The sequence below is a fragment of the Aminobacter sp. NyZ550 genome, assembly GCF_025628925.2.
Taxonomy (GTDB): Bacteria; Pseudomonadota; Alphaproteobacteria; order Rhizobiales; family Rhizobiaceae; genus Aminobacter; species Aminobacter ciceronei.
Map to the genome: position 1 here is coordinate 387,996 of NZ_CP114190.1, position 57,671 is coordinate 445,666.

Here is a 57,671-nt window from a genome sequence, read left to right on the forward strand (position 1 = left end):
ATGCCCATGCCGGTGATCTCCTCGGCATGCACGATGGTCATGCCGGACTCGTAGGAGAACTCCCACAGATATTCGGCCGAGCCGCGGATGCCGATCTGGATGACACGGCTCGGATCAAGCACGCCATCGAGCACGGCGTTGCGGAACGGGCCGCCATGGTGGAACTTGGTCAGGTCATAGGCGCCGCCGGTGTCGCAATGGGCGTCGATGTGGATCATGCCGACCGGGCGCTTCTTGCCGACGGCCTTGAGGATAGGATGGGTGATCGAGTGGTCGCCGCCGACCGACAGCGGCACCACGCCGGCGTCGACGATCTGGCCGATGCGGCGCTCGATGTCCTCATGGCTGAGCTCGAGCCGGTAGCGGCTGCGGAACGGCACGTCGCCAATGTCGGCCACGCGCAGTTCCTGCACCGGGGCGCAGTCGAGCACGTGGTTATAGGGGCCGATGCGCTCGATGGTACGCAGAGCGCGCGGGCCGAAGCGCGAACCCGGGCGATTGGTCACGCCGAGATCCATCGGCACGCCGACCATCGCCACCTGCAGGTCGCCGAAATCAGGGTTGTCGTTGTCGACCTGGAGATAGGGCGCGGTCAGGAAGGTCGGCACGCCCGAATAGGGCGCAAGCCGGGTGCCTGCCTTGTTGAAAATCTTGTCGGCGACGCGGCGGAACTTCGGGTCGAACAGATCGCCGCCATGGCCTTGGCCATATTTCTTGCGCAGCTCGTCGAGCTTTTTGACGTCGAAACCCATGCTATCCTCCTGTGGTCCAAGACGGCAAAGCGGGGCGATCGCCTGCGGCCGCCCGCTCCCGGCGTCCGGCCTGATATCTCGTGTCCCCGCATGCTTTTTGGTTGTTGTGGAGCGAGTTTCCGGCAGCGCCGTTGAAATAGCAATTGATAATGTTAAGCTTATCGCTGTGAGATTTTCTCACAATACCTCATCCTTCGCGCGGAGTTTTCATGTCCCGCCGCCTGCCTCCGCTCAACCCGCTGCGCGCCTTCGAGGCGACCGCCCGCCATGGCTCGCTGACCAAGGCAGCAGGCGAGCTCAACGTCACCCATGGCGCCATCAGCCACCAGATCCGGGCGCTCGAGGCGACGCTCAAGGTCAAACTCTTGGAACGCGCCGGCTCGCGGCTGAAACTCACCCCGCAAGGCGCCGAGCTTCTGCCCGCCGTCACCGGCGCCTTCGAGAGCATTGCGTCCGCCACCGCGCGCATGACCCGGCCGACCAGTTCGGGCAAGCTCACTGTCTCTTGCGTTCCAGCGTTGCTGTCGCTGTGGTTGGTGCCGCGCATTGGCGGCTTCACCACGCGTTATCCCGGCATAAGCCTCAGCCTCAACGCCTCAAACGACCCGCGCGACATCCATTCGCCCGACGTCGACGTCTGCGTCCTCTACGGCAACGGCAGCTGGACCGATTGCTGGTTGAAGAAGTGGTCGACGCTGGAGCTGTTTCCCGTCGTCAGCCCAACCTTGATCAACAACCGGCCGATCCGCAGTGTCCGGGACCTCGCCGACCACGTGCTGCTCCATGCCGATGACGGTCGCGAGTGGCACACCTGGCTTGCTGCAGCCGACGCGCTCGACGTCAAGCCGGTTCAGCAGCATCGCATGGCCGGCGCCAGCCTGACCACGGAAGCCGCCGTGCACGGCCATGGTCTGGCGCTGGGCGACACGGTGACGGCATCGAGCCTGCTCGCCCGCGGCCAGTTGGTCACGCCCTTCAACCTGTCGGTGCCGGCAGTCGATGCCTTCTATGTCGTCTGCCGCAACGAGGTGCGCTCAGCACCCATCGTTCAATCCTTCATCGACTGGCTATTCGCCGAGCGCGAGGAACTTCCCGCCCGCACCGAGCAGGCCGTCACCGGCCAGATCAGCATTCGCAAGCGGCGCGGCCAGAAGGCGGCCGCCGCCGGCTAAAAGCAATTCCAGCAGAAGTGTGCAGCGGTTTTCCGTCCGGAATTGCGTAGAAACAAAGAGATAGAGAGGTTCCGCGATTCGAAGAAAAGCGGAACCTGTCCAGCGGCAAACTTGATTGGACGATGCAACGATAGGTCCAGCGCTGCTTTTTTCGCCTCTTAAGCTTGATCGCCCCGGCGCTATATCCCAATGCTAGAACGAGGAATGCGGCGCGCGCCGGACGGCGGGCGGATGCGCCAAGGAGGACTGAAGCGGCATGGCCAGGACCGACATTGCACGGCGGGTGTACAACCACACCTGGAAGCTCGATCCGATCGTCCGCTCGCTGCTCGACACGGATTTCTACAAGCTCCTGATGCTGCAGATGATCTGGGGCATGCACCCCAAGGTCGACGCCACCTTTTCGCTGATTAACCGCGCCACCTCGGTCAAGCTGGCCGAGGAGATCGACGAGGGCGAGCTGCGAGAGCAGCTCGACCATGCCCGCACCTTGCGCTTCACCAAGAAGGAGATGATCTGGCTCGGCGGTAATAATTTCTACGGCCGCAAGCAGATCTTCGAGCCGGAGTTCCTGGCCTGGCTCGAGAACTTCCAGCTGCCCCCCTACCATCTGGAAAAGCGCGACGGCCAGTACGAGCTGACCTTCGCCGGTCCCTGGGTGATGACCTCGATGTGGGAAATACCGGCTCTTGCCATCATCAACGAGCTGCGCTCGCGCTCGGCGATGAAGGCCTTCGGACCCTTCGCGCTCGACGTGCTCTACGCCCGCGCCAAGGCCAAGATGTGGGACAAGACCGAGCGGCTGAAGATGCTGCCCGAGATCAAGATCTCCGATTTCGGCACCCGCCGCCGCCACTCCTTCCTGTGGCAGCGCTGGTGTGTCGAGGCGCTCAAGGAAGGCATCGGCGAGGCCTTTACGGGCACCTCTAACGTGCTGCTGGCCATGGACACTGACCTCGAGGCGCTCGGCACCAACGCGCATGAGCTGCCGATGGTCTATGCCGCACTTGCCAACGATGAGGCCGAGCTCAAGCAGTCGCCCTACAATGTGCTGCGCGACTGGCAGCGCTATTATGGCGGCAACCTTTTGATCGTCTTGCCCGATGCCTTCGGCACGGCGGCCTTCCTGCGCGACGCGCCCGACTGGGTCGCCGACTGGACCGGCTTCCGCCCCGACAGCGCCCCGCCGATCGAAGGCGGCGAGCGCATCATCGACTGGTGGCGCAAGAAGGGCCAGGACCCCCGTTCGAAGCTGCTGATCTTCTCCGACGGCCTCGACGTCGACACCATCATCGAGACCTACCGCCACTTCGAGGGCAAGGTGCGCATGTCCTTTGGCTGGGGCACCAACCTCACCAACGACTTCGAGGGCTGCGCGCCCAAGGAAACCGACCGCCTCAACGCCATCTCGCTGGTCTGCAAGGTCACCGAGGCCAATGGCCGCCCGGCGGTCAAGCTCTCCGACAACCCCGCCAAGGCCACCGGCGACAGACAAGAAATCGCCCGCTATCTGCGCATCTTCGGCGAGAAGGACCGGGTGGAGCAGTTGGTGAAGGTTTAGGGGTGGCTTGGGGCTTGAATTTGGGTTTCCTTCAACCTCTCATTCCTTCGCACCCCGCTCTGCCCGGCCGGGTATCTCCCCCACAAGGAGAGAGATTAGTCTCGTTGCCGGCGGCGCTCATTCTGCAACGTTGTATGGATGAGCCTTTGCAACGTTGGTAGTTGGCCGGGCGGCTGATGAAGACGTGATCTCCCTCCTTGTGGGGGAGATGGCCGGCAGGCCAGAGGGAGGTGCGAAGGTCGCGAGGCTAAAGGGTTGCCTCGCAAAGCGCGAGCGTCACCACCTGTCGCCATCCGCCGTCGATAGTCGCACCCTTCCCGCGACCCCGACCATGTGGCACACCGGCAAGGTGATGCGCGGAACCAACACAGCCACAACCGTCCAACGCAAAGCGGCAGCAGTGCTTGCCGCATGCGCTGCCGCCGCATCGCACACCTCGCCCGCTTTCGCCCATGCCTCCGACCGTGGCCATGTGCTGCTGTTGCCGACCGGGCATTACATAGCCGGCGCAGCGTTCGCGGTGGCGGCGAGTTTTCTGGTACTGGCACTGCTGCCGCCGGCGCGGTTGGTGTCCATCTGGCGCAAGCGCCTGCCGCTCGGCTCCATCCCTGATCTACGGTTGCCTGCGAGCCTCGCCGCCTTCGCCGTCTTCGCAGTGTTGATCACAGCGGGCTTCATCGGCTCGCGCGACCCGCTGTCCAACCCGCTGCCCCTGACGGTCTGGACACTGCTCTGGGTCGGGCTCACGCTGGCCCAGGGCCTGTGCGGCAATCTCTGGTCTTGGCTCAACCCATGGTACGGACCTTATCGCTTGGTCACAGGAGCGCTGGGTGCCAAGGCTCGGCAAAAGACCCCACTGCATCTTCCCGAATGGCTCGGCTACTGGCCCGCAGTCATTCTGTTCTTCGCCTTCGCCTGGTTCGAGCTGATCGACCCCGCCCCGGACGATCCGGCACGCCTCGCCATGGCCGCCGGCCTCTACTGGATCATCTCCTTCACCGCCATGCTGGCCTTCGGCTTCGAGCGCTGGAGCCGTCAGGGCGAATTCCTCTCGGCCTTCTTCGCCATGATCGGCCGCTTCGGCATCGTCGAGGCCAGCAAGGACCGGTCCCGCCTGCGCCTTGCCCTGTGCTGGCCGGGCGCCAAGCTTTACCAAGCCGAAGCGCTGCCGCCCGCGGGGGCGCTGTTCCTGCTCGCGACCCTCGCTTCGGTATCGTTTGACGGCTTTTCGAAGACGTTCTTCTGGCTCGGGCTCAACAGCATCAACCCGCTCGAACTGCCCGGCCGCACCGCGCTGGTCGCCACCAACAGCTTCGGCCTGATGGCGATGTTCGTTGCACTCGCCGGCGTCGGACTGCTCGCGGTCGTCGCGGGCGAAAGGGTGGTCCGCAGTGCCGCGCCGCTGCCCGAGGCCGCCGGCCTGTTCGTCTGGTCGATCGTTCCCATCGCGCTGGCCTATCACTTCTCGCACTATCTGACGGCACTTCTGGTCAACGGCCAATACGCGCTGGTGGCGCTGTCGGATCCGTTCGCCTTGGGCTGGAACCTGCTCGGCACAGCCCACATGCCGGTCGAGGCCGGCATCGCCATGGGCGCGCATTCGGCTTGGCTGCTGTGGAACCTCCAGGCGGCGGCGATCGTCGGCGGGCATGTGCTGGCGGTGCTCGTCGCCCATGTGTTTGCCTGGCGAATGCACCCCAATGCGGCCAGTGCCTCGCTCAGCCAGTTGCCGCTCATCGTGCTGATGATCGGCTACACCGTTTTCGGCCTCTGGCTGCTCTCGACAGCAACGGCGGGATAGTGCAAATGCAGGTGGATTTTGACCTTGGGGAAGCAACTATTGCCACGTCCAGGGATTGGTGATCTAGTTTGTATACATGCAATTTTTCGCCCTCGGCGGAAGGGCTGCCAATCCGCACGATCGTTGGTCAAAGGACACGGCAAGGGGACAGGGCATGACTGACAGCAATCGCTTCTTCGACCTCGGAAAATCGCGCCTAAGCCGCCGCACGGCGCTGAAAGGCATCGCCGCCGGCGCCGGCCTGATGGCAGCCCCGGGTTTCGTGCGCTACTCACAGGCGCAATCTTCCGCTCCGATCAAGATCGGCTTCCAGGCCCACCGCACCGGCATCGGCGCCGCCTATGGCCGCTGGTACGAAAAGACCACCAACGCCGCCGTCAAGCTGATCAACGATGCCGGCGGCATCAACGGACGGCCGGTCGAGATCATTGTCGAGGATGACGGCACCGACCCCAAGCGCGGCGCCGAAGTGGTGGCGAAATTCGCCAGCCAGCACAAGACCGACATCGTCTTCGGCACGCTGTTCTCGCATGTCGTCGTCGGCTCGGCGCCTACCGCCGGCGAGCTCAAGATCCCCTATTATGTCGTCAGCGAAGGCTATCACGTCGCCTCGGGTAAGCTGAACCGCTGGGTGTTCCAGCCCGGCATCACCGACGTGCGCTCGCAGGTCACCTCGGTCGCGCCCTGGGTCGCGGCCAACCTTGGCAAGAAGGTGACGATGATCTATCCGGACTACGCTTTCGGCTACGACCATCGCGACTATTTCGCGCCCGCCATCAAGGCGCAGGGCGGCGAGGTCGTCGCCCAGATTCCGATCCCGCCGACCGAAAGCTCGTTCACCAAATACCTGCCGCAGATCCCTGCCGATACCGAGGTGCTGTACCACGTCATGGTCGGCCCAGGCGTTTTGACCTTCGTCAAGGAGCTCGGCGAATTCTACGGCTCGACCAAGCCGCAGCTGTTCGGCTTCATCGACTCGCTCGAGGCCGTCGACATCAACAGCCCGGGCCTCGAATTCCTCGACGGCAGCCATTTCTGGGAAGGCTCGCCGCGCTACGCCCAAGCCAATGACAGCGAGGCGCAGAAGGCGTATCGCGCCGCCGTCGGCATCGACGACAACGGCGCCTCGACGACGGATGCCAAGGACGTCTCGACCGCCGCCCACATGTTCGGCTGCTGGGAAACGCTCTACGTCATCAAGAAGGCGATGGAGGATTCAGGCTACAAGGGGCCCGAAGACCGCGCCAAGCTTGTCGAGGCGACCGAGGCGCTGACCGCGTTCAAGGAAGGTCCCGAGCACCCGCAGGGCGACAAGACGTTCAACGGCAAGATCCACCAGGTCTTCGGCCACCAGAACATCTCCAAGGTCGAAGGCGGCAAGCTCAACGTCGTCCACCGGACCTCGATCGAGGACGGTCTGTACGAGCCGGAGGCGGACTACACGACGCAGCCGTTGTGAGGGTACGGCGATAGACTGGCCTGTAATGCGCTCGACGTTGCCCCCCTCTGGCCTGCCGGCCATTTCCCCCACAAGGGGGGAGATAAGCAGCTCTGTCGCCACTGCCATCTTGCACCGTCCGTGGTTGGCGCAGATATCAGCGTCAGCTGATCTCCCCCCTTGTGGCGGAAATGGCCGGCAGGCCAGAGGGGGGTGCGACGAAGCGCAACCCAGGTGGGTTGGCTAGTGGCCTTCTTCCCGCATCTCCTGCTTGCCACGCTCGAAGGCCTGGTCACCTCGGCAGTGCTGGCGCTGACAGCGCTTGGCCTGTCGCTGGTGTTCGGCGTGATGCGCATCGTCAATGTCGCGCATGGCGAATTCTTCATGCTCGGCGCCGTGCTCGCATGGGCGATCACCACAGCCGTTGGTGGACACCCAGCTCTCGGCTTCGCCGCAGCCCTGGTGCTGGCGCCGCTGATCGTCGGCTTCATCGCCTGGATATCTGAGCGGCTTGTCCTGCGCCGGCTCGACTACAACCCGGAAGCCACCATTGTCGCCACCATCGGCCTGCTCTACATCATCCAGCAGCTGGCTCTGACCTTCTACGGCCCCGAGGCGCGGCCGGTGACGCCGCCCTTCAACGTCCGAATCCAGCTGCCCTGGTTCGGCTACTCCGGCTACAAGCTGTCGATCATCGCCGCATCGGCGCTTTTGCTGCTTGCCACCTGGCTGGTGCTGACCCGCACGAGGATCGGCCTTGTCATGCGGGCGACTCAATACGACCGTGAGACCGCTCAGGCCTTCGGCATCCCGGTCGGACGCGTCTATGGCGCGGTGTTCGCGCTTGGCGCGATGCTCGCGGCAATCGCCGCCGTGCTGATCGTGCCGATCCAGCAGGCGCATTATTTGATGGGTCTCGACCCGCTGTTGCTGTCGTTCATCGTCGTCATCATCGGCGGGCTGGGCTCGCTGCGCGGCACCGTCATTGCCGCCCTTCTCATCGGCGTATCCGACGGCATCATCTCGGTGTTCTTCTCGCCGACCCTGGCCAAGATCATCGCCACGCTCGTCGTCGCCATGGTGCTGGTGTTCCGGCCGCAGGGCCTGTTCGGAACGGCGACAAAATGAGCGGCGACGGGGCGACGGCCAGGGTCTACGCGTTGCATGCAGTGGTCATCGCCCTGCTCGTCGCGCTCAACTACATCCTGCCCGAATACCACCATGGCGTTCTGGCGCGGGTGCTGGTGCTGGCCATCTTCGCCATGGGCTACAACCTTCTGTTCGGTTATGTCGGGCTCTTGAGCCTCGGCCACGCCATGTTCTTCGCCGCCGGGCTCTATGGCGCCGGGCTGCCGCTCTATCATCTTGGCTGGGGCGTGGTGCCGGCCTTTGCCGGTGGCGTCGGCGCGGGCTTCCTCGTGTCGCTGATTGTCGGCCTGCTGGCGCTCCGGACTTCGGGTGTCGCCTTCATGATCGTGACCATGATGTTTGCCCAGGTGTTTTATCTCGTAACACTCTATTTCGGCGCATGGACGCGCGGCGACGAGGGGCTGGTGCTGCAGCAGCAGGCGCGGCAGATCACTTTGGGAACCGGCACGCTCGACCTGACCAACCCGGCGACGCGCTATCTCTCGGCAGTGGCGCTGTTTGCCGCTGCCCTGTTCGCCACGCTCGCCATCGTCCGCTCGCGCCACGGCCGTGTGCTGGTCGCGATCCGCGAAAACGAGGAGCGCGCGAAGATGCTTGGCTACGACACCTTCGCCAACAAGCTGGCGGCAGTCGTCACCTCGGGCGTCATCTGTGCCGCGGCCGGGGCGGCCTATGCCCTGTTGTTCGGCTATGTCGGCTCGACATTTGCCTCGGTGCAATATTCGATCCTGCCACTGCTCTGGGTGCTGCTCGGCGGTGCCGCGACCACACTCGGGCCGCTGCTCGGCACATTGTTCATGTACTACGTGATCGACATCACCAGCAGCTACACCTCGGCCTACATGCTTATTGTCGGCGCAATGCTGATCCTGTTGGTGCTCTGGTTCCGCAAGGGCGTTCTCGGCACGCTGCGCGACCGCTGGCTCGGGTGGCTGCCGTGACGGCGCTTCTGACCACCAAGGGTCTGTCGCGTCATTTCGGCGGCCTGCGCGCCGTCGACAATGTCGACTTCTCGCTTGAGCCGGGCGAGATCAGGGCGGTGATCGGCCCCAACGGCGCCGGCAAGACCACTTTCGTCAGCCTCGTCTGCGGCCGCTACGCACCGACCTCAGGCAGTATCGTCTTCGACGGCGAGGATATCACCGCCATGCCGGCGCATCTGCGGGTCCGGCGCGGCATCGCCTACACCTTCCAGATCACCAGCGTCTTCGCCAATCTCAGCGCCTACGACAACGTCGCCCTGCCGGTACAGCGCACACTGACCGACGGCCGGTCGCGCGGCGCGGTGCGGCAAGGGGCGATGGAGGCGCTGGAGCGCGTCGGCCTCGCTGGCCGCGCGCATGAGCAGGCCGGCACTCTGGCCTATGGCCACCAGCGGCTGCTCGAGGTGGCCATGGGCCTGGCGCTCAGGCCGCGTCTGCTCATTCTCGACGAACCGACGCAGGGCCTGTCGGACGGCGAGATCGAGAACTTCATCGCCCTGGCCCGCGAGATCGCCCGTGACGCCACCATCCTGCTGATCGAGCACAACATGCCCGTTGTCATGGCGCTGGCCCGTCGCATCAGCGTGTTCAATGCCGGCAGGATCCTCGCCGAAGGCAGCCCGGCCGAGATCCGCGCCAACGCCGCCGTGCAAGAAGCCTATCTTGGCACCGCTCAGGAGGCCGAAGCATGAATGCGGCGCTGACGATATCAGGCCTCGACTGCTTTTACGGCGAAGTGCAGGTGCTGCACGGCCTCGACCTCGAACTGCGCAAGGGCGAGGTGCTGTGCCTGCTCGGCCGTAACGGCGCCGGCAAGACCACGACGCTGAAGGCGATCATGGGGCTGGTGCCGGCGCGTGCGGGCTCGATCAGGCTGGGCGAACGCGTGCTGACCGAGCTCCCTGCGCACGAGGTGCCAAAGGCGGGTGTGGCTTATGTGCCGCAAGGGCGCCGGCTGTTTGCCGAGCTGACCGTCGCCGAAAACATCGAGATCGGCCTGATGACCCGCAAGAGGGGCAAGGCGGTGCGCGACAGCGTGCTCGACCTGTTCCCGCTGTTGCGCGACCGGCTGAAGCAGCGCTCCGGCACGTTGTCGGGCGGCGAGCAGCAGATGCTGGCCATGGCGCGCGCGCTGTGTGTTGAACCCGAGGTCCTGCTGCTCGACGAGCCGACCGAAGGGCTGATGCCGTCGATGATCGCCAATATCCGCGAAACCGTGGCCAGGCTGCGCGAGCGCGATGTCTCGACCATTCTCGTCGAACAGCGCGTCGACGCCGTGCTGCCCGTCGCCGATCGCGTCGCCTTCATTGAGAACGGTCGCAACCGCGAGACGGTGGACGTGGGGCGGCTGCGCGAGGATCCTGGGATGGTCAGGCGCTATGTCGGCGTGGGTTAGGCGAAGAACACAAACCCCGCGATCAGGAAGGTCGGGATCAGCATCGCGCTCGACCACAGCATGTAGCCGAAAAAGCCGGGCATCCTGACCCCGCTTTCCCGGGCGATGGCGTAGACCATGAAGTTCGGCGCATTGCCGATATAGGTGTTGGCGCCCATGAACACGGCGCCGGCCGAGATCGCCACCAGTGTTGTGGCAAAGGTCGTCATCAGCGCCTGTGGGTCTCCGCCGGCAAGCTCGAAGAAGACGAGATAGGTCGGCGCATTGTCGAGGAAGGACGACAGCACGCCCGTCAGCCAGAAATAGGCGAGGTTGTCAGGCTTGCCGCCCGGTCCGGTGACCAGCGCCACCAGCGGCGCGAAAGCCCCATCTAGCCCGGCGCGCAGGATGGCGATGACGGGCACGATGCAAACGAAGATGCCGGCAAACAGCTTGGCCACTTCGAGAATAGGACCCCATGAAAACCCGTTGGCGGCGCGGTATTCCTTGCGGGTGACCGCCAGTGACACGAAGGCCAATGCCAGGATGATGGCGTCACGGACGAGGTTCTGAAGTTCGACATGGACGCCGTAGACGGAGAACGCGACGCCGGGCTTCCATGACGCCGACATCAGGATCGCGGCGATGACACCGGCGAGCAAAGCGATATTGGCAAGTCCGCGGATGCGCACCTTCGAATGTGGTGTCGGGTCCTTGACCTTGGGCTGCCCGGACTCGCGCCGGTGAAAGTGCCAATCGACGGCGAGGAAGGCGGCCAGCACGATGCCGCCGACCAACAGCGCCTCGCGCCAGAGATGGACGGTGGTCCAGAAGAAGTCTACGCCGCGCAGAAAGCCGACGAACAGCGGTGGGTCGCCGAGCGGCGTCAGCGAGCCGCCGATGTTGGACACCAGGAAGATGAAGAAGACGATGACATGGGCGTTAAACGGCCGGTTGTCGTTGGCGCGGATCACCGGCCGGATCATGATCATCGACGCGCCGGTGGTGCCGACGACGGAGGCCAGCAACGCGCCAATGACCAGAAGGCCGGCATTGATGAGCGGCGTGCCCTGGATGTTGCCTGCCACCAGGATGCCGCCCGAGATGGTGAAAAGGGCAAACAAAAGAATGATGAAGGACATGTATTCGAGCAGCAGCGTGTGCAGCACGGCCTCGACTGAGATGTCGAAGCCGAAAGACAGCGCCATCGGCACCACCACCAGCGCCGCCCAGCCGGCTGTGATCTTGCCGTAGTGCTGCTCCCAGAGGTGCGGATAAAGCAGCGGCCCGGTGGCGATGGAGAGCAGCAATCCCGCAAACGGCAGTGCCCACACCAACGACATCGTCGCCCCGGGCAATCCCTGCTCGGCAGCCAGCGCGGTGCTTGCACTCGCCAGCAGGCAGGCCAGCGCCAGAGACGCTGCCGCAATACGCGAACCCTTCATGCCGTCCCCTCGGAACCGGCGTTTACGCCGGGCATTGTGTTCGAATTGATGACCGCAACGTCTGATGCTGCCAAAGTCAGGAAATCAGACCAGCTTGACGCCGGCGTCACGCATCTTGCCGATCATCGAGTCGAGGGAACCGCCCAGATCGATCGCGCGGCACGCATCGAGCCGCACCGTGGTGGCGAAGCCATGCTTGACCGCATCAAGCGCCGAATAGGCGACGCAGAAATCGGTGGCGAGGCCGACAAGCGTGATCGAGGCGACGTCGCGCTCGCGCAGGTATCCGGCAAGGCCCGTCGGCGTGAAGCGGTCGTTCTCGAAAAACGCCGAGTAGCTGTCAATGTTCGGACGAAACCCCTTGCGGATAACCAGTTCGGCCTTGGACCAGGCGAGCCCGGAATGGAAATCGGCGCCGCGGCTGCCCTGAATGCAGTGATCCGGCCACAGCGTTTGGGGGCCATAGGACATGCGGACACTTTCGAAAGGCTGCTTGCCGGGATGGCTCGAGGCGAAGCTCGAATGACCGGCCGGATGCCAATCCTGGGTAAGCAGCACGTGCTCGCTGTGGCGGATCAGGTCATTGACCAGCGGGATGATCTCGTCGCCCCCATTCACGGCAAGCGCGCCGCCAGGGCAGAAGTCGTTTTGCAGATCGACGACGACGAGCGCGTCCGTAGCCATGATGTCCCCAACTCGTTTCTGATACCGCCGTGCTGGCGGGCCGTCGAAATTCGACCAGATGGCGGCCGGCGTCAACCTTCAACTTGGCCGCCATGCGCCCACCGTGATCCGGCGAAGTAAAGCCAGGCTTTGACAAAAGATCGCGGCAGGTTATCACTTGTGTACGAATGAAAATGTCCGGCAACAGCCGGGAGGCATTGCGTGACCCGTTACGCGAAACCCAAGTCACTCGACGAGGCGCTGGCGCTGCTCAGCGAGGGCTCTTGGCGAGTGTTGGCGGGTGCGACGGACGTTTATCCCGCTCTTGGCAACCGGCCTCTCTATTTCGATGTAATCGATATCAATGACATCGGCGCACTGCGCGGCATCACCGAAAGCGACAATCACTTCGTCATTGGTGCGCGCACCAGTTGGACCGAGATCATCCAGGCGCCGCTGCCGCCGGCCTTCGACGCGCTGAAGCAGGCGGCGCGCGAAATTGGCTCGATCCAGATTCAGCACGTCGCGTCGATAGCCGGCAACATATGCAACGCCTCACCGGCCGCCGATGGGGTACCGGCGCTGATGATCCTCGACGCCGAGGTCGAGCTGCGGTCGCGCCACGAGATGCGCATTTTGCCGCTTGGCGCGTTCATCATAGGCAACCGCCGAACCAAGCTGCGCGAGGACGAGCTGGTGACGGCGCTGCGCATTCCCAAGGCCAGCACTGGCGGCGGCTCGGCCTTCGTCAAACTGGGTGCGCGGCGCTATCTGGTCATTTCGATCGCCATGGCGGCGGCCAGGGTCGTGCTCGGTACGGACGCGCGGATCGCAAGCGCGGCGATTTCGGTGGGGTCGTGCTCGGCCGTGGCGCGACGGCTGCACGCGCTGGAAGCAGCACTTGTCGGGCATAGGCCGGAGATCGCCGAAGCCGCGGTGCAAGCTGCCGGATTGGATGAATTGTCACCAATCGACGATGTGCGCGGCAGTGCCGGATACAGGCGAAGTGCTGCGCGCGAAATCGTGGCGCGGGCGCTTCTGCTTGCAACGCATGGCTCGCAGAGACGGACGGCGGCATGAAAACCGACCGGGCGCCGATCAGCTTCACTGTCAACGGCGCCTCCGTGTCGGTGTCCGCTGCGCCGATGCGGCGCCTGTCGTCGGTACTGCGCGACGACCTCAGGCTGACGGGCACCAAGGTCGGCTGCGATGCCGGCGATTGCGGCGCCTGCACCGTGCTGCTCGGCGGCGAGCCCGTCTGCGCCTGCCTGCTGCCGATGGCCTCGGTCGAAGGCGCTTCGATCCGCACCGTGGAAGGGCTGCGGGGCAGCGACCTCTCGGCGCTGCAGGCGTCGTTCCTGGCACATGGCGCCGCGCAATGCGGTTTCTGCACGCCCGGACTGCTTGTGACGGCAACTGCGTTGCTGGAACGGGAGCCGCGCCCAAGCGAACAACAGGTCCAGGACGCGCTCGGCGGGGTCCTGTGCCGCTGCACCGGCTATCGCAAGATCGTCGAGGCGGTGATGGAGGCATGGCACTTTATGCTGCCACCATCTCTTGATTTTCGCATGCCCCCGGCTGGTTCGGCCGTAGGCGCCTCGCCCATCAGGCTCGACGGCATCCCGAAGGTGATTGGCAGCGAAAGATTCGGCGGCGATTCATTTCCCGCCGATGCGTTGTCGGTGCTGGTGATCCGCTCGCCGCATCACCGAGCCGCATTCTCGTTCGGCGACCTCGACGCCTACGTCGCAGGCAATGCGGGCATCGTTGCGGTTTTCACCGCCGGCGACATCCCCGGCATCAACAGCTTCGGCGTTATCCCGCCTTTTGCCGACCAGCCGGCACTGGCCGAGAGCGAGACACGTTTCCGTGGCGAGGCGGTGGCGCTTGTCGCTTGCGAAGGCTGGGCGGCGCGCGACCTGGATGTGACGTCTTTCCCCATCACCTGGCGCGAGTTGCCGGCAGCACTGGAGCCGGCCACTTCCCAGGCGCAAGGCGCAGTGCTGGTCCATGCCAACCGACCCGACAACCTGCTGGTGCGCGGCCTTGTCGAGCGCGGCGAGCCGGAAAGTGCCCTGGCGCAGGCCGCATGCGTGGTCTCCGGCAGCATGCAGACCTCCTATGTCGAGCACGCCTACATCGAACCGGAAGCCGGCTATGCATTGATGGACAGCGATACGCTGACGATCGCAGCCTGCACTCAGGCACCGCATCTGGATCGCGACGACACGGCGCGTATCCTTGGTCTCGCGGTGGAAAAAGTGCGTATCCTGCCGACGGCGACCGGCGGCGGCTTTGGCTCCAAGATCGACGTTTCGCTGCAACCGCTCATAGGGCTGGTGGCACTGAAGACAGGGCGCCCGGCAGCCCTTGCCTATAGCCGCACCGAATCGATGGCCTCGACGACGAAGCGCCATCCGGCCGCGATGAAGGCAACAATCGGCGCCAATGCCGACGGCACCATTCGCGGCATGGTGTTCGATGGCGAGTTCAACACCGGTGCCTATGCCAGCTTCGGCCCGACCGTCGCCAATCGCGTGCCGGTGCATGCCTCCGGGCCCTATGCCACGCCGCATTACCGCGCCATCGCTCGCGCCATCCACACCAATGGCCCGGTGTCGGGCGCGTTCCGTGGTTTCGGCGTGCCGCAGGCTACCCTGATGCAAGAGACGCTGCTCGACCAACTGGCCGACAAGCTTGGCCTCGACCGGTTGCAGATACGCTTGAAAAATGCTCTTCGAAACGGCTCCGAAACGGTGACCGGGCAGCGGCTCGACACCGGTGTCGGCATCGGCGACTGCCTCGAGGCGCTGAGCCTGCGCTGGACACGCGCGCTGGCCGAAGCGGACGCTTTCAACGCGGCCAACGGCAAGATCAAGCGCGGCGTCGGAATCGCCTCGTGCTGGTATGGCTGCGGCAACACGTCTTTGCCCAACCCCTCGACAATCAAGCTGGGCATCTCGCCCGAAGGCAAGGTCGTGCTGCACCAGGGCGCGGTCGACATCGGCCAGGGCGCCAACACCGTCATCGCCCAGATCGCCGCCGACGCGCTTGGCCTGCCGCTCGGCGATTTCGTGCTTCGAAGTGCCGATACGGCTGTTACACCCGATGCGGGCAAGACCTCGGCGTCGCGCCAGACCTATGTCTCGGGAAAAGCGGCGGAAAAGTCCGCGAAAGCCTTGCGAGACGGCATCCTGCGCTTTGCCAATGTCTCGGCCAAAGCGTCGCTGCAGCTTTTGCCGGGCGGACTGCTCCTGGTGCATGAGGGCGGCGAGCGGCGGCGCATCGATCTGACGCTGCTCGAAGTGGACAAGGACGGCCTTGTCTTCGCCGCCGAGGAAAGCTACGACCCGCCGACGACGACGCTCGATGCCAAGGGCCAAGGCAAACCTTATGCTGTCTACGGCTATGGCGCGCAGATCGCCGAGCTTGAGGTCGACATGAGGCTTGGCACCGTGAAGCTGATCAAGATCACCGCGGCGCATGATGTCGGCCGGGCGATCAACCCGCTGCTTGCCGAAGGCCAGATCGAGGGCGGCATCGCCCAGGGCATCGGCATGGCGCTGATGGAAGAGTACATTCCCGGCCGTACCGAGAACCTGCACGACTACCTGATCCCGACGATCGGTGACGTGCCGCCGATAGAAACCATACTGGTGGAAGTTCCGGACCCGGAAGGACCCTTTGGCGCCAAGGGTTTGGGCGAGCATGTGCTGATCCCGACGGCGCCCGCCATCCTCAACGCCATCCGCCACGCCATCGGAGTGGCGATCACCAAGGTGCCGGCAACGCCGTCGCGAATCCTGGCCGCAATCGAGGAGGCACGTCGATGAACGAGCTTTCCGAGCGTTTCGAGACACACCCGGCCGGCGACAGGCAGGCGGGCGAAAAGCTGCGCTGCGATGCCTGCCCCGTGATGTGCTACATCGCCGAAGGGCACACCGGCGCCTGCGACCGCTACGGCAATTTCGGCGGCATGATCGTGCGCGCCGACCCAGTCCGCGTGCTCGATTTCGCGGTCGAAAGCGGCAATTCCGTGGTGCCTTTCAGCGGCGAGGCGTGGGATGGCGAACTGGTCAACACCGGGCGGCGCTTCGTTACCGCCATCGGTGCCGGCACCACCTATCCCGACTACAAGCCGGCACCGTTCATCGTCAGCCAGCAGCTCGCAGGCGTCGATCTAGTCACCGTCGTCACCGAGGGCATCTTCTCCTATTGCGGCGTCAAGGTGAAGATCGACACCGACCGCCATCTCGGCCCCGAGACGGCGACGGTGCGTGCCCAGGGCGAGGCCATCGGCCATGTGACGACGGGCGAATACGGCTCGCAGATGCTGTCGCTCGGTGGCGTCCACCATTTGACCGGCGGCTCGAAGAGCGAAGGCCGGGTGACCTGCGCGGTGCTGCTCGACCTCTGCAACAAGAAGCCCGTCGAGCTGAGCATCGACGGCGGCGCCGCCATCGTGGTCGAGGCCGGCAAGCCGCCGGTCATCGATGGCACGACCGAACACCGCATGCGCGTCGGCTGTGGCTCGGCGACCATAGGCATGTTCGCCACGCAATGGCGCGGGCTCGTTGACGAGGTGGTTGTCGTCGACGACCACATCACTGGCGTCGTCTCCGAGCACCAGGCCGGCAAGGTGCTTGGCTGGGAGGAGACCGGCATTAAGATCCTCGGCCGCCGCTCGACGCCGGGGCGTTATTTCAAGGTGTCGGAGCCCGGCCTCGGCTGGGGTGGAACCAGCATCTCCGACCCGCTCGAGATCCTCGGCGATTGGAATGCCAAGAAAGGCGCGCGGCCCGGCCTGTCGCTGCTGATGGTTTCGACGACGGGCGAGCAGTTCGCCTATTACGAGCTCAACGACGAATTGATGCCGGTCAAGAAGCCGTTCCCGGACCGCTTGCGCAAGTCGGTTGGGCTGATCGAGGACAATTGTGAGCCGGCTTTGTGTACCGTGCTGTTCGTCGGCGGCGCCGGCGGCAGCCTGCGCGCCGGGGTGACGGAAAACCCGGTCAACCTGACGCGTTCGGTGCAAGGCCTGAGAACCTACGTGACGGTGGGCGGCGCGCCTGTCTATGTCTGGCCGGGCGGCGGCATCACGCTGATGGTCGACGTCCTCAGGGTGCCCGACAACGCTTTCGGTTATGTGCCGACACCGGCCCTGGTGGCGCCGATCGAATTCACCTTGCGGCGCGACGACTACCTGGCACTGGGCGGCTATGACGGCGAGATCAGGAGCATCGACGACGTGCTGGCGCGCGGCGGCGAGTATCTCAACGAACGGGCGACGGAAGCGGCCGGGACCGACAACCCCTGGCCACCGCTGGCGCAGTTGCGCCTGACGGCGCCGGGCGGGTCGCGATGAATGGACCCGAAATCTCCTGGCTGCCCGACAAGCACCGCCTGCATTTCAATCATGGCCCCATCGACCTGATCGTCGAGGCATTTGGCGAGACCGGCGAGGTGCGCGCCGCTTACGAACAGGCGGCGGAACGCTTCCAGACCATCCTGGACGAGCTGGTCGAGGAGCTTGCCCAACTGCGCCGCCCGGCATCGTCAAGGCCCCGCGACTTCGACGGACCAACAGCGCGGCGCATGGAAGCCGCCGTCGCGCCTTTGGCTGGGCAGTTCATCACACCGATGGCCGCCGTCGCAGGTTCTGTCGCCGACGAGATGATGGCCGCGATGATCGCCGGGCGTTCAATCGAGCGCGCCTATGTCAACAATGGCGGTGACATCGCCCTGCACATCGCCCGTGGCCAGGAATTCTCGGTGGCGATTGCCGGCACGGGCCACGGCCTGGCCGACAGGCTGACGATCCACTGGCAGGACGCAGTGCGCGGCATCGCCACCAGCGGCTGGCGCGGCCGCAGCTTTTCGCTCGGCATCGCCGACGCTGTAACGGTGCTCGCGGTAAACGCGGCCGCGGCCGATGCTGCGGCGACGCTGATCGCCAACGCTGTCGACCTGCCCGGCCACACAGCCATCCACCGCAGGCCAGCGTGCGACCTGGCGCCCGACAGCGACCTTGGCGACCGGCTGGTGACGACAGACGTCGCACCGCTTGCCCCCGCCGACATCGAGGCGGCGCTCGACGCCGGATTTTCCGTGGCCGAATCCTTGCGGCGGCAAGGGTCAATCCAGACTGCAGCTCTATACCTAGGAGGCCGAACCCGCATAAGCGGCACGCATGAGCTTGCCGTAACCGATGGTGTGACAAGGGGGGAACCTGTCCATGCCTGACTTTCCGATCCGGAAGATCGCTGTAACGATCGAGGAAATCCTGCACGACGGAGGGCCACCCGCGCATATCCCCCGACGACGAGCGGCAGCGCTTGCGGTGGTGAAGAACCCGTTCGCCGACCGCTATGTCGAAGAGCTTGAGAGCGCGATGGAGGATCTGAAACCGCTCGGGCTGATGCTGTCCGACCGGCTGATCGCGGCGCTGGGCGGCGATGCGAAGGCCATCGACGGTTATGGCAAAGGCGCCATTGTCGGCTCGGCCGGCGAACTGGAACACGGCGCGCTGTGGCATGTGCCCGGCGGTTACGCCATGCGCGAGCGGCTTGGCGAAGCCAAGGCGATCGTGCCCTCGGCCAAGAAGCTGGGTGCTTTCGGCGCGCGGCTCGACGTGCCGATCGGCCATGTCAACGCCGCCTATGTGCGCAGCCATTTCGATGCCATGGAAGTGGGGGTGCCCGACGGGCCGCGACCGGACGAGATCGTCTTTGCATTGGTCATGACCTCGGGGCCGCGCATTCACGACCGCATGGGTGGATTGAAGGCCTCCGACATCAAGGCCTGGGATGGCTTGCGATGAGCCCCGAAACCACCGAAGGTACCTACCAGGTCCAGGGACAGATCGGTTTTGTCCTGCGCAAGGCCAACCAGCGTCACGTCGCGATCTTCGCGACGCATATTGCCGACCTGACGCCACCGCAGTTCGCCGCGCTCGCCAAGCTGCGCGACGTCGGCGAAACCTCGCAGAACCAGCTGGGCGGCCTGATCGCCATGGATGCGGCGACCGTGAAGGGCGTCATCGACCGGCTCGCGGCACGCGGGCTGGTGCAGCTGGCCAAACATGAGGTCGACAAAAGGCGCCTGATGGTCAAGCTGACCGACGAGGGCCACCGCCTCATTGTCGAGCTTCTGCCGCGGGCGCGGACGATCACCGAGGAGACGTTGTCGCCGCTGTCGGCGAAGGACGCAGAGACGCTGCTGCAGCTGCTGACGAAGATAAGCTGAGGGCCAAGGGAGTAAGGGAGTAAGGGAGTAAGGGAAGGCGATAACTCTATTCCTCTATTCCTCTATTCCTCTATTCCTCTATTCCTCTATTCCCCTATTCCCCTATTTCCCTCAGTCCCCGTATGGGACCCAGACGTTCTTGACCTCGACGGCGCGGCGGAGGAAGGCTTCGCCCTGGGCGGTCGGCCAGTCGAGGCTGCGGCCGTGGCTGGTCCAGACGCGCTTGAGATTGCCGACAGATTCAGCCTCCGCTTTGGCGCAGATCTCGGCCTCGGCGACGACCCAGAGGCCGTCGACGTCGTCATGCTTGGCAAGCACCGCCGCAAGTTCCGCCGTATGCCCGGTGACGATGTTGATCGCACCGGCAGGGACGTCTGAATACTCGAGTACCTGGTAGAGGTCGGTGGCCACGAGCGGGGCGGCGGCCGAAGGCACCACGACCGTGGTGTTGCCCATGGCAAGTGCCGGGGCGAGCAGCGAGATCAGGCCGAGCAGCGGCGCCTCGTCAGGGGCAACGATGCCGATGACGCCGACAGGCTCGTGCAGGGCAAGCGTGACGGTGCGCGCCGGCGGCTGGTGCACCCTGCCCTCGAACTTGTCGGCCATGCCGGCATAATAGAACAGCCGCTCGATCGAGGCCTCGACTTCTGCCTTGGCAGCCTTGTGGCTGGCACCGGTCAGTTCGACGATGCGGGTCGCGAACTCTTCCGTGCGGCCGGACAGGTTCTCGGCGAGATAATAGAGCACCTGGGCCCTGTTGTAGGCGGTCGCTTCGGGCCAGGCCTTGCAGGCGCGCGCCGCCGAGACCGCATCGCGGATGTCCTTGCGGCTGCCCAAGCCGACCTCGCCCGCGAGCTTGCCCTTGGAGGTGAGAACCGGCAGCGAATAGTTACCGTCGGGGCGCACCTGCTTGCCTGCGATGAACAGCTTTGCCGTGCGGTCGATGGCCTGGTTCTCGCTGGTGTCGCGGGCGGCCTGTTTCGGTGCTACCGACGGCTTGATGACAGGGCCATGCGGCTCGCTCGGCGCCAGATATTCCTCCAGCCCCTCGCGCCCGCCCTCGCGGCCAAAGCCACTCTCGCGGTAGCCGCCGAAGCCACAGGCAGCATCGAACATGTTGGTGCCGTTGATCCAGACCACGCCGGCCTTGAGCTGCGGGGCGACATGCAAGGCAAGATTGACGTTTTCGCTCCACACCGAGGCGGCAAGGCCGTAACGCGTGTTGTTGGCGAGTTCGACCGCCTCTTCGGTGTTGCGGAAGCTCATGGTGGCGAGCACCGGGCCGAACACCTCTTCCTGGGCAAGGATGTTGGCAGGCGCCACACCGGTCGCCAGCGTCGGCAGGTGGTAATAGCCTGATGATGGCACGTCCTGGTCCGGCTGCCAGCAGACGGCACCCTGTTTGGCGCCTTCCTCGATCAGGCGCCTGACCCGGTCGAGCTGGGTCTTGTCGACCAGCGGGCCGATGTCGGTGTTCTTGTCGAGCGGAGAACCGACCCGCAGGCGGCTCATCCGTGTCTTGACCTTGGCGATGAAGGCTTCGGCTACGCTCTCCTGCACCAGAAGCCGCGAGCCGGCACAGCAGACCTGGCCCTGGTTGAACCAGATGCCGTCGACAAGCCCCTCGACGGCGCTGTCGAGATCGGCGTCTTCGAAGACGATGAAGGCCGACTTGCCGCCAAGCTCCAGCGACAGCTTCTTGCCAGAGCCCGCAGTTGCCTTGCGGATGATCTTGCCGACCTCCGACGAGCCGGTAAACGCGATCTTGTCGATGCCGGGATGGTTAACGATCGCAGCCCCTGCCTCGGGTCCGCCCTGGACGATGTTGACCACGCCCTTGGGCACACCGGCACGTTCGCAGATCTCGGCGAACAAGATTGCCGTCAGCGGCGTGAACTCGGCCGGCTTCAGGACAACGGTGCAGCCGGTGGCAAGGGCCGGTGCGATCTTCCAGGCCAGCATCAGCAGCGGAAAGTTCCACGGGATGATCTGGCCGACGACACCGGCTGGCTTGCGGCCTGGGAATTCGCTCGCCAGCGACTGGGCCCAGCCGGCATGGTGGATGAAGTGGCGGATCGCCAGCGGCACGTCGATGTCGCGGCTCTCGCGGATCGGCTTGCCGTTGTCGAGGCTTTCCAGCACCGCAAACAGGCGCTGGTGGCGCTGCATGGCGCGGCCGATGGCATAAAGCACTTTTGCGCGCTCATAACCCGAGGCAGCACTCCACTTGGGCAGCGCCTTGCGGGCCGCGGCCACCGCCGTCTCGATGTCGGCGGCAGAGGCGTCCGACACCTTGGCCAGAAGCTTGCCGGTTGAGGGATCGGATGTGTCGAAGCTCTTGCCGTCAATGCCGGCGCGCCAGTCGCCTGCGATGAACAGCGCCTTCGAGAAATCGCGGGCCCCAAGCCAGGCATCGGCTTCTGAGCGGGCCTCGGGGGCTGGGGCATAATCCATGGCGTGGTATCGTTCGAGAATGTTCATTGGAATGTTCCCAGCAATTCGTTGCGAGGTCGGCGATCCTTCGCACCCCCCTCTGGCCCCATATTTGTCAAAGGGGCGGCCATCTCCCCCGCAAGGGGGGAGATCAGCCTGCGCTGACGTCGCCGCCAATCATCGAGGTTGGAGGAAAGGTGTGAGCGGCGAAGCTGCCAATCTCCCCCCTTGCGGGGGAGATGGCCGGTAGGCCAGAGGGGGATGCGAAGAAGCTCCACGGCGATTGCTTTCGCATCGTCTCACGCCATGGCGTGGCGGTGGTTGGCCGAGTAGCGGCCGCTGATGTGGTGTTCGAGCTGGCGCTCGATGTCGGTCAGCAGGCTCGACGCGCCGAAGCGGAACAGCTCCGGTTCGAGCCAGGGCCGGCCGAGTTCTTCCTTCATCAGCACCAGCCAGTCGAGCGAGACCTTGGCCGTCGAGATGCCGCCGGCCGGCTTGAAGCCGATGAGATAGCCGGTCTGCTCGTGATAGGCGCGGATGGCCCTGACCATGGCGAGGCCGACGGGCAGCGTCGCGTTGACGCTTTCCTTGCCGGTCGAGGTCTTGATGAAATCGGCACCCGCCATCATCGCCACCATCGAGGCGAGCGTGACATTGCGCAAAGTCGCCAGATCGCCGGTACCGAGGATGACCTTGAGATGGGCCTCGCCGCAGGCAGCGCGCATCTGCTTGATCTCGTCATAGAGCTCCTGCCACTTCGCACCGAACACCAGTCCGCGCGGAATGACGACGTCGATCTCGTCGGCGCCGTCTGATACCGACGCCTCGATCTCGGCGAGACGTGTCGACAACGGTGCCAGGCCATGCGGAAAGGCCGTCGACACCGCAGCGACATGGATACCCGACCCCTTCACCACTTCCACGGCGGTGGCCACGAACGGATGATAGACGCAGACCGCCGCCGGCCGGATCAGCACCTCACCCAGTCCCAGCGCCTCGGTCAGGTCGCGGCGCAGCGGGTTCAGCGCCTTGGCGCAGAGCCGGCGCACACGCTCGTCGGTGTCGTTGGAGTTGAGCGTCGTCAGATCCATCAGCGAGATCGACCTGAGCAGCCACGCCGCCTGGTTGTCGGCCTTGATCGAGCGCCGTTTGGTCAGCGTGCCGACCCGCCGCTCCAGCGCCGAACGGTTGACGCTGCGCATCGATTCCAGAAAACCAAGATCAAGCGCCATGCCGGGATTGCGGACGATGGCGTGCGTGTCGGCCGCATTCGCGGCCATCCGCGATGGCAAGGGTGTAACGGTGGCGGATGACGGATTCTCGGCTTCGCGCAGCTTGCCGCTCATGTGACTGCCTTTCCTCCGGACGCCTTGTCGTCGGCGCGACATCTCAAGAGCCGTCGACGGAAAGCCATGCTTTCGTCGCGGCAAAACAAGAATAGCCCGTGTAGCTATGCTCCACGAGTCCCCGGGGCGGAAGTTAGACGAAAAATCGAAACGGCGAAGCGTTATTTTGACCGGATGGTCAAAACGCCGGACCGCCAGGCGATCCGGCACTGAGGGAAGCATCAGCCGACGAAGGCGCGCTCGACGACGAAGCTGCCCGGCTCATTCAGCGAGCCCTCGACGAAGCCGAGGCTCTCAGCCAGTTCCTTGACGTCCTTCAGCATGTGCATCGAGCCGCAGATCATGATGCGGTCGGTTTCGGGATCGAGCTTGTCGATGCCGAGGTCGCTGTAGAACTTGCCCGACGAAATGAGCGCGGTGATGCGGCCCATGCGCTCGGATTCCTCACGCGTCGTCGAATTGTAGAGCGTGACGCGGCCATGGGTCAGCTCGCCGATCAGCGGGTCGCTTTCGAGATTGGCGACCAGTTCCTGGCCATAGGTCAACTCGGCCACGTCGCGGCAGGTGTGGGTAAGGAAGACGTGCTCGTAGCGCTCATAGGTATCGGGATCGCGCAGCAGGCTGGCGAAGGGCGCGATGCCGGTGCCGGTCGAGATCATGAAAAGGCGCTTGCCCGGGGTCAGCGCGTCGAGCACCAGCGTGCCGGTCGACTTCTGGCGCATCAGGACCGTGTCGCCGGGAACGATCTTCTGCAATTCGGAGGTCAGAGGACCATCCGGCACCTTGATCGAGAAGAACTCGACTTCGTCGTCCCAGGACGGACTTGCTACCGAATAGGCACGGTAAACAGGCTTTTCGGCGTTGGGCAGGCCGATCATGACGAACTCGCCCGAACGGAAGCGCAGCGACTGCGGCCGGGTGATGCGGAAGGAAAAGAGGCGATCCGTGTAATGTTTCACCGAAACCACGGTTTCGGCGTAGACATTAGCAGGGATTGGGAACTGAAGCGGCTTGGCTTCGGCCGTCTTCAGCGCTGCTGCGGTGTTCATCGATCAAACCTCTCGCCCGGCGCGGCGACGTTTCCAGACCCGGCGCGCAGCGGAAATACAGGCAAATAATGGGACCTTGTTCGGGTTATTAATTAGTATACAAATGATATCAGCGTCAAGATTGTGGCATAAAACGCCTTTCTAAACTGGCACAGGAACGTAGTCCGGGCTTTTCGGGATTAGTCCATGGACGAGAATATTCCCGCAGAGGCGGGAAATGTCGTGGCAGGCATCGACGTCGGGGGAACCTTCACCGACCTGCTGCTGATCGACGGCAGGGATGGCGGGACGGTCCGCATCGCCAAGACACCGACAACAGTTGAAAACCAGGCGCATGGCGTGATCGCGGCACTCGCTGCAACAGGTTTTCCGATCGCCGACATCGACCTGATCGTGCATGGCACGACCACCACCACCAATGCCGTGCTGGAGCGCAGGCTGGCGAAAACCGGTATGATCACGACGCGCGGTTTTCGTGACGTGATCGAGCTCGGAAGGCGCACGCGGCCACAGCCCTATGGCATGACCGGCGTCTTCGTGCCGGTCATCCCACGCAATCTCCGGCTCGAGGTCACCGAACGCGTCGAAGCCTCGGGACGGGTGCGCGAGCCGCTCGACGAGAACGAGGTGCGGCGGGCAGTCAACCAGCTGGCCGCCGCCGGTTGCGAAGCGCTGGTCATCCATTTCCTGCACGCCTATGCCAATCCCGCCCATGAGCGCCGCGCTGCCGAGATCGCTGGAGAAAGCTGGCCGAACGGCCACATCGCCACGGGCCACTCGTTGCTTTCGGAGGCACGCGAGTTCGAGCGCGGGGTCACGGCCTCGGTCAACGCCGCCGTGCAGCCGATCCTCGAACGTTATGTCGGGCGGTTGCGCAACGAGCTGACGGCGCGTGGCTATGGCCGCGACTTCCTGATCATGAACGGCAATGGCGGCATGATCTCGGCACGCTTCGTCACCCGCGAAGCGGCCAAGACCGTCATGTCAGGCCCGGCCTCGGGTGTCATCGCCGCAGCGTATACCGGCCGGCGCGCCGGCTATGGCCATCTCGTCACCTACGACATGGGCGGCACCTCGACCGACGTCGCGCTGATCCTCGATGCAGAGCCTGCGGTCTCCAACGAGATCGAGATCGAATATGCGATGCCGATCCATGTGCCGATGGTAGCGGTACACACAGTCGGTGCCGGCGGCGGCTCGATTGCCCGTGTCGACGCTTCCAGGCTGATCCAGGTCGGGCCGGAGAGCGCCGGCGCAAATCCCGGCCCTATCTGCTATGGTCGCGGCGGCACCGAGCCGACGATCACCGATGCCAATCTGGTGCTCGGGCGGCTCGACCCGAAAAGGCTGCTCGCAGTCGACGCGCCGGTGACGGCCGAGGCAGTGCGCCAGATCTTCGAAGACAGGATCGGCAAGGCGACCGGGCTTGATGGTATTTCGGCGGCAGGGGCGGTGCTCCGGCTCGGCAACATCAAGATGGCAGGCGCCATCCGCATGGTGTCGGTGTCGCGCGGACACGACCCGCGCGACTTCACGCTGTTTGCCTTCGGTGGCGCCGGCCCGCTTCATGCAACGGCGCTTGCCCGCGAACTCGGCCTGCCGCGGGTGCTGGTACCGGCGCGGCCCGGCATCACCAATGCGCTCGGCTGCGTCGTCGCCGATCTGCGCCACGACTTCGTCAACACGGTCAACCAGCCGGTCGCGCTGCTCGACGAGCAGCGGGCGCGGGACATTCTCGCCGGGCATCGCACGGCAGGCGAGGCGCTGATCGCCCAGGAGGCGGTGCGGCCGAAGAGCATTCGCGTCAGCCACTCCGCCGACATGCAGTTCGTCGGGCAGACGCACATCGTCAACGTGCCGCTGCCCTCGGCGGATGTCGACCGCGCGACGTTGCAAGCGCTGTTCGAGAAGGCCTATTTCGCCCGTTTCAAGGTCGAACTGCCGGAGATCCGCGCCAATCTCGTCAACCTTAACACATCGGTGACCGGCGCCCGACCCGAGGTCGACCTCAGTCGCCTGATCGACCCGGCCGGACGGGCGGCGACGCTGGCGGAGGCGCTGCGCGAAGTGCGCCCGGTGTGGTTCGACGGCAGTTGGCGCGACACGCCGGTCTATCTCAGGGAGAAGCTGCCGCTCGACGCCGAAATATTGGGACCGGCGATCCTCGAGCAGATGGATGCGACGACGGTTCTGGAGCCGGGCGACCGGGCCCGGTCGGACCGGGATGGGAACATCATCGTCGAGGTGGAGGCGTCATGACCCTCGACGCCATCACTCTTTCCGTCATCCAGGCAGCGCTGCAGCAGACCTGCGACGAGATGGACCTGACGTTTTCGCGCGCGGCGTTTTCGCCCGTTATCGCCGAGGCCAACGACCGCTCGGATGGCATCTATTCGGCGATCGACGGCGCGCTGATCGCGCAAGGGTCGCAAGGGCTGCCGGTATTCGTCGGCGTCATGCAACACTCGACCAAGACCATCATCGAGATGATATCGGACGGACGTGTGCTGCGGCCCGAGCCAGGCGACATCTATGTTGTCAACGACCCCTATCTCGGCGGCACGCATCTGATGGACGTGCGTTTCGCCATGCCGGTGTGGCGTGCGGGAAAAGTCTTCTGCTGGCTGTCCAACACCGGTCACTGGCCGGATATCGGCGGTGCCGTGCCAGGCGGCTTTTCCGCCTCCGCGACGGCAGTGGAACAGGAGGGCCTGCGCCTGCCGCCGGTCAAGCTGTTCAAGAAAGGGGTGATGGACCCCGAGATCTACGCCATCATCTGCTCGAACATCCGGGTGGCCGACCAGCGCATCGGCGACATCCGCGCCCAGGCGGCGGCGCTCCATGTGGGGCAGGAGAGGCTGTTCCAGATTCTCGATCGTTACGGTGATGACACCGTCACGGCGGCGATCGCCGAACTGCGCCGACGCGCGGCGGAACAGATGCGGGCGCATATCGCTGCCCTGCCCGACGGCATCTACCGGTCAAAGGCCTTCGTCGATTCCGACGGCGTGGTCGATGCGCCGCTGACCATCGCGCTGTCGATCGCCAAGGCCGGCGACACGCTGACCTTCGACTTCGCCGGCTCGTCCGCACCTTGCGCCGGGCCGATGAACAGCGTGCTGGCGACGACATTGTCCTCGGTCTATCTCGCCATGCGGCACATCTTTCCCGATGTGCCGATCAGCGCGGGCGCCTTCGAGCCGTTGATCGTCAAGCGGCCGGAGGGCACGTTCTTGGATGCGCGCTACCCTCGCCCCGTCTCGGGCTGCGCGGCGGAAGTGTCGCAGCGCATCGCCGAGGCCGTCTTCGCCGCCATGGTGCAGGCGGTTCCCGACAAGGTGACGGCGGCACCCGCCGGTTCGAGCGGCAATTTCGCGCTCGGCGGCAATGATCCGGCGCGCGGCCGCGACTATGTCATGTACCAGATCTCGGGCGGCGGTTATGGCGGCAATTCAAGTCATGACGGGCTGTCCAACGGCTGTTCGACCATCGGCATCTCGAAATCGCCGCCGGTCGAGATCATGGAACAGGCCTATCCCGTGCTCTACCGACACTATGCCTTGCGCGAGGGATCTGGCGGCGCCGGCAAACAGCGCGGCGGGTTCGGCCTCGCCTACGAGATCGAGCTGCTGCGTGGCGCGGCGCGCGCCTCCTTCGTCATGGACCACGGCCGCACCGGCCCGCAGGGCGCGCTCGGCGGGCGCGATGGCATGGTCAATTCGGTGACGGTGTTTCGCGACGGTGCGGCGCATGTGCCGCCGCATCTGTCCAAGGAGCAGGACATTCCGCTGAAATCAGGCGACCGCGTGTCGGTCGGCACGCCGGGCGGCGGCGGTTATGGCGATCCGCTGGAGCGCGATCCCGAGTTGGTGCTGCGTGACATCGGGCTCGGCTACTATACGCGCGAGCAGGCCGCTGACATGTTCGGAGTGGTGATTGGGAATGATGGGGTGGATGCCGAAGCGACTGCCCATCTGAGGCGGCGGTAACCGCCTCTCCGTTGAGGGGGCGAGGAACCGAGTTCTGGCAGATTGCGCCCTTCGAGATTGGCGTTTCCTCTCCCCCACGGAGTGGGGGAGAAGTGGCACGGCGAAGCCGTGACGGAGAGGGGGTAGCCGCCCTCCCCGCCGCATCAAATCGTCAGCCCAGAACCTTGCCGTCTTCGCCGAAGCGATAGGTGCGGGCTGGCTCGGGCGTGGCATAAAGCGTGGCGCCGGGGCCGGTCTGGTACTCGCCGAAGAGGCGAATGGTGATGAGGCCGGCTTTTTCGGTTTCGAGGAAGACGTTGGTGTCGGCGCCGAGATGCTCGGCATGGACCACCGTTCCTTTCCACGCGCCCTCGGTCTGACTGACCGAAATGTGCTCGGGGCGGACGCCGACCGTCTTGACGGTTTCGCCGAGGCGAGCACCTTCGATGAAGTTCATTTTTGGCGAGCCGATGAAACCGGCAACGAACAGGTTGGCCGGCTTGTTGTAGAGCTCCATCGGCGCACCGACCTGCTCGATGCGGCCAGCGTTGAGCACGACGATGCGATCAGCCAGCGTCATCGCCTCGACCTGGTCGTGAGTGACGTAGACCATCGTCGCCTTGAGGCGGTTGTGCAACTGGGCGATCTCGAGGCGCGTGTTGACGCGTAGGGCGGCGTCGAGGTTCGACAGCGGCTCATCGAAGAGGAACAGCTTGGGCTCGCGCACCAGGGCGCGGCCGATGGCGACGCGCTGGCGCTGGCCACCGGAGAGTTCGGCCGGACGACGCTTGAGGTAGGGCTCCAGCGACAGCATGGCCGAAGAAGCGGCAATGCGCTTGTCGATCTCGGCCGTCGGCGTGCCGGCCTGTTTGAGGCCGAGCGCCATGTTGTCGCGCACGGTAAGATGTGGGTAGAGCGCGTAGGTCTGGAACACCATGGCGATGCCGCGCTTCGACGGCGGGGCGTTGGTGACCCTGGCGTCGTCGATCAGCACATTGCCCGAGGTCGCGTCCTCGAGGCCGGCGATGATGCGCAGCAGCGTCGACTTTCCGCAGCCCGACGGGCCGACGAAGACAACGAACTCACCGTCCTTGACGTCGAGGTCGATGCCCTTCAGCACGTCGACAGGGCCAAAGGACTTCTTGACGTTTTCGATCTTGAGAGAACCCACAGGTCTTCCTTCCTGTTAAAGCTTGACCGGGCGGCCGGTGCGGACGCTTTCGTCCGCGGCGAGGCACACGCGCAGTGATTTGACGGCATCGTCCATGTGGCGGGTAAGGTCGATGTCCTCGCGGATGGCCTTCAGCACGAAGGCCTGCTCGCGATCACACAGGCCCTGATGGCCCGGCTCGTCCTTCATCGACAGGTCCTCGTCGGCATGGACGAAGCTGCCGTCTGCGCCGAGCTCGGCGCGGTGGACGCGGATCATGCTTGTCTTGGTGTGGGAATCGACGTCGTCCGACTTGGTGGCCGCCTCGTTGACGACGATCGAGACGCTGCCCTTGGGCGAGATCACATCCTTCACGAAGAACGCCGTCTCCGACATCATCGGGCCCCAGCCGGCCTCGTACCAGCCGACCGAACCGTCGGCGAACAGCACTTGCAGGTGACCGTAATTGTACATGTCGGGCGCGATCTCGTCGGTCATGCGCAGGCCCATGCCACGCACCTCGACCGGGTTGGCATCGGTGATCTGGCACATGACATCGAGATAGTGCACGCCGCAGTCGACGATCGGCGAGGTCGTCTTCATCAGTTGCTTGTGGGTGTCCCACTTATGGGCCGAGGATTGCTGGTTTAGGTTCATGCGGAACACGTAGGGACCGCCAAGCGCACGGGCTTCGCCGATCAGGCGCATCCACGACGGGTGGTGGCGCAGGATGTAACCGATCACCAGCTTGCGACCATTGGCCTTGGCGCAGGCGACGACCCGCTCGGCGTCGGCGACCGTTGTTGCCAGCGGCTTCTCCAGGAAGACGTGGCAGCCCATCTCCATTGCCATGACGGCATAATCGGCATGGCTGTCGGAATAGGTGTTGATCGAGGCGACGTCTGGTCTGAGTTCACGCAACGCGCCTTCGAAGGAACGCTGGATGCCGTAACCTTCCATGCCCTCGGGCAGCGGCACGTCGGAGCGATTGACCAGGGCTGCGATCTCAAAGCCGGGGTTGTTGTGATAGGCCAGCGCGTGGCTGCGGCCCATGTTGCCGAGGCCGGCAACGACGACGCGAAGGGGCTTTTCAGTTGTCACTTGACGGCTCCGGAAGTGATGCCGCGGATCAGCTGCCGCGAGAAGAAGAAGTAGAGGATCAGCACCGGCAGGATCGCCAGCGAGAGTGCCGCCAGCACGGCGTTCCAGTTGGTGACGAACTGGCCAATGAACACCTGGGCGCCAAGGGTGACCGTCTTGGTCGCCTCGGACGGCGCCAGGATCAGCGGGAACCACAGGTCGTTCCAGATCGGGATCATGGTGAAGACCGCAACCGTCGCCATTGCCGGACGGACCAGCGGCAGGACGAGGCGGAAGAAGATGCGGTATTCGCTGAGACCGTCGATGCGGCCGGCGTTCTTCAGATCGTCCGACACCTGCTTCATGAATTCGGACAGGATGAAGACGGCGAGCGGCAGGCCTTGGGCGGTGTAGACCAGGATCAGCGCGGTCAGCGTGTTGACCAGGCCCGACGCCACCATCAGTTGCAGGATCGCGACCGTGCCGAGGCGGATCGGGATCATGATGCCGAGGGCCAGATAGAGGCCCATCATGGTGTTGCCCTTGAAGCGGTACTCCGACAGCGCAAACGCCGCCATGGCGCCGAACAGCAGCACGAAGAACAGCGAGGCAACCGTGACGATCAGGCTGTTCTGGAAATAGAGGAAGAAGTCGCCCTGCGCCATCACGGTGGTGTAGCCGATCAGGTCGAAGGTCTCTGATGTCGGCAGCGACAGCGGCGACCGGAAGATGGCGTTGCGCGACTTGAACGAGTTGACGACGATGACGATCACCGGAAACAGCGCGATCGCGGTGTAGGTCAGCAGCACCGCATGCGCGCCGATGGTGCGTGGCAGGGAGGAGGCAGCCTTGCTCATGACGCCCTCAGAACTGGTAGCGGCGCAGCCGCGTCTGGATAAGGAACAGGTACAGGCAGACGCCGGCGAGGATGATGAAGAACATCATCGAGGCGATGGTGGCGCCCATGTTCTTGTCGCCGATCTGCAGCTGGAAGCCGAAGAAGGTGCGGTAGAGGAACGTACCCAGGATGTCGGTGGCGTAGTTTGGACCGGCAAGCGCGCCCTGCGCCGAGTAGATCAGGTCGAAGGCGTTGAAGTTGCCGACGAAGGTGAGGATCGAGATGATGCCGATGGAGGGCAGGATCAGCGGCAGCTGGATCTTCCAGAACTGCGAGAAACCGGTGACGCCGTCACATTCGGCGGCCTCGATGACCTCGTCGGGTATCGACAGCATGGCGGCGTAGATCAGCATCATCGGGATGCCGACGAACTGCCAGACCGAGATCAGGCTGAGCGCGGTCAGCGCGTATTCTTCCTTGCCGAGCCAGGGCACGAACAGGCTCTTCAGGCCGACGAGGTCGAGCAGATTGGGCGCGACGCCCCAGAGCGGGCTCAGGATCAGTTTCCAGGCGAAACCGACGATGACGAAGGACAGCAGCGTCGGGATGAAGATCGCCGTGCGGTAGAAGGCCGAGAAGCGCAGCTTGGGGCTCGACAGCAGGGCCGCAAGGACCACGCCGATCGGGTTCTGCACCAGCATATGGATGATGAAGAACCAGGTGTTGTTGCCGAGTGCGTTCCAGAACGAAGCCGACCAGCGCGGATCGCCGAACAGGGTGCGGAAATTGTCGAAGCCGGCAAAGACCTGGGCATTGTCGACATTGCGGAACAGCGACAGCTGCAAGGTACCGAACAGCGGCAGGATCATCACCGCGGTGTAGACCAGCAGCGCAGGCGCCAGGAACACGGCGATGTGCCAACGCGTTGGTCTTCTGTCTTGGCTATGCTCTAGGCTTTGCTGCGACATGTCAAAATCCCTGGGTCCGGCCGTTTGGGAGGCCGTTGTTCATCATAGCGAGGATGGACCTCTGCGGGCTTCCCGCCAATGGCCTGGAAGCAGTAGCGCATCTTTGTGCGCGAGCATTCAACCCCTCTTGCCGATTCCGCGAGGTTCGAAATCGCCGAGGGAATGGAGAGCGCCACCAAAGCGGCGCCCTCCCAAGCGAGCATCAAGCCCGCCGGATCTTACTTAGCCGGCTTGTACCAGCTGTCGAGGCCCTTCTGCAGTTCGGCAGAAGCAGCTTCCGGGGTCTCGGTGCCGTTGATGACGTTGGCCGACTTGACCCAGGTTTCGTTCTCGAGGTTCGGCGTGCCGCGCGACAGGACCTGGTAGGTCGAGCGGATCGTCGGCTTGCACTTCTCGCGCCAGGAGACGAATTCCTGGGCCAGCGGATCTTCCATCTTCACGGCGGCCGAGTTCAGGCTGAAGAAGCCCGGCAGCGCGTTGGCATAGATGGACGCGAATTCTGGCGAAGCCACCCAGGTCAGGAAGGTCTTGGCGGCTTCGGCATTCGCGCTCTTGGGGTTGAGGCCAATGCCGATGTCGTTGTGGTCTGAGATGTAGCAGGTGTCACCAGCCTTGCGGACCGGCGGCGGGAAGGCGCCCATCTTGAACTGAGCCTGGGTGTTGAAGGTCGCGATCTCCCACGAACCGGCCGGATAGATGGCGGCGCGACCGAGGGTGAACAGGTTCTGGCTGTCCGGATAGGTCTGGGCTTCGAAACCGTCGCCGAGGTAAGGCTTCCACTTGGCCAGCGTCGCATAAGGCGCAACCCAGTCGGCGTCGGTCAGCTTCTGATCGCCCTTGATCAGCGCCAGGCGGCCTTCCTCACCCTTCCAGTAGTTCGGGCCGATGTTCTGATAGCCCATGGTCGCGGCTTCCCAGAGGTCCTTGGTGCCCATCGCCATCGGGATGTAGGTGCCGTCGGCCTTGATCTTGTCGAGCGCTGCGAAGAACTCGTCCTCGGTCGCCGGCACGGCAATGCCGAGCTTCTCGAAGGCGTCCTTGTTGTAGATGAAGCCGTGGATGACGGACGCCATCGGCACGCAGAAGCTGGCCTTGCCATCGTCGGTCTGCCAGGCGGACTTGGCGACGTCGGAGAAGTTCTCCATGCCCTTCAGCGAGGTCAGGTCGGCGAGGTGACCCTTCTTGAACAGCTCGAGCGAAGCGTCGAACGGACGGCAGGTGATCAGGTCACCAGCCGAGCCTGCGTCGAGCTTGGCGTTGAGGGCGGCGTTGTACTCGGTCGGAGCCGACGGCGAGAAGGTGACCTTGATACCCGGATTGGCCTTCTCGAAGGCCGGGATCAGCTTTTCCTGCCAGATGGCGAGGTCGTCGTTACGCCAGCTTTCGATCGTCAGCGTCTTGTCCTGGGCGAGAGCGATCCCGGCGGAGCCGAGAATGCTGGACGCCATCAGAAGTCCAGTAAGCAACCTGTTAGACATTTCAGTTCTCCCTGTTTTGTACTTTCTCTCGGGCCTCTACTGATGAGAGCCACTGCTCCCCTCGAGTTTCGAAAGTGCGGACCTGAGCCGTTGGCCCGCCCCTTCAAGAAGTTGGTTTGCCGCTTCCGGGCTGGACGCGCCGGAAGCCAAAAGGATGGCGAGCTTGACCGAACCGCCGCTCTTTGCGAGCAAGGCCTGGGCAGTCGCCGTATCGCAGCCTGAAATGGCCGTAACGATACGCGCGGCACGCTCGTGCAGCTTGATGTTGTCGGCGTGCAAATTGACCATGTAGCCGTCATGGACATGACCGAGATGAATCGCGGCCAGCGTCGACATCATATTGAGCGCAATCTTCTGCGCCGTGCCGGCGCCCATGCGGGTCGAGCCGGCAACGACTTCCGGCGGCGTCGCCAGCAGCACGGAAACATCGGCGCGGTCAAACATCGGCGCGCCTGCATTGTTGGCGAAGGCGATGGTCGCGGCACCGCGGCGCCGCGCCTCTTCGAGCGCGCTCATTGCATAAGGCGTCGAGCCGCTGGCCGAGACAGCGACAAGGCAGTCGCCCGCTTCCAGGCAGGTCCCGGCAACGTCGCTGACGGCCAGGGCAACATCGTCCTCGGGACCGCCGGCGAGATTGACCAGCGCCTCGCGGCCGCCAGCCAGAAGAATGAAGACACGCTCGCGCGGGATGCCGAAGGTGCCGGGCAGTTCGAGCGCATCGGCCAGCGCCATCAGGCCAGAGCTTCCGGCCGCCGCGTAGACGAGACGACCGCCGCGCGCCAGGCAGGCAGCAATCTTTTCAGCGGCTTGGGCAATTGCGGGGATGGCGGCGTGAACGGCGCGCGCAGCTTCGATCTGCGCATCGGCAAGCAGGCGAAGAACGGAATCGGGTGCCTGGGCATCAATGCCCCCGGCATCCTTGTGCACCGCTTCTGTACGCCTTGGCGCCATTCTGTCTCTCCCTTTCATCGACAATACCAAAAAAATACCACTTGTCCAGCGCCGTTAACAAATTCCTTTGCTGCAGCGCAAGGCAATTCAAAAATCCCCTAAAATTCAATTGGATGGGCATCAGGCTCCGCCATCCGGAATTTAGCACTTGGCTATTGGTATTTTATTGGTATTATCAGCCTCGAGGAGAAAACACCGTGGATCTTGTGCTCGGGATAGATGGTGGCGGCACTGGCTGCCGGGCCGCTCTGGCCAATGCAAGCGGCGATATCATCGGCCGCGGGCGTGGCGGGCCGGCCAATATCCGCACCGACCTTGCCGGTGCGTGCAACAATATCGTCGAGGCAGCCCGCCAGGCATTCGTGGATGCCGGCCAGGACCCGGCATTGATCGCCAATGCCGACGCGGTGCTCGGGCTCGCAGGCGCCAATGTCGGCGACTACAAGCAGCGGCTTGAAGCCATGCTGCCGTTTCGAAACAGCTCCGTAGAGAATGACTCGCTGATTTCGTTGGAAGGCGCGCTCGGCGACCATGACGGCGCGATCGCGGCACTCGGCACCGGCACCGTCTACCTCGGTCGCAGGCTCGGCCAGTTCCAGCCCCTCGGCGGCTGGGGCTTTCAGATCGGTGATCTCGGCAGTGGCGCGCGCATCGGCCGCGACCTGCTGCAGGAAAGCCTGCTGGTCTACGACAGGATCCATGCCGGCTCGGCACTGACCGACATCATGCTGGAGCGCTTCAACGACAACCCCAGCGACATTGTCGAGTTCACCACCAATGCGAAGCCCGGAGACTACGGCCAGTTTGCGCCGATGGTTTTCGAGCATGCAGCAAAAGGCGACGCTGTCGGACAGAAGCTTGTCGAGCGCGCCGTTGCCGACGTCGAGGAAACGCTCGCCGTTTTCGATCTCGCGCCCAGCGAACGACTCTGCCTTCTCGGCGGGCTCGCCGGCCTCTATGCACCGCTGCTTTCCAAGCGCTATCGCACCATCATGCATCCGCCGCTGCAGGACGCGCTCGGCGGCGCCGTGCAGATGGCGGTGAAGAAATTCCGCAAAGCGGGAGGTCACCATGGATGACGGTGCCGAACGCATTTTCGCCGCCCTGCGCGACGTCAGCCAGTCTGGCGCGCCACTGTACCTCCAGCTCAAGAAGAACATCGAGGAAGCGGTCAAGCGCGGCCTGATCGGTCCCGGCGACGCCCTGCCCTCGGAGCGCGATATTGCGGCCCAGGCCGACATTTCGCGCGTCACGGTGCGCAAGGCGGTGCAGGACCTGGTCAAGTCGGGCGTGCTTGTGCAGCGCCACGGCTCCGGCACCTTCGTCGCTCCGCGTATGGAGCGCGTCGAACAGTCGCTGTCGCGGCTGACCTCGTTCACCGAAGACATGGCGCGGCGCGGCATGGCGGCTCGTTCACAATGGCTTGACCGCGGCATCTACACCGCCTCGCCCGACGAGATGATGGTGCTCGGTCTCTCCGCCAGCGAGCTGGTGTCGCGGCTCAGCCGCCTGCGCATCGCCGACGAGACGCCGCTTGCCATCGAGCGCGCAACAATTTCAGCTTCGGTGCTGCCAGACCCTCACGAAGTGACATCTTCGCTCTATATGGCTCTTGGCAAGACCGGCCATCGCCCGGTCCGGGCGGTGCAGCGCATCTCGGCCGTCAATCTCGGCGAGCCCGAGGCACAGTTGCTCCTTGTTCCGGTCGGCTCGGCCTGCCTGCAGATCGAGCGCATTTCGTACCTTGCCAGCGGCAAGGTGATCGAGTTCACCAAGTCGATCTATCGCGGCGACGCCTATGACTTCGTCGCGGAACTGAGATTGCCCGGCCCGGAAGGGCAAGAAGGAGAAGCTACTTGAACGCGACTACCCATATGCGGCGCGAAATCGCCGAAATCCCCGAAGCGACCGCCCGCCTGCTGGAGGGCTCGGCCAAGGAACTGGCAGAGACCGGCCTGCACCTGAAGCGCGCCCAGCCGCGTTTCGTCACGACGGTCGCCCGCGGCTCCTCCGACCACGCCGCCTCCTTCCTCAAATACGCCATCGAGCTCAATGCCGGCCTGCCGGTAGCTTCGATCGGCCCGTCGATCTCGTCGATCTATGGCGCCAAGCTGAAACTCACCGATTCCGCCTGCCTTGCCATCTCGCAGTCGGGCAAAAGCCCCGACATCGTCGCCATGGCCGAGGGCGCACGCGCTGGCGGCGCACTGACGATCGCACTGACCAACACCGCCGGCTCGCCGCTGGCCGAGGCGTCCGAACACGCCATCGATATCCGCGCCGGCGTCGAGAAGAGCGTTGCCGCCACCAAGACCTTCGTCAATTCGGCGGTCGCAGGCCTCGCCGTGCTTGCCCACTGGACCGGCGACGACAAGCTGCTCGCCGCGCTCGACGCTCTGCCCGAACACTTCGCCAAGGCCGTCGACTGCGACTGGATGGGCATTGCCGGCGAACTGACCGAGGGCAATTCGCTGTTCATCCTCGGCCGTGGCCCGTCCTTCGCCATCGCCAACGAGGCGGCGCTGAAGTTCAAGGAAACCTGCGCCATGCATGCCGAGTCCTACAGCGCGGCTGAAGTGATGCACGGCCCGCTGGCGCTGGTGCGCCCGGGCTTCCCGGTGCTGGCGCTGGCCGCGCGCGACGCCTCCGAACCGTCGATCGCCCAGGCCGCCGACGGCCTCGCCGACCGCGGTGCGGCGATCCACATCACCTCGTCGCTGGCCAAGAGGGCCAAGGTGCTGGAGCATGTCGCCACCGGCCATCCGCTCACCGATCCGCTGATGCTGATCGCCTCGTTCTACGGCTTCGTCGAGGCCTTCGCCCGCCATCGCGGCCTCAACCCCGACACCCCGCCCAACCTGCGCAAAGTGACCGAAACGATATGAGCGACCGTCTTGCCATAGCAGCCGGGCGCATCTTCGACGGTGACGCCTGGCACCAGGACGCCGCGCTGCTGGTTGCGGACGGTGTCATCGAGGGCATCGTCGCGCGCCGCGATATCCCCGATGGCGTGAAGGTCGCCGAGGCGGGCGCCATGCTCGTTCCCGGCTTCATCGACCTGCAGGTCAATGGCGGCGGCGGGCTGATGCTCAATGACAAGCCCGACGTCGACACGCTCGAGATCGTCTGCAAGGCGCAGATGGCTTTCGGCACGACGGCGGTGCTGCCGACGCTGATCACCGACACGCGCGAGATCACCCGCTCGACGATCGCCGCCGGCGTGGAAGCCGCGAAGCGGAAAGTGCCGGGCTTCCTCGGCCTGCACCTCGAAGGTCCGCATCTGTCGCTCGCCCGCAAAGGCGCGCACGATCCGCAGCTGATCCGCCCGATGGATGCCGAAGACGAGGCAGCGCTGATTGCCGCGCGGCCATCGATGCCGGTGCTTTTGACGACGATTGCACCTGAATCGGTCAAGGCCGAGCAGGTCAAGCTTCTGTCGGATGCCGGCATCGTCATCAGCCTCGGCCACACCGACACCAGCTATCGCACCGCCAAAGACTACGCCGAGGCGGGCGCTTCGATGGCGACACATCTGTTCAACGCCATGAGCCAGATCGGCAACCGCGAGCCCGGGCTCGTCGGCGCTGCTGTCAACATTCCGACGCTTTCGGCCGGCCTGATCGCCGACGGCATCCATGTCGATCCGGCGGCAATGCACATTGCGCTCAAGGCCAAAAACGGCCCTGCCCGCATCTTCCTGGTCAGCGACGCCATGGCGACCATTGGCACCGACCTCACCTCGTTCCAGCTTAACGGCCGGACGATCAAGCGCGAAAACGGCCGCCTGACGCTGGAAAACGGCACGCTTGCGGGTGCCGATCTCGACATGATCTCGGCGGTACGCTTCATGCACGAGAAGATGGGCTACACCCTCGACGAAGCCATCCGCATGGCCTCGCTCTATCCGGCCGAGGCAGTCAAGCAGGACCACCGCCTCGGGCGACTGGCCAAGGGCTATGCGGCGAATGCCGTGCAACTGACGGACGGGCTCGACGTGTCGGGGACGTGGATCGACGGCAAGCAGGTGTTTGAGGCTTAGTCTTACCGAGGGGGAGTCCTCACCGACTGAGGAAAGCCCCCTCTCCGTCTCGGGCTTCGCCTGAGCCACCTCTCCCCCACTTTGTGGGGGCGAGGAACCTAAATCCTGCTAGTCCGCCACTCCTCATTCAACGAGTTTTCGCAAGGCCAGCGCCTGGCGATTGGCGTTTCCTCGCCCCCATGAAGTGGGGGAGAGGTGGCACGGCGAAGCCGTGACGGAGAGGGGGATCTTCTCCCCCAACATCCAAGTCTCAGATCGCCGCCTTGTCAGCAGCAGTTCGGATCGCCTCGATATTCGCGGCATAGGCCGTCGGCCCGCCCTTGAAGACGGCGTTGCCGGCGACGAGCACATTGGCGCCGGCGGCAGTGACCAGCGGTGCGGTTTCGGGCGTGACGCCGCCGTCGATCTCGATGTCGATCGGACGGTTGCCGATCATTGCCTTGACGCGCTTGACCTTGTCGATCACCGCCGGGATGAAGGCCTGGCCGCCGAAGCCCGGGTTGACCGTCATCAGCAACACCAGGTCGAGGCGGTCGAGCACGTATTCGATCACCGATTCCGGCGTCGACGGATTGAGCGACACGCCGGCCTTCTTGCCGAGATTGCGGATTGTCTGCAGCGAGCGGTCGAGATGCGGACCGGCTTCGGCATGAACCGTGATGATGTCGCAGCCGGCGTCAGCGAAAGCCGCGAGATACGGGTCGGCGGGCTGGATCATCAGATGGCAGTCGAACACCTTGTCGGTGCGGTTGCGGATCGCCTTGATAACAGGCGGGCCGAAGGTGATGTTGGGGACGAAATGGCCGTCCATGACATCGAGATGGATCCAGTCGGCGCCTGCGGCGACGATCGCCTCGACCTCGTCGCCGAGCTTGGAGAAATCGGACGACAGCACCGAGGGTGCAATCAGGGTCTTGTTGCTCACGTTCAGGCCTTTCGAAAGGGGCAGAGCCGGTTTTCCGGACTGCCTAATTAAAGCGGCGGCCCTTGTCGAGCCGAGAATCCCGCCGCATCGCGGCCAAGCGCAATTCCGGGGAGATGTGCGGCGGTTTTCCGACCGTAGTTGCGGAAAAGAAGCCGAGCAGGCCGTCACTCGAAAAATGGTGCCCTCAAGCCTGAAAAGCAGAACCCCGCCGGCCAGGCCGGCGGGGTTCCATGCGTTCGCTCCGATCACTGCGGAATGATGTTGTTGTTGCTGGGCCGCTGAGGCTGTGGCTGCCTCTGCGGGATCAGGCCGCGGAACACGTCAGGATTGATCGGCATGATCTCGAGCGTCGGACGCTGGCGCGGACGGCAGTTCGGATACTTGCCGATCGTGCCGCGCGGGCATTCACGCTCGACTGTCATGCACTGGCCGTTGATCAGCACCTCGCCACGGCGGCAGACGGTGTCCTGACGGTCGGGCACGCAGCGGCCGCGCACCAGCGAGGTGCCGTCTGGGCACTGCGTCGTCGGTGCCTTGCGGCATGCGCCCCTGATCAGCTCGGTACCACGCGGGCAGATGCAGCGCCCGTCCTTGGTCCGGATCTGGCCAGGCAGCAGCGTGCACTGACGTACCGGCGGCACATCCTTGACGCAGCGGCCGTTCCTGAGCTCGGTGCCGCGAGGGCAGATGCAACGTCCGTCCTGCGTCCGGATCTGGCCCGGCAGCAGCGTGCACTGGCGCACCGGAGGCACATCCTTGACGCAGCGGCCGTTCTTCAGCTCGGTGCCGCGCGGGCAGATGCAGCTTCCGTCCTGCGTCCGGATCTGGCCGGGCAGCAGCTTGCACTGCCGTTCCGGCGGCTGCTCCGGCCGCACGCACTTGCCATTGCTGAGCTCCGTGCCACGCGGGCAGATGCAGCGCCCGTCCTCGGTGCGGATCTGGCCGGGCAGCAGGCGGCATTGCGGCGTGACCGGCGGAACCGGCGTTATCGTGCCGCCATCGGGCACGCACTGGCCATTGCGGAAGGTCGTCCCCTCGGGGCAGACGCAGCGGCCTGCCTGGTTGAGGACGAAGCCTTCCGAGCACTGCTGCTTTTCCTCATGGTCGATCAGGAAGCGGTGGCAGGCATAAGGACTGCCGCCGAGACCACCCGGAACCGCCGTTCCGCCGGCCATGTCGAGCCCGCGAACCGGCGTGTCGGGCGGAAGCACGGCAACGCAGTTCTGGGCCGGCGCAGGCCGCGGGAAGTTGGCGAGGCGGCCATCGTCCGGGATTACCACCGTCACCCTGTGGACACGGCTTTCGCCGGCACCAAGGCTGATGTTGGCAACGCAGGACAGCGGCAGCGTCGCCGGTTCCGGCGAGCAGCCGAAGGGCGGCTCGATCGAGCTGATCGGAACGCCGTCCAGCCTGCCGAGCCCGTCCACGCCGATCGCATCGCCGATGCGGACCGAGCCATTGAAGGCGCCGGTGCCGCTGTTGGTGATGGTGATCTCGAACGTGCAGGGCTGGCCGGTCCGGCACAGCCGGTCGCCGGTCTTCTGGACACTCAGCTTCGGACGTCCCGGATGCGGGATGCGCATCTCGGCACAGGCCTTGTTGTTGCCCAGTACCGTCTCACCGGGGATCGCCCGCACCTCACCGCAGTTGCGGATGGTGTCGGACTGGTAGTCGGCCGGAACGATGGCAACCACGGAGAGCGGCACCGAAGCGCCTGGCACCAGCGCCACGCCGGGGTGTTCGCAGCGGAACTGGCCTGGGCCGGCCGGACCACAAGTCCAAGGCGGGCTCGGTCCGAAGGTCGAGGACGCCGGCGCTCCCGTGGGATAGTCGTCGATCACGGTCAGCGGGCCGACATAGGTTTCGGTGCCGTTGTTGAAGACGCGGATCAGGAAGCTGCAGACGCCGGCGGCGCTGCAGGACACCGAACGCGGGTCCTTGGTGATGCGCAGGTCAACCTTCTTCTCGACAGGCGGACGGCAATCGGGATCGCCGCGCTTGCAGATCGGAATGGTGGCGCAGGCCTTGTCGTTGTCGGTACGGCCAAACGCCTCGGGCTTTCCGCTCGCCGTGTAGTCGTATTCGGCGCAGTTGCGTATGAAGCGTGCCTCCCAGCCGGGTCCGGGCTTGAAGCCGATCTTGAGTTCGACAAACTCGCCGGGGTCGAGTGTGGTCGCGGGATGCTCGCAGCTCATCGGGCTGGTTGCCGGCAGACAGGTCCAGGGCGGATTGGGCCCGGAATCTATCGTCGCGTTGCCGGGCAAGGTCACCTCGTCGAGCACGATCTTGCCGTTGTAGGGGCCGTCGCCGACATTGGTGACGCGGATGGTGAAGTTGCAGCCGCCAAGCACGGTGCAGCGGGCAACGTCGGCACGCTTCTCGACCTTGATGTCGGGCTGCTTTTCGGGCGGGCACCTGAGGTCGGGCGGAATGACGATATCGACGGTCTGGGTGCAGCACAGGCCGACACCTTCTTCCGGACCGGCATAGGTCTCGATGCCGGTGACGATCAGATGCACGACATCACCTGGGCCGGCACCTTCGATCTCCCAGTGCAGCACGCCGCCACCAGGCGGAACGAGCTGCAGCGGCGGATCGATGGTGATGCCGGGCGTGGTGGTGCGAAGTTGCACCCAGCGGCCGGCCATCTCGGGTCCGACAGGCATGTTGTAGATGTAGGCGCCGCCGCCGGGCACACAATCGACATCGCTACGTTCGACTTTGAAGCACGGCCCGTCACCGCCCGGAGGCGGGGGCGGAGGCGGCTCGCAGTCGGTGACGTCGATGCGGATAGAGGTCTTTTCGCCGGTACGGAAGTCGCCGTCGCCGGGCTTCGACGGATCGTGCGAGGGGATCTCGATCGAGCCGGGGCCTGCCGAAAGCTTGACGAAGCCCTGATTGTCGACGACCGCGGGCGCCGGGAAGGCGGCGTGGTCGATCAGAGCCGTGATGCGGATGTCGATGTAGCGCTCGTTGGGTGCACCGACGCCGTCGAGATCGGTCGCCGACAGGCGGAAGTCGGAAATCGTGGCCGTATCATTGGGGTTGGTCGTGGTGCCGATGGTCGCTGCCGGCAATGGACCGCCGACGGCATCGGTGCCGTCACCTGATGCCTGGACGTTGACGATCGTCAACCCAGCGGCGACCTGGTCGCGGAAGTCCATCCGCAACGCCTTCAGGCCGTTGGCGAAGGCCGGATCAAAGAATTTCTCCGGATTGCCGCGGGCGCCGAAACGCAGATTGTAGATGACATAGTCGCAATTGCGCTGGACGCCCTTCTTGGTGAAGAACGGCACGACGTCGTCGTGGCCGGGATGCGGTACGGCATGGTCGAGCCTCAATTCAGGCACGACCTCGGGCAGCGGTTGGGCTGCTGCCGGCGACAAGGGCATGGCGGCGAGCACGATCCCTGCTGCCACCAGCCAGCGCGCGCCGCGCCTGGCAAAGGACAGGGGTTTCATGATCGTCTCCATGACGGTTGGGTTGCTCTGCGTGGCGAGCAGGGCGGAGTTATGAATGGTCATCTCTCCCTCCCTCACGGTTCGCAGCTTGCGACGGGCGTTGCCAGCGGCACCACCACCTTGCAGCAAGGGTAGTAGCCGCCCTTGTCGGCGTCGGACTGCTTGTAGAAGCACAGGCCAACATTGACCGTGTCGCCGGGGAAATGCCCCGTCACCCCGATGGTGAACGGCGCGCCCGGAGCCTTGGTCTGTTGCAACGGTGTAATGCCGACGCCCGGCGTCCTGGAATCGGCCTTGACGGAATCGCCGCCGATGCCTGCAACGTCGCGCACATAGAGATCGGCCTCGAGCCCGGCCGGGGTGCAGAAATACTCGACCGCCTCGACGTCGAGACAAGGCGGGATGTTGCCGGGCGGCGGGAAGTCCGGCGGCCACAGCGGCGTCGGATAATCGCCCGGATAAGGGAGCTGCTCGTAGTAGCCGGCACGGCCTTCGCATGGCCGCCAGATCTCGACGTCGCCGACGTGACCCTCGACCTCGGGGTCCTCGAAGAAGCTGTCGAAGTCGACGAACCACGAGCCGAAGGGCGGAACGTTGGCCGGCTTGACGAGTGAGGGCGAGGTGATCTGCACGCCATGGACGGCAAGCGGACCGCCCACGGCGAGCTGCTCGGCCAGGGCCGGATTGTCCCTCAGCTTGTCGCCCGTCTTGACGATGGTGTCGGTGCAGGCGTTGGGGTTGAGGAAGCCCTGCGCGTCATAGCCATATTGCAGGTCGATGCCGCCGGCCGACTGGCGATTGCCCTCGGGGAAACCGACGGCATATTCCTGCGGCACCGGCACCCAGATGCTTTCGGTCGCCGGATCGTCGGGGCTTTCGCGCCAGTAGCGGATGACCTCGCCATCGCCGGTGTCGGCGAACTGGCTGTAGTCGTAGCGGTTTTCGATCTCGCCGCGCTGGGCCAGATACATGAAGCCCTTGTTGTCGAAGGCGATGTCGGTGACCGGCAGGTCCTTGTCGGCCGTAACCGTCAGCTCCCAGCGCGGATCGCCGGCGAATTTGCCGTCGCGGGCGATACCGACCGACCAGATCTCGGCCTTGTCACCGACCGCGTAGTAGACGCGGCCGCCATAAAAGGCTGTGCCCCAGACCCGACGTTCGTCCTGGGTGTAGCCCCAGGTGCCTGCGTCCTCGCTGTCGAAGGCGGCACCTTCGATATCCATCACCGCGCCGTCGTCGGCCGTCGGCGCCAGTCCGCGCACCGGACGCCCCTCAACACCGTGGTCGAAGGTGTCGACCGCGGCGCCCGTTGCGTCGATGCGGTGGATCAGGCCGGTGTCGAGATCGGAGGCGAAGAACTGGCGATGAACCTTGTCGAAGGTGACGTCGCCAATGCCGGGACCGCTGTTTGTGTCGATGTCGGCGAATTTGCTGACGGCACCCGAAATGCCGTCGATGCGCCAGATCGTGCCGGGTCCGCCGCCATTCTCCTCGCCGAACTGGCCGGCCATGAAAGTGGCGCTGGCCTTGCCGCGACGCTCGCGCTCGGGCCGACCGTCGGCGTCGGCGTCGGGCGTGACGATGCGGATGCCGTGCAGCGAGGTCGCGCCCGCGTAGAGGTCGGGTACGCCTGACGGGGTACCGTTGCGGACGCCATCGTCAAAGGTCAGGGCGAAGACCTGGCCGATCTGGCTGGCCAGGACCTCGAAGGGCTGAGGCGTGTTTACGAGTTGGCCGGAGGGTGGTCCGCCAAGTGCCGTGACGTCGAAAACGCGCAAGGTCGCGCGCTCGGTGTCGATGAAGGTTTCGTCGACCGGATCGACGCCGGGTGGCAGCCCTTCCTCGAACCCAGGGATCACGGTGCCGGAAAAGCCGGTCACCGCCATCGATCCGGGATTGATGATCTGCGTTTCCTGGGCCTGTGCGGGTGGCGCCAGCCACAGGCCGGCGGCAAGCGCCAGGGCGGCCATGCCGGCATTGAGCGCCAGTGCCCTCAGGCGGAGGCTGGACGGTTCGGCTGGTCGCGCGAGCGCGCCGGAACCACCACGAAAGCACGGCATGGCACCTCTCCCGAGTTGGGTGGAAGAAGGTGCTGGCGCGCAAGCAAGTGCAAAGCGCTGATACCCGGCACTTTCCTCCCTTGCAGTCCTTAGAATGTCCCTCGGCGCGACGATACGCCGGGGCTTACCTTGGGTCAATGGAACAAGCCCGAAGCCCAACGCGTCCACCCTCTCCCTGAGGCAGTGATCGCGCCGTGCTCCGGGTGCTCGCGGTGACCCGCAACACCTGGTGTCTGTGGTCATTGGCTTCTTTCCTTTGCTGACGCCGCATCATGCGGGGCCTGCGCATGGGTCGCGGCCGAGCAGGGAAAGGTTCACGCCGGATTGGACCGGGGTCGACGTTTTCAAACTGGACGGCGTGACGTGATCGCCAGCGCGACACCTGACAGGATGCAGATGCTGGCAAGCACCAGGCGGGCCGACAGAACCTCGGACAGGAATACCGTGGCGCCCGCCGCCGCAATGACCGGGACCGTCAGCTGGACGACGGCGGCCTGGGTCGGCGTGAGACCGGGCAAGGCGCGGTACCAGATCGCATAGCCCAATCCGGAAGCAACGACGCCTGAGGCGGCGGCGAGGTAGACGCCGCGCGCGGTCACACCGGCGCCGAAGGTGGTCAGCAGGGCGAGTGGGATGCAGATCAAGGCGGCGCGCAGGAAATTGCCGGCGGTATCGCCAAGGGGGCTCGCCGAGCCACGGCCACGCAGCGAGTAGATGCCCCACGCAATGCCCGAAACCACCATCAGCACGCTGCCGATGGCATCAGGAGCGTTGAGGTCGGGCAGCACGAGATAGAGGAAAGCCGCAAAGGCAATGACCAACCCGGCAAGCTCGCGCAGGGTTGGCCGGGTTCGCCTGATAATGCCCCAAAAGATCATGGTGCCCTGGACGGACGCGAAAAGCACAAGCGCACCCACCGCGGCGCCAAGGCGGAGATAGGCAAGCGAAAACGCCAAGGCATAAGCGAACAGGGCGACAGCCGACGGCCAGTTGCCGGGCCGGGCTCGAAAGATGCTGCGGCCGCGCTGCCAGGAGATCAGCAGCAGCAACGCCGCCGCGCCGGAGCACAGGCGGATCGCAGTGTAGGCAACCGCATCGATCGCGCCGCCGTCGAGAGCTGAACGCGCCAGCAGCGAGTTGACCGCAAAAGCGATCATCGCCAGCACCGTCAGCAGAATGGTCACGGAACGGAGCTCGTCTGTATTTGGCGACTGCATCGACGCCGCCGGATCCGCCATTGGACCAGCTGCGCGAACGTAACATGCCGGGAGCGACTGGTCGCGGTCGGCGTTTCGACATCACCCCGCCAGAATGCTGGAAAATCGCGATTGAAATCGATTACATTTTCGGCATATGATCCTTCGCAGCAGTTTTTCTGTGCATCGGGAGGAGTTCATGAGGAAATTTTCAGCACTGGCGCTTACCACCGTCGCGGCACTGGCCGTATCGGCGTTCTCGACCCAGGCGGCCGACTACAAGATCGGCCTGTCCAATGGTTGGGTCGGCTCGGAGTGGCGCACGCAGATGATCGAGGAAGCCCAGGCCGCAGCGGCTGCCTGGAAGGACAAGGGCGTCAATGTCGAGGTCGTGGTGCAGAGCGCCAATGTCGACGTGCCCGGCCAGATCGCGCATGTCCGCAACTTCATCAGCGAAGGCGTCAACGCCATCATCATCAACCCGAACAGCCCGACGGCGTTCGACCCGGTCTTCGCCCAGGCCAAGGAAGCCGGCATCCTGGTAATCTCGACCGACGCCGAAGTGTCGTCGCCTGACGCCACCTATGTCGGCATCGACCAGAAGGCCTGGGGTGCGGCCGGCGCCAAGTGGCTCGCCGAAACGCTCGGCGGCAAGGGCAATGTCGTTGCGATCAACGGCGTCGCCGGCCACCCGGCCAACGAGATGCGCGTCGCCGGCTACAAGGAAGTGTTCGGCCAGTATCCCGACATCAAGATCGTCAACGAAGTCAACGCCAACTGGGATCAGGCCCAGGGCCAGCAGGCGATGCAGAACCTGCTCGCCACCTACCCCGACATCAACGGCGTCTGGGTGCAAGACGGCATGGCGGCGGGCGCCTGGAAGTCGATCATCGATGCCAAGAAGGAATCGTCGATCGCCGCCACCGGCGAGATCCGCAAGGACTTCATCGACATCTGGACCAAGGACAAGCTCAACTCGGGCGCCTCGGTGAACCCGCCCGGCGTGATGGCCTCGGCACTCAACGTCGCCGTGCTGATGCTGCAGGGCAAGGAACTGAAGGAACCGGCAACGGCTGGCCAGTACAAGAACGCCATCTACCTGCCGATCCCGTTCATCGACAGCAAGAACCTCGCTGACGCTGCGAAGGCGGTAGACGGCAAGCCGGGCTACTATTCCTACACCAGCCAGCTTTCCATCGAAGACGCCGAAAAGCTCTTCAAGTAAGCTTCCTCCCAAGACGGGGGACGCGGCACCTGCACACAGGCCCGCGTCCCCGCGACCGACGAAGCACCGGGAAGCCACCACCATGTCGAAACTCATCATGCGCGGCGTAAGCAAGGCTTACGGCGCTACCTTGGCCTTGCGCCGCGGCGACCTAACGGTCGAGGCAGGCGAAGTGCATGTGCTGATCGGCTCGAACGGTTCGGGCAAGAGCACCTTGTGCAAGGTGCTGGCCGGCAGCGTGCGGCCGGACGGCGGCGAGATCCTGATCGACAACAAGCCGGTCACCATCACCGGCCCGCATTCCGCACGCGCATCAGGCATCGGCATCTTCTACCAGGAGCTCAGCCTGGCCGGACATCGGACGGTTGCAGAAAACATCTGCCTGCCCGACATACCGGGCGGCATCTTCGTCGACCGCGCAGCCCTGGAGAGCCGGGCACAGCGTTACATCGCTTTGTTCGACACCGTTTCCGGCGAGGGCTTCTCGGCCGAGGCAGTGGTCGAGAACCTGCGCGCCGACCAGCGCCAATTGGTCGAGATCATGAAGGCGCTGGCGACCGAAGCCCCCATCACCATCTTCGACGAACCGACATCGGCACTCGACCGGGCCCAGGTCGACCGCTTCTTCGACATCCTGCGCGACCTCAAGGCCGCGGGCCGCAGCATCATCTTCATCTCGCACCGCATGGATGAGATCTTCGCCATCGGTGACCGCGTCACCGTCATCCGCGACGGCGAGACGGTCGGCACCAAGAACATCGCCGACACCAATCCCGGCGAGGTCATCAGGCTGATGGTCGGCGGCCAGGACGAGCTGGCGCCCGGCGCCAGCGCACCGCCGGCCGAGGCCGCCGATCGCAAGGCACCGGTGCTGACGGTCTCCCGTTTCTTCGGCAAGGGTTTCGCCAATGTCGGCTTCGAGGTCGCCAAAGGTGAGATTCTTGGTTTCGGCGGCCTGCATGGCCAGGGCCAGTCGGCGGTGCTGCGCGCCATCTTCGGCGCCACTCCCTCGAATGGCGGCACGCTCACATTGGCGGGTTCGACTTTTGCGCCATCTGACCCACGCGCGGCGATCCGACGCGGCCTCGCCTATGTCTCCGGCGACCGCAGCCGCGACGGCGTGATCCAGGGCCGGCCGATCCTCGAAAACGTCACGCCGATCCATTATCTCCGCCAGAAGCTGTTCCTCGCCCGACCCTCGGCATTGGCCGAGCGGGTCAAGCCGGCGCTCGAGGCGCTGCACACCAAATTTGCCGGGCTCGGCTACCCGATCAATTCGCTGTCGGGCGGCAACCAGCAGAAGATCGTCATCGCCCGTTGGCTGATCGACCGGCCCGACGTGCTGTTGCTCGATGATCCGACCAAGGGTATCGACCTGTCGGCTAAGGCAGATCTGTTCGCGCTGATCCGCCAGCTCGCCGCCGAGGGCATGGGCATCGTGCTCTATTCCTCGGAGGATGCCGAGCTGCTCAACAATGCCGACCGCATCCTCGTCTTCAACGGCGGTGCGGTGCGCCGCGAACTCACCGGCGCCGACAGAACGCGCTACAATCTCTACCAGGCAGCTTACGAGGCCGCGTGATGACAGCCGCGTCCCTTCCCTCCAGCAAGCCGGGCGGATTGAAGCGCCTCGTCGAGCGCCATCCGTTCCTGCCGGCGCTGGTCATCGCCATCGTCTTGCTTGCGCTCAACGGCCTCTACCAGCCGCGCAGCGTAAGCTTTGCCGGCATCACCGGCCTGACCAAGACCTATCTGGCGCTGATGATGCTCGCCATCGCCCAGACCTATGTCGTCTATGCCGGCGACATCGACCTGTCGGCAGGCGCCATCGTCTCTTTGGTCAATGTCGTCATCGTGGTGACGATGGAGAAGCTGGGCGGCAGCGGCTTCTCGGTGGTTGCAGCGCTCGGCATCGGGCTCTTCGTTGGCCTCGCCTGTGGCATTATCAATGGCATCGTGGTTGCGGCGCTCCGGCTGCAGCCGATCGTCGCCACCTTCGCCACCTCGATCTTCTTCACCGGGCTGGCGCTCTACGTCATGCCGGTGGCCGGCACGCCGGCGCCCGCCGCCTTCTGGCGTACCTATGGCGGACGCTTCTTTGAGATTCCGTTTGTCTATTTCGCCGTGGCTCTGCTGGCGATCGTGCTCTACGTGCTTGCCCGCACAAGGCTCGCAACGCAGTTGCTCGCGGTCGGCGACGATGCGCAGGCTGCCTATCAGAGCGGCCTGCCGGTGACGAAGATCCGCGTCCAGGGCTACGCGCTCTGCGGCCTGTTTGCGGCGCTCGCCGCCTTCTGTATCACCGGCGACACGGCCAGCGGCGACCCACTTGTCGGCGGCAAGATGACCTTGTTCTCTGTGGCGGCGGTGGTGCTAGGCGGCAGCGCGCTGTCGGGCGGTTTCGGCACCGTCGTCGGCTCGATCATCGGTGCGCTGATCATCGGGCTGATCAACTCGCTGGTGTTCTTCGTCGGCACGCCGTCGGAATGGCAGAACCTGGTCCAGGGCCTCGCCATTCTCGTCGCCCTGATGGCGGGCATCCTTGTCGGACGGAGGGCACGCGCATGACCGCAGCAACCCAAACGCCAGCGGCAGCCCCCTCGCCGGTGCTGACCTTCCTCAAGCAGCCGCTGGTCGTGGCGCTGACCCTCATCGCCGCGCTCTTGCTGCTCGGCGAGGCGCTGTCGCCCGGCTTCGCCTCGGGTCAGCAGATCCTGCGCCTGCTCATCGTCGCCGCCCTGCTCGGCATCGTCGCCGCCGGCCAGAACCTGGTCATCCTTGGCGGCCGCGAAGGCATCGACCTGTCGGTCGGCGGCGTCGTCTCGCTCAGCGCCATCATCGGCGGCAATCTGATGAACGGTGCGGATAGCGGCATCCTGCCGGCGATCCTCGGCTGCATCGCCGCGGGTGCAGTGATCGGCCTGTTCAACGGCCTCGGCGTGACGCTGCTGCGCATCCCGCCGCTGGTCATGACGCTCGGCATGCTCGGCGTGCTGCAAGGTCTTCTCGTCGTCATCCGCAACGGCATCCCCTCGGGACGCGCCGCGCCCGGTCTGTCGCAGTTCGTCACCCAGCCTTTCCTCTTCGGCCTGCCCGGTATCATCTGGCTGTGGGTGGCGATCGGCCTGCTGATGGCCTTCATGCTCGGCCGCACCGTGTTCGGCCACCGTATCTACGCCATCGGCTCGAACGAGCAGGCGGCCTTCATGGCCGGCGTCCCGGTGAAGCGCACCCGCATCGCCCTGTTCATGCTGTCGGGCGCCTTCGCCGCGGTCGCCGGCATGTGCCTGATCGGCTATTCCGGCTCGTCCTTCGCCAATGTCGGCGAGCAGTACATGCTGCCTTCGATCATTGCGGTGGTGTTCGGCGGCACACCGCTGTCGGGCGGCAAGGGCGGCTACACGGGCACGATGGCGGGCGCCGTGCTGCTGGTCGTTCTCCAGAGCATACTGACGACAGTGCATATCGATGAATCCGGGCGGCAGATGGTGTTCGGCGCGACCTTGCTGATCCTGATGCTCTTCTACGGCCGTGGCAGGGCGATGCGCGCATGAACGAGCGACCCAAGATCAAGGACATCGCCGAGCGGCTGGGCGTTTCCGCAGCCACCGTGTCGCGCGCGCTTTCCGACAGCGGCCTCGTCGCCGAGCCGACGCTGAGCCGCATTCGCGAGATGGCGCGCGAGATGAATTACCGGCCCAATGTCAGCGCCCGCAACCTGCGCACGCAGAAGGCGATGGCGGTGCTGATGGTGGTACGCGACGTGGGCAACCCGTTCTACCTCGAGATCCTCAAGGGTGTCGAAGCGACCGCCCGCGCCGCCGGCTATTCGGTACTGATGGGCAACACCGAAAACGACTCCGACCGCGAAATCGAGTATTTCGACATGCTGCGCGACGGCCATGCCGACGGCATGATCCTGATGACCGGCAAGCTGCCCCGGCGCGAGGGTTTTGTCGCCTCGGTCGAAGGCGGCGCGCCGATCGTGGTGGCGCTGGAGGAGATCCAGGACGCCGGCTTCCCGCATGTGATGATCGACAACGCGGCGGCCGCCCGCAACGCCGTCGAGCATCTGATCGGCCTTGGCCACAGGCGCATTGCCCATGTCTCCGGCCCGGTGCCGGAGATCATGAGCGTCGACCGCCGCGACGGCTATCGCGCCGCAATGCAGGCCGCAGGCCTCGCCATCCCGGACGGCTACGAGCAGCGCGGCGACTATCTGCTGCACACCGGCCAGCGCCTGTGCCGGGCGCTGTTCGAACTGCCCGAGCCGCCAACGGCGATCTTCGTCGCCAACGACGAAATGGCCTTCGGCGTGATCCACGAATTGCGCAAGCTCGGCCTCGACGTGCCCGGCCAGGTCTCGGTCGTCGGCTTCGACGACCTGTTCCTGAGCGAAGCCTTCTATCCGCCGCTGACGACAGTCAGCCAGCCGCGCACCGACATCGGCCGCGCCGCCATGACCATGCTGCTCGACCTGCTGTCGGGCGGTGCCACGCCGCGCAAGCCGGTGATGCTGCCGACAACGCTCAAGGTCCGCGGCACCACGGCGCCGGCGCCGAAATGATTTCAGTCTAGGGGACCTCACATGACCGGATTGCCCAAACAGCGGCTGCGCGTCGGCTTCGTCGGAAGCGGCTTCATCGCGGAATTCCACCTCAAGGGCATGCTCGGCGTGCGCAATGTCGATGTCACCGGCGTGTTCAGCCGCAAGGCCGAGAACCGCGCCCGCTTCGCCAGCCGCGTTGCCGAACTCGGCTTGGGCGACTGCACCAGCCACGACAGCCTGGAATCGCTCGTCAACGCCGACAATGTCGACGCGATCTGGATCCTGTCGCCCAACTACACCCGCCTCGACGTGATGCGCACATTGCATGCCGAGGTGAAGGCCGGCCGCAGCAAGGTGATTGCGGTTGCCTGCGAAAAGCCGCTGGCGCGGACCATCGCCGAGGCGCGCGAGATGCTGCGCCTGGCTGAGGACGCCGGCCTCAATCACGGCTATCTTGAAAATCAGGTGTTCTGCACGCCGGTCATCCGCGGCAAGGACATTATCTGGCGCCGCGCCGCCTCGGCCACCGGTCGGCCCTATCTGGCACGCGCGGCCGAAGAGCATTCCGGTCCGCACGAGCCGTGGTTCTGGCAGGGCGACAAGCAGGGCGGCGGCGTGCTGTCCGACATGATGTGCCACAGTGTCGAGGTCGCCCGCCATCTGCTGACCAAGCCGGGTGCCCCGCGCAAGTCGCTGACCATCAAGCAGGTGAGCGGCACCGTCGCCAATCTCAAATGGACGCGACCCAACTATGCCGACCAGCTGCGCAAGCGCTTCGGCAGCGAGGTGGACTACCGCAACCGCCCGTCCGAAGATTTCGCCCGCGGCACCATCCTGCTCGAGGACGAGGACGGCAACGAGCTGGTGATCGAGGCGACGACCTCCTGGGCCTATGTCGGTGCCGGCCTGCGGATCCAGCTCGAACTGCTCGGGCCGGAATATGCGATGGAGTTCAACTCGCTCAACACCGGCCTCAAGATATTCATGTCGCGGGAGGTCAAGGGCGAAGAAGGCGAGGACCTTGTCGAGAAGCAGAATGCCGAACAGGGTCTGATGCCGGTGCTGGAAGACGAAGCGGGCGTCTATGGCTACACCGACGAGAACCGACACATGGTCGAGTGCTTCCGCAAGGGCGAGACGCCGATGGAAACCTTCCATGACGGGCTCGCCGTGGTCGAGATCCTGATGGGGCTCTACCGCTCGGCGGAGATTTCCGGTTCGGTCAGCTTCCCGGCTCCGGAACTCGAAAACTATGTCCCGGTCGTGGCCCGCATTGGTGCCTGACCAGACCATTCGGCGGCCGGGCCATGTGTGTGGCCGCTCTCTTGCATCACAGGCCATCCCATGACCGTTCCGCCGCTGCTGGTTCTCGGCAATGTCAATGTCGACCTCGTGCTCGGCGAGGTCGACGGCTGGCCTGCCGTCGGCACCGAAGTGATGGTCGACCGCTCGGAGATGCGGCCGGGCGGCTCGGCCGGCAACACCGCGCTGGCGCTGTCAGGCATGCAGGTCGCACACCGCATGATCGCCTCGGTCGGCAACGACTCGAACGGCGCGTGGCTGAGCGGCCAGTTCGACCAGCCATCGACCGAATGGATCGTCGAACCCTGCGAGACGACGCTCACCGTCGGCATCGTCCACAAGGGTGGCGACCGAGTGTTTTTCACCACGCCCGGACATTTGCAGCGCGCCAGCCTCGACGACCTTATTGAACGCCTGCCCGGGGCGCCAGGCGAAAACGCCTTCGCGTTGATCTCGGGCGGCTTCCTGATGCCCGCCATCGAGGCAGGCACCATCAAGCTTCTGGCGGCGCTTGCGGCCAGAGGCTGGCGCACGGCGATCGATCCGGGCTGGCCACCCGCCGGCTGGAGCGCGACCAACATGCAGCGTCTGGGCGAATGGATTGCCGCTGCCGACGTGTCGCTGATCAATGCCGAGGAAGCCAAGGGGCTTGCCGGCATGGACGATCTCGAAGGCGCGGCCGAGCTTCTGGCCGGGCGTATCGGCCCTTCGCATACGCTCGTCATCAAGGACGGAGCCGAAGGCGCGCATGCCTATGCCGACGGGGCACATTTCCACGCCGCATCGCCGAAGGTCCAGGTGATCGACACCGTCGGCGCCGGCGACACCTTCAACGCTGCCTTCCTCGCGGCGCTCGCCAAGGGCCGGACGCTTGCCGAAGCTCTGGCGCGCGGCACCGACATCGCCGCGCGGGCGATCTCGACCTTTCCGCGCCGCTATTGCAGCTGACGCCAGAACGCCTCCACGCACTCTGCCTGGACCGCTTCGGCGGCGGGCAAAGCCACCTTGTTCGATGACCTTTGCGTGAGCCATCAGCTGCACGGTCGCGCAGGGTCGTCAAATCTCTCGAAGCACGCTATGATTTGTCCAGGTGAAGGTCGCGGTTTGGCGTGACCACTCATGCCAAGCGCAGGCCGCGACCCACCCCAACGGAGGAGTGGTCATGGCAAGTTTCCATGTGTACGCAGGCGCCACCAATACGATCGAGCATCCCGCCATCCGGCGGATAACGGTCGCTGATGTGTTCGACGCGCTGCGACGTGGCTTGGACGACTTTTGGGACAAGCCGTCGCATTACGTTTTCCTGTGCCTGATCTACCCGATCGTCGGGGTGTTCCTGATCACATGGACGTCGGGCGGCAACGCCCTGCAGCTCATTTTCCCGCTGATGTCCGGCTTTGCCTTACTGGGTCCCTTCTTCGGCATCGGCCTCTACGAGATCAGCCGAAGGCGTGAGCAGGGCCTCGACACATCCTGGAGGCATGCCTTCGATGTCAGGCATTCGCCGGCCATCCCGGCAATGGTGGCCATCGGCATCATGCTGCTCGCGCTGTTCGTCGCCTGGCTTTTTGTCGCGCAGGCGCTCTACAGCTGGCTTTACGGAGCCGACGCCCCGCTGTCGATGGCAGCGTTCTTCAGCGATCTCTTCACCACCCAGCGCGGCTGGACGCTGATTCTCCTCGGCAATCTGATCGGCTTCCTGTTCGCCCTGGTCGTGCTCTGCACCACCGTCGTCGCCTTTCCGCTGCTGCTCGACGCCGATGTCGGTGCCTATGCCGCGATCGAGACGTCGGCACGGGCGGTGCGGGACAATCCAGTGCCAATGCTTCTGTGGGGCCTGATCGTCGCCGTCGCGCTGCTGATCGGGTCGCTGCCGTTCCTGGCTGGCCTCGCCGTCGTCATTCCGGTGCTCGGTCATGCGACCTGGCACCTCTATCGCAAGGTCGTGGACGTTCCGGCCGACAAGAAGACGCCGCTGCCTCCGTCTCCCGAGCAGGGGGAAGACAGGCACTTCCCGTACTGGCTGCGCGGGTCTTAGCCGAATCTGACGCAACCTTCTCCCCGTAACGGGGGAGAAGGTTGTCTGCTGTGATGGGCTGAGGGTGCTGGCGCGCGGCATCGACATCGCCGCGTGGATACTTGGACCCGCGCGACTAATGCAGCTGACGGCTTGGCGCCTTGGCCTTCGGCTTCGCTGCCGGCGACGGCACTGAGAGCCGATCGAGATGCATGCGGATGTGGGCGGCTTCAGCTGCGGTGTTGGCCAGTGCGATCGCCCTGTCGAAGGCTTCGCGCGCTTCGTCGGTGCGGCCGAGCTGCATCAGCAACCCACCCCTCACACCGAAGAAGTGGAAGTAGCCCGACAGCTTCGGCGCCAGCGGCTCGATCAGCTTCAGCGCCGCCTCAGGTCCGCGCAGCTTGGCAAAAGCAACCGCGCGATTGAGCGTGACGACAGGCGACGGCGTCATCGATTCCAGCACCGAATAAAGCAGGTCGATCTCGGCCCAGTCGGTATCCTCGGGCCGGGCGGCGCGGGCATGGAGTGCTGCGATCGCCGACTGGATCTGGTAGGGGCCGGGTCGACGGTGGCGCATCGCCTTGTCGATCAACGCCAGGCCTTCGTCGATCAGCGCCTTGTTCCACAGCGTGCGGTCCTGATCCTCCATCAGCACGAGCTCGCCCTCGGCATTGAAGCGGGCGGCAGCGCGGGCATGCTGGAGCAAAAGCAGCGCGGTCAGGCCCATCACCTCGGGCTCGGTCTGGAACAGGCGCAGCAACAGCCGCGCCAGCCTGATCGCTTCCTCGCACAGCGGCGCGCGGTTGGCGATCTCGGTGGCACCGGCGGAATAGCCTTCGTTGAAGACGAGATAGACCATGGCAAGTACGGCCGCGACGCGCTCCGAGCGCTCCGCCGGGCCAGGCGCCTCGAACGGCACGTCGGCATTGGCGATGCGCGCCTTGGCGCGGGTGATGCGTTGTTCCATGGCGCTTTCGCCGACGAGGAAGGCGCGGGCGATCTGCTTGACCGACAGGCCGGAAACGATGCGCAGGGCGAGCGCCACCTGCTGCGTCGCCGGCAGATCGGGATGGCAGCAGATGAACAGCAGGCGCAGGATGTCGTCGCGATAGTGCTGGCCGTCGAGCCGTTCGGCGATGTCGGCCTCGGCGTCCTCGAGGTCGGACACCAGCTCTTCGGCCGGCAGCGGCGCCTGCTTGCTCTGGCGGCGGGCAGCATCGATGCCGGAATTGCGGCCGACGAAGATCAGCCAGGCGGCCGGATCACGCGGCGGTCCCTTCTCCGGCCATGTGCGCAAGGCGCGCAGGCAGGCCTCCTGGAACGCTTCTTCCGCCGTGTCGAGGTTGCGGAAATAGCGAAGCAAGGCTGCCACGGCCTGCGGCCGGGCGGAAGAAAGTGCCGTGTTGATCCAGGCCGGGTCGGTCATGCTGCCTCTTTTCCGGGGAAAAATGCGCCTATCGGGCGCAGTTCGTAAGAGCCGCCGCCAGGATTGGCTTCCGCCAGGTCCTTGGCCACGGCCACGGCGTCGTCGAGCGTCTCGCAATCGACGACGTAGAAACCGAGGAACTGCTCCTTGGTTTCGGCAAAGGGCCCGTCGATGATCAATGGTTCGTCCTTGGTCTTGCGCAGGGTGGTGGCAGCCGTCGTCGGCATCAGCCGGGCCACCGGCCCCAGCCTGCCCTGGTCGCGCAGCTTGCCGGTGACCACCTGCAGGCGCGCCATCACCTCGTCGTCCTGCTCCTTGGACCAGGCGCAGACGACGTCTTCGTTGTTGTAGCAAAGGATGGCGTAGAGCATCTTTTCAGTTCCTTCATGACTAGGACGCGCGAGAATGTGCAATTCCGACAAGGCGTCGGCAACTTTTTTTGCCGTCGGCGAGGACCAATGCCTGCGATCACCGTGACGGCTTGTGAAAAACCGGGAGAGGTGCAGATATGACGCCGGTTTGGCGCCTGCAAGGTGCCGGCGAGGTTGGAGGATCACCGATGAAAAACGCCGAAATTTCACAGCGCAAGATGCAGACCATTGCCCGCGGCGTCGGCATGACGACGC

The 57,671-nt window shown here is 64.9% G+C and carries 47 protein-coding genes (2 of these 47 cut by a window edge); 29 read left to right on the forward strand and 18 right to left on the reverse strand.

Annotated elements, in window-relative coordinates; all coding sequences use genetic code 11:
- Positions 1-752 carry the 5' portion of an agmatinase gene (speB, locus tag N7E70_RS02000; protein WP_263005405.1) on the reverse strand. Its footprint begins 310 nt before the window's first position, so only the first 752 of its 1,062 coding nucleotides appear in the window; its start codon is at positions 750-752; its stop codon lies off the left edge, out of view.
- Positions 753-961: 209 nt separating this feature from the next.
- Between speB and gcvA the strand changes: the two genes are divergently transcribed.
- The 8 genes from gcvA to N7E70_RS02040 all read left to right on the forward strand — a co-directional run bounded on the left by gcvA (position 962) and on the right by N7E70_RS02040 (position 10,252).
- On the forward strand, positions 962-1,924 hold the full coding sequence (gene gcvA, locus N7E70_RS02005; RefSeq protein WP_067955218.1) for a transcriptional regulator GcvA: 963 nt from the start codon (positions 962-964) through the stop codon (positions 1,922-1,924).
- 256 nt (positions 1,925-2,180) lie between these two features.
- On the forward strand, positions 2,181-3,485 hold the full coding sequence (gene pncB, locus N7E70_RS02010; protein WP_067955220.1) for a nicotinate phosphoribosyltransferase: 1,305 nt from the start codon (positions 2,181-2,183) through the stop codon (positions 3,483-3,485).
- 352 nt (positions 3,486-3,837) lie between these two features.
- A complete protein-coding gene (locus N7E70_RS02015) occupies positions 3,838-5,286 on the forward strand; it encodes a hypothetical protein (protein ID WP_182575107.1) in 1,449 nt (482 codons plus the stop codon).
- A 154-nt stretch (positions 5,287-5,440) separates the two neighbouring features.
- Positions 5,441-6,745 (forward strand): ABC transporter substrate-binding protein, encoded by a 1,305-nt coding sequence (locus tag N7E70_RS02020; RefSeq protein WP_182575106.1) that lies wholly within the window; start codon positions 5,441-5,443, stop codon positions 6,743-6,745.
- Positions 6,746-6,970: 225 nt separating this feature from the next.
- Positions 6,971-7,852, forward strand: coding sequence for a branched-chain amino acid ABC transporter permease (locus N7E70_RS02025; RefSeq protein ID WP_067955222.1), 882 nt, complete (start codon positions 6,971-6,973; stop codon positions 7,850-7,852).
- On the forward strand, positions 7,849-8,814 hold the full coding sequence (locus N7E70_RS02030) for a branched-chain amino acid ABC transporter permease (RefSeq protein ID WP_067955224.1): 966 nt from the start codon (positions 7,849-7,851) through the stop codon (positions 8,812-8,814). The genes N7E70_RS02025 and N7E70_RS02030 overlap by 4 nt, the downstream gene beginning before the upstream one ends.
- Complete coding sequence (locus N7E70_RS02035) at positions 8,811-9,548, forward strand: ABC transporter ATP-binding protein (protein ID WP_067965817.1); 738 nt, start codon at positions 8,811-8,813, stop codon at positions 9,546-9,548. Before N7E70_RS02030 ends, N7E70_RS02035 begins: the two co-directional genes overlap by 4 nt.
- Positions 9,545-10,252 (forward strand): ABC transporter ATP-binding protein, encoded by a 708-nt coding sequence (locus tag N7E70_RS02040; RefSeq protein ID WP_067955226.1) that lies wholly within the window; start codon positions 9,545-9,547, stop codon positions 10,250-10,252. Before N7E70_RS02035 ends, N7E70_RS02040 begins: the two co-directional genes overlap by 4 nt.
- On the opposite strand, the gene N7E70_RS02045 is transcribed toward N7E70_RS02040, so the two are convergent.
- Positions 10,249-11,676: a sodium:proton antiporter gene (locus N7E70_RS02045; protein WP_183195007.1), complete on the reverse strand. Its 1,428-nt coding sequence runs from the start codon at positions 11,674-11,676 to the stop codon at positions 10,249-10,251. The genes N7E70_RS02040 and N7E70_RS02045 overlap by 4 nt on opposite strands.
- Before the next feature lie 84 nt (positions 11,677-11,760).
- Complete coding sequence (gene pncA / locus N7E70_RS02050; protein ID WP_067955228.1) at positions 11,761-12,360, reverse strand: bifunctional nicotinamidase/pyrazinamidase; 600 nt, start codon at positions 12,358-12,360, stop codon at positions 11,761-11,763.
- A 201-nt stretch (positions 12,361-12,561) separates the two neighbouring features.
- Between pncA and N7E70_RS02055 the strand changes: the two genes are divergently transcribed.
- From N7E70_RS02055 to N7E70_RS02080, 6 genes are read left to right on the forward strand one after another with little or no spacing between them, the layout of a single operon-like run.
- The gene (locus tag N7E70_RS02055; RefSeq protein ID WP_067955230.1) at positions 12,562-13,419 is read left to right on the forward strand and encodes an FAD binding domain-containing protein; all 858 of its coding nucleotides are present in this window, start codon (positions 12,562-12,564) and stop codon (positions 13,417-13,419) included.
- A complete protein-coding gene (locus N7E70_RS02060; protein WP_263005406.1) occupies positions 13,416-16,172 on the forward strand; it encodes a molybdopterin-dependent oxidoreductase in 2,757 nt (918 codons plus the stop codon). The genes N7E70_RS02055 and N7E70_RS02060 overlap by 4 nt, the downstream gene beginning before the upstream one ends.
- Positions 16,169-17,704: a 6-hydroxynicotinate reductase gene (locus N7E70_RS02065; protein ID WP_067955233.1), complete on the forward strand. Its 1,536-nt coding sequence runs from the start codon at positions 16,169-16,171 to the stop codon at positions 17,702-17,704. The genes N7E70_RS02060 and N7E70_RS02065 overlap by 4 nt, the downstream gene beginning before the upstream one ends.
- The gene (locus N7E70_RS02070; protein ID WP_067955234.1) at positions 17,701-18,582 is read left to right on the forward strand and encodes a UPF0280 family protein; all 882 of its coding nucleotides are present in this window, start codon (positions 17,701-17,703) and stop codon (positions 18,580-18,582) included. Before N7E70_RS02065 ends, N7E70_RS02070 begins: the two co-directional genes overlap by 4 nt.
- Positions 18,575-19,159, forward strand: coding sequence for an amino acid synthesis family protein (locus N7E70_RS02075; RefSeq protein WP_067955236.1), 585 nt, complete (start codon positions 18,575-18,577; stop codon positions 19,157-19,159). The genes N7E70_RS02070 and N7E70_RS02075 overlap by 8 nt, the downstream gene beginning before the upstream one ends.
- Entirely contained in the window at positions 19,156-19,584 is a 429-nt protein-coding gene (locus N7E70_RS02080) for a MarR family winged helix-turn-helix transcriptional regulator (RefSeq protein ID WP_067955239.1), read from the forward strand. Before N7E70_RS02075 ends, N7E70_RS02080 begins: the two co-directional genes overlap by 4 nt.
- A gap of 111 nt (positions 19,585-19,695) precedes the next feature.
- Here the strand turns inward: N7E70_RS02080 and N7E70_RS02085 are convergent, their stop codons facing one another.
- From N7E70_RS02085 to N7E70_RS02095, 3 genes are all read right to left on the reverse strand, one after another.
- Complete coding sequence (locus N7E70_RS02085) at positions 19,696-22,065, reverse strand: aldehyde dehydrogenase family protein (RefSeq protein ID WP_263005407.1); 2,370 nt, start codon at positions 22,063-22,065, stop codon at positions 19,696-19,698.
- Between the two features lie 251 nt (positions 22,066-22,316).
- Positions 22,317-23,363: a deoxyribose-phosphate aldolase gene (deoC, locus tag N7E70_RS02090; RefSeq protein ID WP_067955243.1), complete on the reverse strand. Its 1,047-nt coding sequence runs from the start codon at positions 23,361-23,363 to the stop codon at positions 22,317-22,319.
- A gap of 221 nt (positions 23,364-23,584) precedes the next feature.
- Complete coding sequence (locus tag N7E70_RS02095) at positions 23,585-24,412, reverse strand: ferredoxin--NADP reductase (RefSeq protein WP_067955244.1); 828 nt, start codon at positions 24,410-24,412, stop codon at positions 23,585-23,587.
- A 186-nt stretch (positions 24,413-24,598) separates the two neighbouring features.
- Here N7E70_RS02095 and N7E70_RS02100 point away from each other — a divergent pair, with 186 nt between their 5' ends.
- Both N7E70_RS02100 and N7E70_RS02105 read left to right on the forward strand, forming a co-directional pair.
- Positions 24,599-26,671 (forward strand): hydantoinase/oxoprolinase family protein, encoded by a 2,073-nt coding sequence (locus N7E70_RS02100; protein ID WP_263005408.1) that lies wholly within the window; start codon positions 24,599-24,601, stop codon positions 26,669-26,671.
- Positions 26,668-28,401 carry a hydantoinase B/oxoprolinase family protein gene (locus N7E70_RS02105; protein WP_263005409.1) on the forward strand — a complete coding sequence of 578 codons (1,734 nt, stop codon included), beginning with the start codon at positions 26,668-26,670 and terminating at the stop codon, positions 28,399-28,401. The genes N7E70_RS02100 and N7E70_RS02105 overlap by 4 nt, the downstream gene beginning before the upstream one ends.
- A gap of 151 nt (positions 28,402-28,552) precedes the next feature.
- Here the strand turns inward: N7E70_RS02105 and N7E70_RS02110 are convergent, their stop codons facing one another.
- The 6 genes from N7E70_RS02110 to N7E70_RS02135 all read right to left on the reverse strand — a co-directional run bounded on the left by N7E70_RS02110 (position 28,553) and on the right by N7E70_RS02135 (position 34,845).
- A complete protein-coding gene (locus N7E70_RS02110; protein WP_067955250.1) occupies positions 28,553-29,551 on the reverse strand; it encodes an ABC transporter ATP-binding protein in 999 nt (332 codons plus the stop codon).
- Positions 29,552-29,566: 15 nt separating this feature from the next.
- A complete protein-coding gene (locus N7E70_RS02115; RefSeq protein ID WP_154385905.1) occupies positions 29,567-30,583 on the reverse strand; it encodes a Gfo/Idh/MocA family protein in 1,017 nt (338 codons plus the stop codon).
- Positions 30,584-30,627: 44 nt separating this feature from the next.
- Positions 30,628-31,467 carry a carbohydrate ABC transporter permease gene (locus N7E70_RS02120; RefSeq protein WP_067955253.1) on the reverse strand — a complete coding sequence of 280 codons (840 nt, stop codon included), beginning with the start codon at positions 31,465-31,467 and terminating at the stop codon, positions 30,628-30,630.
- Between the two features lie 7 nt (positions 31,468-31,474).
- Positions 31,475-32,416 (reverse strand): carbohydrate ABC transporter permease, encoded by a 942-nt coding sequence (locus tag N7E70_RS02125; RefSeq protein WP_067955255.1) that lies wholly within the window; start codon positions 32,414-32,416, stop codon positions 31,475-31,477.
- 218 nt (positions 32,417-32,634) lie between these two features.
- Positions 32,635-33,894 carry an ABC transporter substrate-binding protein gene (locus N7E70_RS02130; RefSeq protein ID WP_067955257.1) on the reverse strand — a complete coding sequence of 420 codons (1,260 nt, stop codon included), beginning with the start codon at positions 33,892-33,894 and terminating at the stop codon, positions 32,635-32,637.
- 36 nt (positions 33,895-33,930) lie between these two features.
- Positions 33,931-34,845: an N-acetylmuramic acid 6-phosphate etherase gene (locus N7E70_RS02135; RefSeq protein ID WP_263005410.1), complete on the reverse strand. Its 915-nt coding sequence runs from the start codon at positions 34,843-34,845 to the stop codon at positions 33,931-33,933.
- A 197-nt stretch (positions 34,846-35,042) separates the two neighbouring features.
- On the opposite strand from N7E70_RS02135, the gene N7E70_RS02140 reads away from it, so the two are divergent.
- The 4 genes from N7E70_RS02140 to nagA are packed head-to-tail and all read left to right on the forward strand — an operon-like array spanning position 35,043 to position 38,884.
- Positions 35,043-35,924, forward strand: coding sequence for a BadF/BadG/BcrA/BcrD ATPase family protein (locus tag N7E70_RS02140; RefSeq protein WP_192319340.1), 882 nt, complete (start codon positions 35,043-35,045; stop codon positions 35,922-35,924).
- On the forward strand, positions 35,917-36,705 hold the full coding sequence (locus N7E70_RS02145; protein ID WP_263005411.1) for a GntR family transcriptional regulator: 789 nt from the start codon (positions 35,917-35,919) through the stop codon (positions 36,703-36,705). The genes N7E70_RS02140 and N7E70_RS02145 overlap by 8 nt, the downstream gene beginning before the upstream one ends.
- 14 nt (positions 36,706-36,719) lie before the next feature.
- On the forward strand, positions 36,720-37,730 hold the full coding sequence (locus N7E70_RS02150) for an SIS domain-containing protein (protein ID WP_263005461.1): 1,011 nt from the start codon (positions 36,720-36,722) through the stop codon (positions 37,728-37,730).
- Positions 37,727-38,884 (forward strand): N-acetylglucosamine-6-phosphate deacetylase, encoded by a 1,158-nt coding sequence (nagA, locus tag N7E70_RS02155; RefSeq protein WP_263005412.1) that lies wholly within the window; start codon positions 37,727-37,729, stop codon positions 38,882-38,884. The genes N7E70_RS02150 and nagA overlap by 4 nt, the downstream gene beginning before the upstream one ends.
- Positions 38,885-39,134: 250 nt before the next feature.
- Here the strand turns inward: nagA and rpe are convergent, their stop codons facing one another.
- The 4 genes from rpe to N7E70_RS02175 all read right to left on the reverse strand — a co-directional run bounded on the left by rpe (position 39,135) and on the right by N7E70_RS02175 (position 46,514).
- The gene (gene rpe / locus N7E70_RS02160; RefSeq protein WP_263005413.1) at positions 39,135-39,809 is read right to left on the reverse strand and encodes a ribulose-phosphate 3-epimerase; all 675 of its coding nucleotides are present in this window, start codon (positions 39,807-39,809) and stop codon (positions 39,135-39,137) included.
- Between the two features lie 245 nt (positions 39,810-40,054).
- Positions 40,055-43,333: an EB domain-containing protein gene (locus tag N7E70_RS02165; RefSeq protein WP_263005414.1), complete on the reverse strand. Its 3,279-nt coding sequence runs from the start codon at positions 43,331-43,333 to the stop codon at positions 40,055-40,057.
- An 11-nt stretch (positions 43,334-43,344) separates the two neighbouring features.
- Positions 43,345-45,330 carry a hypothetical protein gene (locus N7E70_RS02170; protein WP_442866487.1) on the reverse strand — a complete coding sequence of 662 codons (1,986 nt, stop codon included), beginning with the start codon at positions 45,328-45,330 and terminating at the stop codon, positions 43,345-43,347.
- A gap of 344 nt (positions 45,331-45,674) precedes the next feature.
- The gene (locus N7E70_RS02175; protein WP_263005415.1) at positions 45,675-46,514 is read right to left on the reverse strand and encodes a DMT family transporter; all 840 of its coding nucleotides are present in this window, start codon (positions 46,512-46,514) and stop codon (positions 45,675-45,677) included.
- 211 nt (positions 46,515-46,725) lie between these two features.
- Between N7E70_RS02175 and N7E70_RS02180 the strand changes: the two genes are divergently transcribed.
- The 8 genes from N7E70_RS02180 to N7E70_RS02215 all read left to right on the forward strand — a co-directional run bounded on the left by N7E70_RS02180 (position 46,726) and on the right by N7E70_RS02215 (position 55,640).
- On the forward strand, positions 46,726-47,751 hold the full coding sequence (locus N7E70_RS02180; RefSeq protein WP_263005416.1) for an ABC transporter substrate-binding protein: 1,026 nt from the start codon (positions 46,726-46,728) through the stop codon (positions 47,749-47,751).
- Between the two features lie 82 nt (positions 47,752-47,833).
- Positions 47,834-49,333, forward strand: coding sequence for a sugar ABC transporter ATP-binding protein (locus N7E70_RS02185; RefSeq protein WP_263005417.1), 1,500 nt, complete (start codon positions 47,834-47,836; stop codon positions 49,331-49,333).
- Positions 49,333-50,319, forward strand: a complete 987-nt coding sequence (locus N7E70_RS02190; RefSeq protein WP_442866488.1) for an ABC transporter permease — start codon at positions 49,333-49,335, stop codon at positions 50,317-50,319. Before N7E70_RS02185 ends, N7E70_RS02190 begins: the two co-directional genes overlap by 1 nt.
- On the forward strand, positions 50,316-51,305 hold the full coding sequence (locus tag N7E70_RS02195; RefSeq protein WP_067955302.1) for an ABC transporter permease: 990 nt from the start codon (positions 50,316-50,318) through the stop codon (positions 51,303-51,305). Before N7E70_RS02190 ends, N7E70_RS02195 begins: the two co-directional genes overlap by 4 nt.
- Positions 51,302-52,318, forward strand: coding sequence for a LacI family DNA-binding transcriptional regulator (locus N7E70_RS02200; RefSeq protein WP_263005419.1), 1,017 nt, complete (start codon positions 51,302-51,304; stop codon positions 52,316-52,318). Before N7E70_RS02195 ends, N7E70_RS02200 begins: the two co-directional genes overlap by 4 nt.
- A 21-nt stretch (positions 52,319-52,339) precedes the next feature.
- Entirely contained in the window at positions 52,340-53,584 is a 1,245-nt protein-coding gene (locus N7E70_RS02205) for a Gfo/Idh/MocA family protein (protein WP_067955306.1), read from the forward strand.
- 60 nt (positions 53,585-53,644) lie between these two features.
- Positions 53,645-54,550 (forward strand): carbohydrate kinase family protein, encoded by a 906-nt coding sequence (locus N7E70_RS02210; RefSeq protein WP_154385893.1) that lies wholly within the window; start codon positions 53,645-53,647, stop codon positions 54,548-54,550.
- A gap of 214 nt (positions 54,551-54,764) precedes the next feature.
- Complete coding sequence (locus tag N7E70_RS02215; RefSeq protein WP_067955308.1) at positions 54,765-55,640, forward strand: DUF2189 domain-containing protein; 876 nt, start codon at positions 54,765-54,767, stop codon at positions 55,638-55,640.
- Between the two features lie 115 nt (positions 55,641-55,755).
- On the opposite strand, the gene N7E70_RS02220 is transcribed toward N7E70_RS02215, so the two are convergent.
- The gene (locus N7E70_RS02220) at positions 55,756-57,045 is read right to left on the reverse strand and encodes an RNA polymerase sigma factor (protein WP_067955310.1); all 1,290 of its coding nucleotides are present in this window, start codon (positions 57,043-57,045) and stop codon (positions 55,756-55,758) included.
- Positions 57,042-57,416 carry a YciI family protein gene (locus tag N7E70_RS02225; protein WP_067955311.1) on the reverse strand — a complete coding sequence of 125 codons (375 nt, stop codon included), beginning with the start codon at positions 57,414-57,416 and terminating at the stop codon, positions 57,042-57,044. The genes N7E70_RS02220 and N7E70_RS02225 overlap by 4 nt, the downstream gene beginning before the upstream one ends.
- Before the next feature lie 188 nt (positions 57,417-57,604).
- Between N7E70_RS02225 and N7E70_RS02230 the strand changes: the two genes are divergently transcribed.
- Positions 57,605-57,671 carry the start of a 4-aminobutyrate--2-oxoglutarate transaminase gene (locus N7E70_RS02230; protein ID WP_067965823.1) on the forward strand. 1,208 nt of this gene lie beyond the right edge of the window, so only the first 67 of its 1,275 coding nucleotides appear in the window; its start codon is at positions 57,605-57,607; its stop codon lies off the right edge, out of view.

Excerpts from the sequence above, each read along its gene's own strand:
- N7E70_RS02085 (WP_263005407.1), bottom strand. The coding sequence starts at position 22,065 with ATGAACATTCTCGAACGATACCACGCCATGGATTATGCCCCAGCCCCC.
- gcvA (WP_067955218.1), top strand. The coding sequence starts at position 962 with ATGTCCCGCCGCCTGCCTCCGCTCAACCCGCTGCGCGCCTTCGAGGCG.
- N7E70_RS02060 (WP_263005406.1), top strand. The coding sequence starts at position 13,416 with ATGAAAACCGACCGGGCGCCGATCAGCTTCACTGTCAACGGCGCCTCC.
- N7E70_RS02045 (WP_183195007.1), bottom strand. The coding sequence starts at position 11,676 with ATGAAGGGTTCGCGTATTGCGGCAGCGTCTCTGGCGCTGGCCTGCCTG.
- N7E70_RS02105 (WP_263005409.1), top strand. The coding sequence starts at position 26,668 with ATGACCCTCGACGCCATCACTCTTTCCGTCATCCAGGCAGCGCTGCAG.
- pncB (WP_067955220.1), top strand. The coding sequence starts at position 2,181 with ATGGCCAGGACCGACATTGCACGGCGGGTGTACAACCACACCTGGAAG.
- N7E70_RS02015 (WP_182575107.1), top strand. The coding sequence starts at position 3,838 with ATGCGCGGAACCAACACAGCCACAACCGTCCAACGCAAAGCGGCAGCA.
- N7E70_RS02080 (WP_067955239.1), top strand. The coding sequence starts at position 19,156 with ATGAGCCCCGAAACCACCGAAGGTACCTACCAGGTCCAGGGACAGATC.
- N7E70_RS02215 (WP_067955308.1), top strand. The coding sequence starts at position 54,765 with ATGGCAAGTTTCCATGTGTACGCAGGCGCCACCAATACGATCGAGCAT.
- N7E70_RS02210 (WP_154385893.1), top strand. The coding sequence starts at position 53,645 with ATGACCGTTCCGCCGCTGCTGGTTCTCGGCAATGTCAATGTCGACCTC.
- N7E70_RS02130 (WP_067955257.1), bottom strand. The coding sequence starts at position 33,894 with ATGTCTAACAGGTTGCTTACTGGACTTCTGATGGCGTCCAGCATTCTC.
- N7E70_RS02170 (WP_442866487.1), bottom strand. The coding sequence starts at position 45,330 with ATGCCGTGCTTTCGTGGTGGTTCCGGCGCGCTCGCGCGACCAGCCGAA.
- N7E70_RS02150 (WP_263005461.1), top strand. The coding sequence starts at position 36,720 with ATGCGGCGCGAAATCGCCGAAATCCCCGAAGCGACCGCCCGCCTGCTG.
- N7E70_RS02200 (WP_263005419.1), top strand. The coding sequence starts at position 51,302 with ATGAACGAGCGACCCAAGATCAAGGACATCGCCGAGCGGCTGGGCGTT.
- N7E70_RS02145 (WP_263005411.1), top strand. The coding sequence starts at position 35,917 with ATGGATGACGGTGCCGAACGCATTTTCGCCGCCCTGCGCGACGTCAGC.
- nagA (WP_263005412.1), top strand. The coding sequence starts at position 37,727 with ATGAGCGACCGTCTTGCCATAGCAGCCGGGCGCATCTTCGACGGTGAC.
- N7E70_RS02020 (WP_182575106.1), top strand. The coding sequence starts at position 5,441 with ATGACTGACAGCAATCGCTTCTTCGACCTCGGAAAATCGCGCCTAAGC.
- N7E70_RS02075 (WP_067955236.1), top strand. The coding sequence starts at position 18,575 with ATGCCTGACTTTCCGATCCGGAAGATCGCTGTAACGATCGAGGAAATC.
- N7E70_RS02095 (WP_067955244.1), bottom strand. The coding sequence starts at position 24,412 with ATGAACACCGCAGCAGCGCTGAAGACGGCCGAAGCCAAGCCGCTTCAG.
- N7E70_RS02040 (WP_067955226.1), top strand. The coding sequence starts at position 9,545 with ATGAATGCGGCGCTGACGATATCAGGCCTCGACTGCTTTTACGGCGAA.
- N7E70_RS02205 (WP_067955306.1), top strand. The coding sequence starts at position 52,340 with ATGACCGGATTGCCCAAACAGCGGCTGCGCGTCGGCTTCGTCGGAAGC.
- pncA (WP_067955228.1), bottom strand. The coding sequence starts at position 12,360 with ATGGCTACGGACGCGCTCGTCGTCGTCGATCTGCAAAACGACTTCTGC.
- N7E70_RS02135 (WP_263005410.1), bottom strand. The coding sequence starts at position 34,845 with ATGGCGCCAAGGCGTACAGAAGCGGTGCACAAGGATGCCGGGGGCATT.
- N7E70_RS02220 (WP_067955310.1), bottom strand. The coding sequence starts at position 57,045 with ATGACCGACCCGGCCTGGATCAACACGGCACTTTCTTCCGCCCGGCCG.
- N7E70_RS02190 (WP_442866488.1), top strand. The coding sequence starts at position 49,333 with ATGACAGCCGCGTCCCTTCCCTCCAGCAAGCCGGGCGGATTGAAGCGC.
- N7E70_RS02125 (WP_067955255.1), bottom strand. The coding sequence starts at position 32,416 with ATGTCGCAGCAAAGCCTAGAGCATAGCCAAGACAGAAGACCAACGCGT.
- N7E70_RS02030 (WP_067955224.1), top strand. The coding sequence starts at position 7,849 with ATGAGCGGCGACGGGGCGACGGCCAGGGTCTACGCGTTGCATGCAGTG.
- N7E70_RS02185 (WP_263005417.1), top strand. The coding sequence starts at position 47,834 with ATGTCGAAACTCATCATGCGCGGCGTAAGCAAGGCTTACGGCGCTACC.
- N7E70_RS02065 (WP_067955233.1), top strand. The coding sequence starts at position 16,169 with ATGAACGAGCTTTCCGAGCGTTTCGAGACACACCCGGCCGGCGACAGG.
- N7E70_RS02070 (WP_067955234.1), top strand. The coding sequence starts at position 17,701 with ATGAATGGACCCGAAATCTCCTGGCTGCCCGACAAGCACCGCCTGCAT.
- N7E70_RS02100 (WP_263005408.1), top strand. The coding sequence starts at position 24,599 with ATGGACGAGAATATTCCCGCAGAGGCGGGAAATGTCGTGGCAGGCATC.
- N7E70_RS02115 (WP_154385905.1), bottom strand. The coding sequence starts at position 30,583 with ATGGGCCGCAGCCACGCGCTGGCCTATCACAACAACCCCGGCTTTGAG.
- deoC (WP_067955243.1), bottom strand. The coding sequence starts at position 23,363 with ATGAGCGGCAAGCTGCGCGAAGCCGAGAATCCGTCATCCGCCACCGTT.
- N7E70_RS02120 (WP_067955253.1), bottom strand. The coding sequence starts at position 31,467 with ATGAGCAAGGCTGCCTCCTCCCTGCCACGCACCATCGGCGCGCATGCG.
- N7E70_RS02225 (WP_067955311.1), bottom strand. The coding sequence starts at position 57,416 with ATGCTCTACGCCATCCTTTGCTACAACAACGAAGACGTCGTCTGCGCC.
- N7E70_RS02195 (WP_067955302.1), top strand. The coding sequence starts at position 50,316 with ATGACCGCAGCAACCCAAACGCCAGCGGCAGCCCCCTCGCCGGTGCTG.
- N7E70_RS02165 (WP_263005414.1), bottom strand. The coding sequence starts at position 43,333 with ATGACCATTCATAACTCCGCCCTGCTCGCCACGCAGAGCAACCCAACC.
- N7E70_RS02180 (WP_263005416.1), top strand. The coding sequence starts at position 46,726 with ATGAGGAAATTTTCAGCACTGGCGCTTACCACCGTCGCGGCACTGGCC.